The sequence below is a fragment of the Brevundimonas sp. A19_0 genome (assembly GCF_017744255.1).
GTDB lineage: Bacteria > Pseudomonadota > Alphaproteobacteria > Caulobacterales > Caulobacteraceae > Brevundimonas.
This window is the reverse complement of sequence record NZ_JAGHQP010000007.1, coordinates 53,828-111,498: the sequence shown is the minus strand read 5'-3', so window position 1 is coordinate 111,498 and position 57,671 is coordinate 53,828. Positions and strand designations below refer to the sequence as shown.

44 protein-coding genes and 2 tRNA genes (1 of these 46 cut by a window edge) are annotated in these 57,671 nt (G+C 67.3%); 18 read left to right on the top strand and 28 right to left on the bottom strand.

What is annotated here, in order from left to right; all coding sequences use genetic code 11:
- A protein-coding gene (locus tag J7346_RS08850) for a tryptophan halogenase family protein (protein WP_209119547.1) crosses the window boundary here: on the top strand, positions 1-1,508 show its 3' portion. The gene continues 31 nt to the left of window position 1, outside the view; 1,508 of the gene's 1,539 nt are visible here — the last part of the coding sequence; the start codon falls outside the window, past its left edge; it ends in the stop codon at positions 1,506-1,508.
- Here J7346_RS08850 and J7346_RS08845 read toward each other — a convergent pair.
- The 10 genes from J7346_RS08845 to J7346_RS08800 all read right to left on the bottom strand — a co-directional run bounded on the left by J7346_RS08845 (position 1,500) and on the right by J7346_RS08800 (position 11,485).
- On the bottom strand, positions 1,500-4,010 hold the full coding sequence (locus J7346_RS08845; RefSeq protein ID WP_209119546.1) for an exo 1,3/1,4-beta-D-glucan glucohydrolase: 2,511 nt from the start codon (positions 4,008-4,010) through the stop codon (positions 1,500-1,502). The two genes, J7346_RS08850 and J7346_RS08845, sit on opposite strands and share 9 nt — an antisense overlap.
- Positions 4,011-4,217: 207 nt before the next feature.
- Complete coding sequence (locus J7346_RS08840) at positions 4,218-5,264, bottom strand: LacI family DNA-binding transcriptional regulator (protein WP_209119545.1); 1,047 nt, start codon at positions 5,262-5,264, stop codon at positions 4,218-4,220.
- Positions 5,265-5,500: 236 nt separating this feature from the next.
- A tRNA-Ser gene (locus tag J7346_RS08835) sits at positions 5,501-5,590 on the bottom strand.
- Positions 5,591-5,670: 80 nt separating this feature from the next.
- A complete protein-coding gene (locus tag J7346_RS08830) occupies positions 5,671-6,630 on the bottom strand; it encodes an NAD regulator (protein ID WP_209119544.1) in 960 nt (319 codons plus the stop codon).
- A gap of 2 nt (positions 6,631-6,632) precedes the next feature.
- On the bottom strand, positions 6,633-7,262 hold the full coding sequence (locus tag J7346_RS08825) for an HD family hydrolase (RefSeq protein ID WP_209119543.1): 630 nt from the start codon (positions 7,260-7,262) through the stop codon (positions 6,633-6,635).
- Positions 7,263-7,380: 118 nt separating this feature from the next.
- On the bottom strand, positions 7,381-8,211 hold the full coding sequence (locus J7346_RS08820) for a methyltransferase type 11 (protein ID WP_209119542.1): 831 nt from the start codon (positions 8,209-8,211) through the stop codon (positions 7,381-7,383).
- Between the two features lie 77 nt (positions 8,212-8,288).
- Positions 8,289-9,149, bottom strand: a complete 861-nt coding sequence (locus J7346_RS08815; protein WP_209119541.1) for a MoxR family ATPase — start codon at positions 9,147-9,149, stop codon at positions 8,289-8,291.
- Positions 9,150-9,216: 67 nt separating this feature from the next.
- On the bottom strand, positions 9,217-9,429 hold the full coding sequence (locus tag J7346_RS08810) for a hypothetical protein (protein WP_209119540.1): 213 nt from the start codon (positions 9,427-9,429) through the stop codon (positions 9,217-9,219).
- A gap of 1 nt (position 9,430) precedes the next feature.
- On the bottom strand, positions 9,431-9,643 hold the full coding sequence (locus J7346_RS08805; RefSeq protein WP_209119539.1) for a hypothetical protein: 213 nt from the start codon (positions 9,641-9,643) through the stop codon (positions 9,431-9,433).
- Between the two features lie 48 nt (positions 9,644-9,691).
- Complete coding sequence (locus tag J7346_RS08800; protein ID WP_209119538.1) at positions 9,692-11,485, bottom strand: tetratricopeptide repeat protein; 1,794 nt, start codon at positions 11,483-11,485, stop codon at positions 9,692-9,694.
- A 142-nt stretch (positions 11,486-11,627) separates the two neighbouring features.
- Here J7346_RS08800 and flbT point away from each other — a divergent pair, with 142 nt between their 5' ends.
- From flbT to J7346_RS08785, 3 genes are all read left to right on the top strand, one after another.
- Positions 11,628-12,053 (top strand): flagellar biosynthesis repressor FlbT, encoded by a 426-nt coding sequence (gene flbT / locus J7346_RS08795; RefSeq protein ID WP_209119537.1) that lies wholly within the window; start codon positions 11,628-11,630, stop codon positions 12,051-12,053.
- Positions 12,013-12,378 carry a flagellar biosynthesis regulator FlaF gene (gene flaF / locus J7346_RS08790; RefSeq protein WP_209119536.1) on the top strand — a complete coding sequence of 122 codons (366 nt, stop codon included), beginning with the start codon at positions 12,013-12,015 and terminating at the stop codon, positions 12,376-12,378. Before flbT ends, flaF begins: the two co-directional genes overlap by 41 nt.
- A gap of 186 nt (positions 12,379-12,564) precedes the next feature.
- On the top strand, positions 12,565-13,392 hold the full coding sequence (locus J7346_RS08785; protein ID WP_209119535.1) for a flagellin: 828 nt from the start codon (positions 12,565-12,567) through the stop codon (positions 13,390-13,392).
- A 63-nt stretch (positions 13,393-13,455) separates the two neighbouring features.
- Here J7346_RS08785 and J7346_RS08780 read toward each other — a convergent pair whose 3' ends face one another.
- The 3 genes from J7346_RS08780 to J7346_RS08770 all read right to left on the bottom strand — a co-directional run bounded on the left by J7346_RS08780 (position 13,456) and on the right by J7346_RS08770 (position 17,578).
- Entirely contained in the window at positions 13,456-14,100 is a 645-nt protein-coding gene (locus J7346_RS08780) for an exopolysaccharide biosynthesis protein (protein WP_209119534.1), read from the bottom strand.
- 82 nt (positions 14,101-14,182) lie between these two features.
- Positions 14,183-15,643 (bottom strand): sigma-54 dependent transcriptional regulator, encoded by a 1,461-nt coding sequence (locus J7346_RS08775; protein WP_209119533.1) that lies wholly within the window; start codon positions 15,641-15,643, stop codon positions 14,183-14,185.
- Between the two features lie 120 nt (positions 15,644-15,763).
- On the bottom strand, positions 15,764-17,578 hold the full coding sequence (locus J7346_RS08770) for a DUF4153 domain-containing protein (RefSeq protein WP_209119532.1): 1,815 nt from the start codon (positions 17,576-17,578) through the stop codon (positions 15,764-15,766).
- Positions 17,579-17,685: 107 nt separating this feature from the next.
- Between J7346_RS08770 and J7346_RS08765 the strand changes: the two genes are divergently transcribed.
- From J7346_RS08765 to gltB, 3 genes are all read left to right on the top strand, one after another.
- Complete coding sequence (locus J7346_RS08765; RefSeq protein WP_209119531.1) at positions 17,686-19,482, top strand: M3 family oligoendopeptidase; 1,797 nt, start codon at positions 17,686-17,688, stop codon at positions 19,480-19,482.
- A gap of 130 nt (positions 19,483-19,612) precedes the next feature.
- On the top strand, positions 19,613-21,046 hold the full coding sequence (locus J7346_RS08760; RefSeq protein WP_209119530.1) for an NAD(P)-dependent oxidoreductase: 1,434 nt from the start codon (positions 19,613-19,615) through the stop codon (positions 21,044-21,046).
- The gene (gltB, locus tag J7346_RS08755) at positions 21,043-25,521 is read left to right on the top strand and encodes a glutamate synthase large subunit (protein WP_209119529.1); all 4,479 of its coding nucleotides are present in this window, start codon (positions 21,043-21,045) and stop codon (positions 25,519-25,521) included. Before J7346_RS08760 ends, gltB begins: the two co-directional genes overlap by 4 nt.
- Positions 25,522-25,536: 15 nt before the next feature.
- Here the strand turns inward: gltB and J7346_RS08750 are convergent, their stop codons facing one another.
- Positions 25,537-26,121, bottom strand: a complete 585-nt coding sequence (locus tag J7346_RS08750) for a superoxide dismutase family protein (RefSeq protein ID WP_209119528.1) — start codon at positions 26,119-26,121, stop codon at positions 25,537-25,539.
- Positions 26,122-26,291: 170 nt separating this feature from the next.
- On the opposite strand from J7346_RS08750, the gene gyrA reads away from it, so the two are divergent.
- The 6 genes from gyrA (at position 26,292) to J7346_RS08725 (ending at position 33,025) form a co-directional block, all read left to right on the top strand.
- On the top strand, positions 26,292-29,033 hold the full coding sequence (gene gyrA / locus J7346_RS08745; protein ID WP_348521481.1) for a DNA gyrase subunit A: 2,742 nt from the start codon (positions 26,292-26,294) through the stop codon (positions 29,031-29,033).
- Between the two features lie 79 nt (positions 29,034-29,112).
- Positions 29,113-29,910: a hypothetical protein gene (locus J7346_RS15020; RefSeq protein ID WP_245157746.1), complete on the top strand. Its 798-nt coding sequence runs from the start codon at positions 29,113-29,115 to the stop codon at positions 29,908-29,910.
- Positions 29,907-30,704 (top strand): aminotransferase class IV, encoded by a 798-nt coding sequence (locus J7346_RS08740; RefSeq protein WP_348521480.1) that lies wholly within the window; start codon positions 29,907-29,909, stop codon positions 30,702-30,704. The genes J7346_RS15020 and J7346_RS08740 overlap by 4 nt, the downstream gene beginning before the upstream one ends.
- Positions 30,705-30,754: 50 nt before the next feature.
- A complete protein-coding gene (coaD, locus tag J7346_RS08735; protein ID WP_209119525.1) occupies positions 30,755-31,243 on the top strand; it encodes a pantetheine-phosphate adenylyltransferase in 489 nt (162 codons plus the stop codon).
- Between the two features lie 13 nt (positions 31,244-31,256).
- Positions 31,257-32,135: a peptidylprolyl isomerase gene (locus J7346_RS08730; protein WP_209119524.1), complete on the top strand. Its 879-nt coding sequence runs from the start codon at positions 31,257-31,259 to the stop codon at positions 32,133-32,135.
- Positions 32,132-33,025, top strand: a complete 894-nt coding sequence (locus tag J7346_RS08725; RefSeq protein WP_209119523.1) for a peptidylprolyl isomerase — start codon at positions 32,132-32,134, stop codon at positions 33,023-33,025. Before J7346_RS08730 ends, J7346_RS08725 begins: the two co-directional genes overlap by 4 nt.
- Here J7346_RS08725 and J7346_RS08720 read toward each other — a convergent pair whose 3' ends face one another.
- Positions 33,026-34,093: a Ppx/GppA phosphatase family protein gene (locus tag J7346_RS08720; RefSeq protein WP_209119522.1), complete on the bottom strand. Its 1,068-nt coding sequence runs from the start codon at positions 34,091-34,093 to the stop codon at positions 33,026-33,028.
- 143 nt (positions 34,094-34,236) lie between these two features.
- Between J7346_RS08720 and hspQ the strand changes: the two genes are divergently transcribed.
- Together hspQ and phhA are read left to right on the top strand one after the other, a co-directional pair.
- Positions 34,237-34,551, top strand: coding sequence for a heat shock protein HspQ (hspQ, locus tag J7346_RS08715; protein WP_209119521.1), 315 nt, complete (start codon positions 34,237-34,239; stop codon positions 34,549-34,551).
- 86 nt (positions 34,552-34,637) lie between these two features.
- Complete coding sequence (phhA, locus tag J7346_RS08710; RefSeq protein ID WP_209119520.1) at positions 34,638-35,513, top strand: phenylalanine 4-monooxygenase; 876 nt, start codon at positions 34,638-34,640, stop codon at positions 35,511-35,513.
- A gap of 3 nt (positions 35,514-35,516) precedes the next feature.
- On the opposite strand, the gene J7346_RS08705 is transcribed toward phhA, so the two are convergent.
- The 5 genes from J7346_RS08705 to J7346_RS08685 form a co-directional block, all read right to left on the bottom strand.
- Positions 35,517-36,263, bottom strand: coding sequence for a hypothetical protein (locus tag J7346_RS08705; protein ID WP_209119519.1), 747 nt, complete (start codon positions 36,261-36,263; stop codon positions 35,517-35,519).
- Positions 36,264-36,334: 71 nt separating this feature from the next.
- The gene (astB, locus tag J7346_RS08700) at positions 36,335-37,672 is read right to left on the bottom strand and encodes an N-succinylarginine dihydrolase (RefSeq protein WP_209119518.1); all 1,338 of its coding nucleotides are present in this window, start codon (positions 37,670-37,672) and stop codon (positions 36,335-36,337) included.
- On the bottom strand, positions 37,669-39,108 hold the full coding sequence (gene astD, locus J7346_RS08695) for a succinylglutamate-semialdehyde dehydrogenase (protein ID WP_209119517.1): 1,440 nt from the start codon (positions 39,106-39,108) through the stop codon (positions 37,669-37,671). Before astD ends, astB begins: the two co-directional genes overlap by 4 nt.
- The gene (locus tag J7346_RS08690; protein ID WP_209119516.1) at positions 39,105-40,112 is read right to left on the bottom strand and encodes an arginine N-succinyltransferase; all 1,008 of its coding nucleotides are present in this window, start codon (positions 40,110-40,112) and stop codon (positions 39,105-39,107) included. Before J7346_RS08690 ends, astD begins: the two co-directional genes overlap by 4 nt.
- Before the next feature lie 5 nt (positions 40,113-40,117).
- Positions 40,118-41,368 (bottom strand): hydrolase, encoded by a 1,251-nt coding sequence (locus J7346_RS08685; RefSeq protein WP_209119515.1) that lies wholly within the window; start codon positions 41,366-41,368, stop codon positions 40,118-40,120.
- 103 nt (positions 41,369-41,471) lie between these two features.
- Here J7346_RS08685 and J7346_RS08680 point away from each other — a divergent pair, with 103 nt between their 5' ends.
- Complete coding sequence (locus tag J7346_RS08680) at positions 41,472-42,005, top strand: hypothetical protein (RefSeq protein ID WP_209119514.1); 534 nt, start codon at positions 41,472-41,474, stop codon at positions 42,003-42,005.
- On the opposite strand, the gene J7346_RS08675 is transcribed toward J7346_RS08680, so the two are convergent.
- The 3 genes from J7346_RS08675 to J7346_RS08665 form a co-directional block, all read right to left on the bottom strand.
- Positions 42,002-46,225: a translocation/assembly module TamB domain-containing protein gene (locus J7346_RS08675; protein WP_209119513.1), complete on the bottom strand. Its 4,224-nt coding sequence runs from the start codon at positions 46,223-46,225 to the stop codon at positions 42,002-42,004. The two genes, J7346_RS08680 and J7346_RS08675, sit on opposite strands and share 4 nt — an antisense overlap.
- On the bottom strand, positions 46,222-48,012 hold the full coding sequence (locus J7346_RS08670) for an autotransporter assembly complex family protein (RefSeq protein ID WP_348521479.1): 1,791 nt from the start codon (positions 48,010-48,012) through the stop codon (positions 46,222-46,224). Before J7346_RS08670 ends, J7346_RS08675 begins: the two co-directional genes overlap by 4 nt.
- 63 nt (positions 48,013-48,075) lie before the next feature.
- Positions 48,076-48,375, bottom strand: coding sequence for a hypothetical protein (locus J7346_RS08665; RefSeq protein WP_209119512.1), 300 nt, complete (start codon positions 48,373-48,375; stop codon positions 48,076-48,078).
- Between the two features lie 133 nt (positions 48,376-48,508).
- Here J7346_RS08665 and J7346_RS08660 point away from each other — a divergent pair, with 133 nt between their 5' ends.
- Positions 48,509-50,251 carry an ATP-binding protein gene (locus J7346_RS08660; protein WP_209119511.1) on the top strand — a complete coding sequence of 581 codons (1,743 nt, stop codon included), beginning with the start codon at positions 48,509-48,511 and terminating at the stop codon, positions 50,249-50,251.
- Here J7346_RS08660 and J7346_RS08655 read toward each other — a convergent pair.
- Positions 50,248-51,324 (bottom strand): CaiB/BaiF CoA-transferase family protein, encoded by a 1,077-nt coding sequence (locus J7346_RS08655; protein WP_209119510.1) that lies wholly within the window; start codon positions 51,322-51,324, stop codon positions 50,248-50,250. The two genes, J7346_RS08660 and J7346_RS08655, sit on opposite strands and share 4 nt — an antisense overlap.
- 98 nt (positions 51,325-51,422) lie before the next feature.
- On the opposite strand from J7346_RS08655, the gene J7346_RS08650 reads away from it, so the two are divergent.
- Positions 51,423-51,499: transfer RNA gene (locus tag J7346_RS08650), tRNA-Lys, on the top strand.
- A gap of 43 nt (positions 51,500-51,542) precedes the next feature.
- Here the strand turns inward: J7346_RS08650 and J7346_RS08645 are convergent.
- The 4 genes from J7346_RS08645 to J7346_RS08630 all read right to left on the bottom strand — a co-directional run bounded on the left by J7346_RS08645 (position 51,543) and on the right by J7346_RS08630 (position 57,628).
- Entirely contained in the window at positions 51,543-54,938 is a 3,396-nt protein-coding gene (locus tag J7346_RS08645) for an error-prone DNA polymerase (protein ID WP_245157745.1), read from the bottom strand.
- On the bottom strand, positions 54,935-56,509 hold the full coding sequence (locus tag J7346_RS08640; RefSeq protein ID WP_348521478.1) for a DNA polymerase Y family protein: 1,575 nt from the start codon (positions 56,507-56,509) through the stop codon (positions 54,935-54,937). Before J7346_RS08640 ends, J7346_RS08645 begins: the two co-directional genes overlap by 4 nt.
- Positions 56,403-57,131, bottom strand: a complete 729-nt coding sequence (locus J7346_RS08635; RefSeq protein WP_209119509.1) for a hypothetical protein — start codon at positions 57,129-57,131, stop codon at positions 56,403-56,405. The genes J7346_RS08640 and J7346_RS08635 overlap by 107 nt, the downstream gene beginning before the upstream one ends.
- Before the next feature lie 101 nt (positions 57,132-57,232).
- Positions 57,233-57,628 (bottom strand): hypothetical protein, encoded by a 396-nt coding sequence (locus tag J7346_RS08630; RefSeq protein WP_209119508.1) that lies wholly within the window; start codon positions 57,626-57,628, stop codon positions 57,233-57,235.
- Between the last annotated feature and the right edge of the window lie 43 nt (positions 57,629-57,671).

Sequence of the window (57,671 nt, the reverse complement as noted above, 5' to 3'; positions counted from 1 at the left end):
CCGACCGTCGCCCCCTCCGGCGCATTCTGATTGTCGGCGGCGGTACCGCCGGCTGGATGGCCGCCGTCGCCCTTGCGCGCATCGCCGCCAATGGCGTGACCCAGGTTTCCCTTATTGAATCGGATGAGATCGGGACGGTCGGGGTAGGGGAGGCGACCATTCCGCCAATCCTGGCGTTCAATGCCCTGGTCGGTATCGAAGAGTCCGAGTTCATGAGACGCACCCAGGCGTCCTTCAAGCTGGGCATCGAGTTCGTCGACTGGGGCGCTCTGGGTGATCGCTACGTTCATCCATTTGGGGCGATCGGCATGGACATAGAGGGTGTGCCCTTCGCCCAGGCCTGGCTCAGGGCGAATGCCGAGGGTTTCGGCGGGGATCTGGCGGCGTTCAATCTGTCCAGTGTCGCGGCCCTGGCCAACCGGATGTGCCTGCCGTCGCCGGACCCGCGCACAGTGCTGTCCAGCCTGAAGTATGCCTATCATTTCGATGCAGGTCTTTACGCCCGCTTCCTGCGTGAGATCGCCGGCAGCCGGGGCGTGACCCGGCACGAGGGCCGCATCGCCGATGTCATGCGAGACGCAGGCACGGGCCATGTCACCGCCGTCCGGACGGACGACGGACGCGAGCTTGAAGCCGACCTCTTCATTGACTGCTCGGGCTTCCGTGGCCTGCTGATAGAGGGGGTGATGCAGGCGGGCTATGAAGACTGGAGCCATTGGCTGCCGTGCGACCGGGCTCTTGCAGTCCCCACGCGCAACATCGGCCCGCTGACGCCCTATACGCGCTCCACGGCGCGCGATGCCGGCTGGCAGTGGCGGATTCCGCTGCAGCACCGTACCGGCAACGGCTACGTCCACGCCTCGGCCTTCACGACCGATGAGGTGGCGCTGGAGACCCTGCTGGACGGTCTCGAGGGGGAAGCCCTGGCAGAGCCCCGGGGCCTGCGGTTCACGGCGGGGCGGCGACGGCGCCAGTGGGTCGGCAATGTGGTGGCGCTGGGCCTGTCGTCAGGCTTTCTGGAGCCGCTGGAGTCGACCAGCATCCATCTGGTTCAGGCTGGAATATCGCGCCTGTTGGCGCTGTTCCCGGATCGCGATTTCGAGCCGCTGCTGGCCGCGGAATACAATCGCATGATGCAGCAGCAGTTCGAGCAGGTGCGCGACTTCATCATCCTGCACTACAAGGCCACGCGCCGTGACGACACGGCGTTCTGGCGGTACGTGGCCGATATGCCGGTTCCTGACAGCCTGCAGGGGCGCATCGAGCTGTTCCGGGCCACGGGGCGGGTCTTCCGACAGGACGACGAACTGTTCTCGGCTGACAGCTGGCTGGCCGTGCTGCTGGGCCAGGGCATCCGGCCGCGATCCCGGGATCCGATGGCCGACACCTTGCCAGCCGAAACCCTGCGCAACAGGCTGGCCGGCATCCGGCACGTCATAGGCCAGACAGCTCGCGCCATGCCGGACCATGAGGCCTTTCTCAGACAATACTGTCCGGCGTCACTCTGACAGGCAGACAGCATCGCCCTCATTGGAGGCCAGGCGAATCTCGGAGACGGACATCGTCAGTTGCCCGGACGTCGACAGCTGGAACGGTCGTTCCAGCGCGGTCAGATCGCCCCCGGCCTCTCCGAAACAGGACAGCCGAATCTTGATCGTGCGCCATTGCCCCAGCGGACCATTGGTCAGATACGGCGTCAGGTCGAGGCTGCCCATGCGGGCCGGATCGGCGGCACCCGCCGAGAGGGTCACCCGACCCGTCGGTGTCGCGTCGACCCGATATCGGAAGCTGAGTGCCATTTCGCCGTTGGCCTGGCGACTCAGGTCGACAGGATTTCCCCAGATCAGCGCGAGCTGGCGCGGTGCGCCGGCAAAGGTGAAGCGCCGTCCGCTCTCCTGGGCGAGATCATCGACGACCGACACGCTGACCGCGCCCCGCGGACTGGCGATGGCGGCCTCGGTGCCTGCCCGGGTCTGGCCACCGGCATCTTCCAGGGCAAGGGACCAGGGTTCGACCACGCGTCCGTCAACCAGATAGTCCGCGACGCTGGAGCCGCCTGTGGCGACGCCGCTTTCCTCGGACACGGGGCCGACCGCCCCCGGCGCCCCATAGCTGAGGCCGTAGCCATAGGCGAACAGGGGGTCATAGTCTTCGTCGCCGACGTTCACGGGAGTCCCCGTTGCGTCCCTGGGCCAGGAAAAGCTCAGTCGGCCGGTGAAGTCGTGCCGCGGCGTGCCATCCGGCCCGCCGATCAGGACGTCGGCGATGCCACCGCCCTCCGTGCCCGGAAGCCACGCCGCCACGAAAGCATCCGAGGCGTTCAGCTCGGGGTTGACCCACATCGGGCGGCCCGAGAGGAAGACGGCGACCGTCGGAATGCCCGCCGCCTGCAGCCGTCGCAGCATGACCAGCGGTTCTTCTGGCTGGAAGTCGACGTGGCTGAGGTCGCCCTGGAACTCTGCATAGGGCGTTTCGCCGAACACCACGATGGCGACGTCAGGCCGGGTGTCCCAGGTGCCGTCCACGCTTAGCGTTGCGGTGCCGCCGCCGGCGCGTACCGCTTCCTCGACCCCGCCCCAGATCGACTGGGCATTGGGGAAGTTGGCATTGGTGTTGCCCGTGCCCTGCCAGGTCAGGGTCCATCCGCCCGCCGCCTGGCCAATGTCGTCAGCCGCAGCGCCGACGACCAGCACATTCGCGCCGGCACGGATCGGCAGGACGCCGTCGTTCTTCAGCAGGACCAGGGATTTGCGTACGGCTTCGCGCGCGAGGGCCCGGTGGTCGGGCGAGCCCAGCAGTTCAAGCCGTCCCTCATAGGGGCGCTCTGTCCGGAAGAGCCCGGCCTTGACCTTGGCCCGCAAAATGTGACGAACGGCCTCGTCGACGCGTGCCATGGGGATCTCCCCCGACCGCACCTGGGCAAGGGTGTTCTCATACAGCGGCTTCCAGCTGTCCGGGGCCATCAGCATGTCGATGCCGGCGTTGATCGCCTGGGGGCAGCTCTCGTTGGAACAGCCCGGAATCTGGCCATGGGCGTTCCAGTCCGAGACGGTGAAGCCAGTGAATCCCAGAGGACCGTAAAGCACGTCGCGCAGGATGCTGGCGTTGCCGGAATGTTTGACGCCGTTCCAGCTCGAGAAGCTGATCATGATCGACAGGACGCCCGCGTCGATCGCCTGCGGATAGCCGCTGAGGTGGATATCGATCAGCTCACGCTCGGTTCCGACGAAGTCACCCTGGTCCTTGCCGCCGAACGTGCCGCCGTCGGCAAGGAAGTGCTTGGCCGACCCGGCAATGTGACCGTATGCGATGGGCCCATCGGGGCTCAGCGGGCCTTGCAGCCCCAGCGTCATGGGGGCCGCGTAGCTCCGGGCAATCTCGGGATTCTCGCCATACCCTTCGTATGCCCGCCCCCAGCGGTCGTCGCGCGGCACGGCCAGGGTCGGACCGAAGGTCCAGTCTGCACCGGTGGCGGCCACCTCCAGCGCTGTCGCCTCGCCGATGCGATGGATCAGATCCGGATCACGGGCGGCCCCCAGGCCGATGTTGTGCGGAAACAGCGTCGCTCCGACCACATTGTTGTGCCCGTGCACGGCATCGATCCCGAAGATCAGAGGCACCACGGTGCCGCCGCGCGCCAGGTTGGCAGCCCGGAAGTCCTGCGCCAGGTCGACCCAGGCCTGGGCCGGCGCGCGCTCGTCCCCGCCCGGTGAGGAGTTCCCGCCCGCGAGAATTGAGCCGATCGGATAGGTCAGCAGATCTTCGGGCGTGATCGACGCGATGTCCGCCTGTATCAACTGGCCGACCTTCTCCTCGACAGTCATCCGCGCCAGCAGGTCGTCCACGAACGCTTCGGTCTCCGCGTCCGACAGGGCCGCCGGGGATGCGGATCGCGGCCAGTTCGCAGGGTCAGCCGTTGCGGCACCGGGATCGACGGGGGCAGCGAGCTGGGCGAGGGCGGGCTGCCCAAGCGCCATCAGGAGGACCAGGGCGGAAACGGCAACGCGCATGAAGGGGCCTCAGCAGTGAAACAGGGGCGGCGACGGTTTCCCGCCGCCGCCAGGCTTCCAGGAGGAGCTGGCTCTGAACCTGGTCTTCGGATGCTCGGCAAGGACACTGGCGGTGCGGATTGATGTCACGCGCCGTTTCCCCTCCGTGCGATCAGATCACCGCTCCGGGGCGCACATTCGCGTAAACCTGACAGCGCTGTCAACCTGTCAGGGGCAAACGGCAGTGGATCCCCGGACCGCCAGGGAATAGGGCACGAGGACCACTGGATCGTCCCCGGCCCATTCGTCCTGGTCCACTGCCGGCAGCAGGCGGCGTGTCGCCTCTGCCGCCATCTCGGCTACCGGCTGACGAATGGTCGTCAGGGGGGGCGTACTGAACAGGGCGCTGGGCGTGTCGTCGAACCCGGCCACAGAAAGTTCGAGCGGCACGGAGATTCCGGCCGCGGCCGCGCCCTGAAGCACACCAAGCGCCATGTCATCGTTGGCCGCGAATACGGCGGTCGGCCGCTCGCCAGAGAGCAGCCTTTCAACGCCCGCGATGCCCGAGGCAAAGGTAAAGTCACCCTCGACAATGAGCGAGGGGCGGGGGGGCACACCGGCCTGCTTCAGTGCCTGCTCATAGCCTTCCCGGCGCAAGCTGCTGGCGGCATAGTTAGCTGGCCCGGAAATGTGCGCTATTCGCCGGTGCCCGAGTTCAATCAGATGCCGGGTCATGTCGAAGGCGGCTTGCCGCTCGTCCATCCGGACCGAGATGCCCCGTGCCAGATCCTTTTCCGGGCTGATGCGGGCGTAGGCCACGCCTGCGGCGTCCAGAATGTCGAGAACGAGCGCGTGATCGGAGTTGGGCGGCGTCAGCAGGACGCCGGCCGGGCGGATCGACCCCAACAGGGCCACCATGTCCCGCTCCAGGTTGGCCGAGCCATGGTCGACGAGTTCGACCATAAGGTGGTATTCGGCCTGACGGCATTCCATCAGGGCGCCCAGCTCCAATCGGCTTAGGTAGTCGTTGCCGCGTCCGCTCTTCCAATGCTCGATGGTCAAATCGGCGTCGACAAGGGCCGCGATTATCGTTGATTTCGAGCCGGCCAGCGCCCGCGCGGAAAGGCTGCGTCGATAGCCCAGTGCGACAACCGCCTCCTCGACCTTTTCGCGCAGGGCACGGCTGACATTCGCTTCCCGGTTGACCACGCGAGATACGGTCTTGATCGAGACGCCCGCGCGGGCGGCAACGTCGTAGATTGTCGCTCCGGCCATGGTTGTCTTCCAGCACCCCGTTCTATGACTAATGCAGCGCTTGAGGCACCGCAATGGAGTGCGTCGCATTGAAATCCAAGGATCGTTTCGAGGAATCCTGTCGAAGTCCGGGTTAGCAATCCGGCGATATAGCGGGGCCGCAAGCCGGGCCATGGGCGCCAGGTGCCCCTTCCATCACGATAAACCTGTCAGGAGTCTTCGCGCTGGCCGCCAGCACATTCCGGCTGGACAGGCGGTGGCGGAGAGGGGGGGATTCGAACCCCCGGTACCCGTAAAGGCACGCCGCATTTCGAGTGCGGTACATTCAACCACTCTGCCACCTCTCCGCGGGGCCGTCGTATCCGGTTGAACGGACGGCTTCTCTAGTCGCAGAGGGGCGAGGCTGCAAGGGGGCGAAAGACGGATTTCAGCGCAGGACGGGCAGCGGCAGGCCCAGGGTCTGTCCATCCAGCGGGTCGCTGGCGCTGCGAGTGAAAAGCTCCGCCGGACGGCCGCCGGTGCCGGTGCTGAAACGGCCCGTGGCGCGCACCAGACCCGTACGTTCGACGCCCCGTCGGAAATTCTGCTTGTGCAGGGTCACGCCCGTGGTCGCCTCGGCAGCCCGTTGCAGGTCCGAGAGGGTGAAGGTGCCGGGCATCAGGTCGAACAGCACGGGCCGGTAGCGAAGCTTGCTCCGCAGGCGGCCGAGGCCGGTGGCGAGGATCCGGCGGTGATCAGAGGCCATGGGCGCGCCGGAGGGCAGGGCCGGGGCCGGCCGGTCGGCATCGCGCGCAGCCTCGACCACCAGGCCCGCCTCATAGAGCAGCTCATAGCGTTCCAGCACGCGACTGTCCGACCAGCGGGCCTCCGCGCCCGGGGCGAACAGGGCCTCTACGCGGGCCTGTTTGCGAGCGTCGCCAGCAGCCCAGGTCTTGAGGGCGCCCTCCAGCCCCGTCAGGGCGGCGGGGCGGCCCTGGCGATAGTCTTCCCACGGGAAGAAGTCGAGCACCGGCCGCCAGCGGGCGTCTCCGTCGTGGCGCAGGATGGCGGCTGTGTCGGCGGCGTCGGCGGTCAGGGCCAGATAGCCGACCGAGACTTCGCGCAGGCGCTCGGGGCCCTGGGTGGCGCGGGGAGAATCCCGGCCAAGGTCACCGAAGGTGTAGAGTTGCTCGACATAGCCCGGGCGAAATCCGGTCTGGTCGGTCACGAAGGCGCGCAGGGCCAGCTCGAACGTCCGGTCGCGGGCCGGGTCGAAGGGACCGAAGGGCAGGGCGGCGCTGCCGTCTTCCGCCCGGGTGGTCAGAACCACGGCCTCGCCCAGCCTCAAACCGATGACCACAGCCGACAGGCCGATGCGGATCCCGGTGGGCGAGGCGGGGCTGTTCATGATCAGGCCCGGCGTCCGGAGGCCCGGCGCGGTGCGCGGGGCGTCCAGGGGGTTGCACGGGGCGCGGTCGCCGCATCCCGCGCGGCGACCAGGGCGTGGTAGCGATCCATGTAGCGTGCCTGGGCGATGGAGGCAGGCTCGGGCCGGATCTCGAGCTCGTACCCGGCCGGCGGACGACCGAAGAAGCCGAGCGCCTCGCTCTTGCTGAAGCCGGCCAGCTGGGTGGCCTCGAAGTAGGCGCAGGCCTTGTCGGCCTTCTTGATCAGGGTCTTGATCGCCCGGGGTGTGCGGGCCGGCAGGCCGAACCGCACATGGATGGCGGTCTCGAGCCGCGCCTCGAAGTCCTTGTAGTTGACGCCAAGCGCCGACTTGAACGGAGAGATCATGTCGCCGATCACATACTCAGAGGCATCATGCAGCAGGGCGGCCAGCAACCACTGCGGCTCGATCTCCGGCTCGATGTGGGCGACGATCTCCTGAACGACGACGCTGTGCTGGGCGACCGAAAAGGCATGGTCGCCGATCGTCTGGCCGTTCCAGCGCGCGACCCGCGCGAGGCCGTGGGCGATGTCCTCGACCTCGATATCGAAGGGGGAGGGGTCGAGCAGGTCAAGCCGGCGCCCTGACAACATGCGCTGCCAGGCGCGGGGTGCGCGCGACGATGAAGAAGCTTCAGCCAAGTCGGTTCCTTTGATCAGGCGGTCAGGTGACCGATCCTGAGCGCGGGATCAAGAGCCGGAAGGAATTCCGCTATTCGCCGACGTTGAGGGTCACGAGGGCGCGGGCGTCCTCGAACACGGGGTCCTCACCGGTTTCCTTGGCGCGCACGACGGCGATGACCAGCGGCCCTCCGACCGGACCGCGGGCTTCATAGCCCACCAGCCGCCAGCCTATGCCTGTGGTCTGCCCGTCGGTGACGATCCAGGTGGCGCGGGTGGCGTCGCCCGAAGCCCGGGTGCGGACGCGGGTGCCGTCTGCGGCGGCCTGCACGCTGACACTGCCCTCGTCGTTGGCACCCTCGATGTTCACCTGGGATGATGCATCGTCTGCGTCGATGGAAATGCCCCCGATGCGGATGCTGGCCCGCTCGCCGTCGGCATCGATGGACAGGCCCGGGGCGCGGATATTGGCCTTGTCGCCTTCGGCCTCGACACGCACGCCGGGCGCCTCGACCGTGGCCCGCTCGCCGGACGCGGCAGCGGCTTCAGCATCGGCGCGGTCCTTTGCGGCCGAGGCATCGATGGCGGCGATGGTTTGGGGCATGTCGGCCGAGAGCCGGTCCTCGAAGGCCTTGAGCACTTCATCGACCGAGGTGCCGTCCAGGGGCTGAAGGTGGAGGGTGACCTCGGCGCCACGCGGGCCGGCATAGACACAGACCTTGCCGCCGGCCTGGGCGGTGCCCTTGCGGGTCAGGCTGCCCTGGGTCTCGGGGCACTGCAGGGTGTCGACGACGCGCAGGACGCCCTGGCCCTCGCCCCCCGTGCGGGTGGTGGTGATACGGATGCCGGCGTCGTCTCCGCAGGCGGCGAGCCCGCCGGAAACGATCAGAAGCGATGCCAGTGCAAGCGGCGAATATCGCATGAGCTACAGATCCTCTCTGGCCGCATCCTGAGCGGGTCGATGGCCGGAAATCCAGTGAAATCGCGTTAAGGCGAGGCTCAGCCGCCGGGACGCGCGCCCTCGCGGCGGTTCAGAAACGCAAGACGTTCAAAGAGATGCACGTCCTGTTCGTTCTTGAGCAGGGCCCCGTGAAGGGGAGGAATGAGTTTCGATCCGCTGGATTCCCGGAGTGTCGCCGGGTCGATGTCGTCGACCATCAGCAGCTTCAACCAGTCGAGCAGTTCAGAGGTCGAGGGCTTCTTCTTCAGGCCCGGCGTGTCGCGGATTTCGTAGAAGGTGCGCAGGGCCTCGGAGACCAGCCTCGGCTTGATGCCGGGGAAGTGGACATCGACGATCGCCTTCAGCGTCTCGGCGTCGGGGAAGCGGATGTAGTGGAAGAAGCAGCGGCGCAGGAAGGCGTCCGGCAGCTCCTTCTCATTGTTGGAGGTGATGATCACGATGGGGCGGGTCTCGGCGCGGATCGTCTCGCCCGTCTCCTGCACGAAGAACTCCATGCGATCGAGTTCCTGCAGCAGGTCGTTGGGGAATTCGATGTCCGCCTTGTCGATCTCGTCGATCAGCAGGACGGGGCGGGTGGGGGCGGTAAACGCCTCCCACAGCTTGCCGGGCTTGAGGTAGTTCCGCACGTCGTGAACGCGGTCCTCGCCCAGCTGGCTGTCGCGCAGGCGGCTGACGGCGTCATACTCATAGAGGCCGTTGTGGGCCTTGGTCGTCGACTTGATGTGCCAGGTGATGAGGGGGGCATCGAGCGCTCCCGCCAGTTCGTAGGCCAGGACCGTCTTGCCCGTTCCCGGCTCGCCCTTGACCAGCAGGGGGCGTTCCAGCGCGACCGCCGCGTTGACCGCAATCTTGAGGTCATCGGTGGCGATATATTGCTGCGTGCCCTTGAACTGGCTCATCAATGGTCTCCCGGCCTGTCGAATAGGTGAAGCGGTGGTAGCCCATCGCCCGGGAGGTGAACAGGGTTCAGGTGATCTGCTTGGGCGCAGGCGGGTCGCTGGCCGGGAAGCTCTCCTCGACTGCCTCATCCTGCAGCGCGTCCTGACGGCTGCCGGATTCCTTGACCCGCTCCTTCAACTGGTCGGGCTTTCCGTGCTCACGCTCGGCCTTTCGGGCAAAGGGAGCATCCGTGTCGCTGTCGTCCTTGCCGGAGGATGCGTTCGTGGGGGCGTCGGCCATCTCAGGCTCCTGTCTTGATGCGGGTGACGGTGTCGCTGTCGGCCAGGCCGGGGTTCTTGTCGTCGGGCGCCGCGTCTCCCGGCTTCCGGGTGAAATCGCGAACCTGCGCGTCCTCATCGACCAGAATATCGGTGCCGTCCTCTTCGCCCGTGCGGGTCTCGTCGAAGGTCTCGGACTGGTCCTGTTCGTCGGGCATGTCATCGTCCTGGGTCATGGTCATCTCCTATTGCGGAGAGAACGGACGGCGCGGGGCGGCGTTCCGTCAGCCGGACGCTCTTTCGGCGAGGGCGGCCGCCACGTCGGTGATGGCGGCATCCCATCCGTCGAACGCCCGAGCGAAGGTTCGCATGCGAGGGTAAAAGGGGTAGTGATCCGTCCCCAGCAGGTGCCAGTCGTCCGGGGCGTAGATCAGCCAGGTTTCGGCCCCGACGGCGGCGGCGATATTGGTGCCGGCGATGCCCGGGCCGATGACGACATCCATGGCCAGCGACAGGGCGGCCAGGTCCTCCAGATCATTCTTGAGATCGATCGGGGGCGTCCACAGACGGATCCCGGCAGCCTCGGCGGCCGCGAGATCCTCACTGACATCGCCGCACTGCAGATTGACCATCACGCAGCCCGGGGTGGTCAGCACGGGTTTCCAGCGCTCGAAGCTCGAGAAGTAGCGGGCCCGAACGCCTGTCAGCACCAGGCTCTTCCAGTGAAGGCCGACCTTCAGGCCGGGACCCAGCGCTTCAACCTCGGCCTTCCAGTGAGCCACCCGGGCCGGATCCGCCGTCAGATAGCCGGCCCGGTCGGGGAAGGCCGCGACCGTGGGACGGAAGACCGGCATCAGGCTGGCCATCGGCACCCAGGCATCGGCCTCGGGTGCATCCTCGCCCTCCATGAAGGGGATGTAGCGATAGAGCCGGCCCTCCATCTTCACCGCCTTGTGCCCGCCCACGATCGCCTTCGGGAAGGTCCTCTGGAACAGGTCTACCAGACGGGCCTCGACGGCGATGATGACCTGCCCGTCGGGGCCGACCGCCTCGATCAGGTCGCCGAGGGTCGAGCCGAACACCATTTCATCGGCAATGCCCTGTTCGCCGATGACCAGCAGCTTCAAACCTTTGAGCGGCTGGCCGGCCGGGTCCCAGCGGGGCCGGTCGACGACGGCGTGCATGGCCTCCGGCATGTCCGGGCTGAGACGGACTTCATAATCGGCCCAGCCGCCTTCGAGATCGCCGGCGCCCAGTCTGAGCAGAGCGCGGGCCATGGTCATCATGGCCGTTTCATAGCCCGGCTCGGCGCCGGGGAGGGCGGCCTCGATATCCGCCAGCGCACCCTCAAGGTCCCCGAGGGGCTGGCGCACATTCGCGCGATTGTAGCGGGCCTTGGAGAAATCCGGCTCGAGCCGCAGGGCTTCCTCGAAGAAGGTCAAAGCGGTGGCCATGTCGCCCTGGTCGCTCTGCACCGTGCCCAGGGTGTTCCACAGCAGGGCACTTTCGGGCTCCACCTGGATCATGTCGCGCAGCACATCCACGGCCTCGGCATAGCGGTTGGCGTCGCGCAGGACGCAGGCGAGGTTGTTGGTGGCATCGACATGGCCGGGCTCCACCGCCAGGAATTTGCGCAGCAGCTTCTCGGCGATCTCGAGCTGGCCCAGTCGCTGCGCGAGCCGGCTGAGGTCATGGGCGATGTTGTTCTCTTCCGGCATCAGGGTGAGGGCCGCCTCATAGGCCGACAGGGCCTGGGCCAGATGGCCGGACTTTTCCTGACAGATGGCGAGCACGTGCCAGGCGAGGCCGCTCTTCTCGTCGATCTGCAGCACTTCAAGGCAGCGTTCGGCGCCGCGTCCGTAATCCTGGACCCGGACAGCGGCGACGGCCGACTTCAGCAGCTCGACCATCCGGCGCTGCGCCTTCGCGCTGCCGGCCCGTCCGGCCAGCTTGCGCGACAGCCGGTTGAGCGCGTCGGTGGAGGCCGCGTCACCGGCCATGCCCTGGGCCACGGCAAACGGGCCGTGGGCAATGGGCGCCTGGCCTTCGGTCGATGAGGCGGGGGCGGAGTTCGACATGGACAGGTCCGGATCAGGCGAGTGACGAAGGGCCACCCTGGACCGTCAGTCACAACACACGGTTAACCACGCTTGTTTAGAGGCCTTTGGGTACAGTCGCGCCAGATTGCCGGAGCGGGACTGGAAAAGGGAGGCCCGCAGAATGCCGCTTAAACTGTCCTTGAAACCGGGTGAGCGCTTCGTGCTGAACGGGGCTGTGGTTCAGAACGGCGACCGCCGCAGTGTTCTGGTGCTCCAGAACAAGGCCAGCGTGCTGCGCGAGAAGGACATCATGCAGCCCGAGGAAGTGAACAGCCCCGCGCGCCGCATCTATTTCCCCGTCATGATGATGTACCTCGACGAGGCCGCAGCCCCGAAATTCCATGACGAGTTCACCTTGCGGGTCAGTGAATTCATGGGCGCGACGCGCAATCCCGAGGCCATGGCGGACTGTGTGGCGGCCTCCCGCCACGTCATGTCCCGCGAGTACTACAAGGCGCTGATGACGGCGCGCAAACTGATCGAATACGAAGAGCAGAGGTTGGGTCATGTCGCTTCAGGCGTACAGCAAGGCCGCGACGCGGACTGAAACTCCGCGCGAGATGGAATACCGGCTGTTCGGCCAGGTAACGCGCGCCCTGATTCATGCTTCCCAGGTCGACAAGAGCGACGTGGCGACCCGGATCGATGCGCTGGACTGGAACCGTCGGGTGTGGTCGGCGCTGGCGACCGACTGTGCCGACCCCGGCAACGCCATGGGCGAGGCCCTGCGGGCGCAGATTATCTCCATCAGCCTGTTCGTCAGCCGTCACAGCTCGGAGATCATGCGCGGTGACGAGGATTTCGAGCCGCTGATCGATATCAACCGCATGATCATGCAGGGCCTGGCACCCGCTGCGTCGGAAGCTGCCTGACGGTTTTTGCCGACCGGGAAGTCCTTGCCGGTCCCGCGCAAATTCTCTGCAGAAAAAGTGTTTGAAATCATGCCGCTGAGCCCTCGGGGTCGGCGGCATTTTTCTTGCCTGTGCGGGGGTGAACCAGAACCGGTTCGACGGTCAGAAGACCGTTAACCCAACCGACCAGAATGGAAGGACCCGCCGATGAGCAATTCGGTCAACACCAACGTGGGCGCGATGATCGCGCTCCAGAACCTGAACGCCACCAACACCGAACTGGCGACGACCCAAAGCCGGATCAACACCGGCAAGAAGATCTCGTCGGTCAAGGACAATGGGGCCATCTGGGCAATCGCCCAGGGGCAACGGGCCGAAATCGGAGCGCTGGGGGCGGTCAAACAGTCACTGGACCGGGGCGTTGCTGCGGTCGATGTGGCCCTGGCGGCGGGCGAGACGGTCTCTGACCTCTTGCTGCAACTGAAGGAGAAGGCCCTGGCGGCGACGGATGCGTCGCTCAAGACGGCGGCGCGTGCTGCCCTGAACGAGGACTTCAAGGCCCTGCGTGACCAGATCGCGACAGTGACCGCCAACGCCGAATTCAACGGGATCAACCTGCTGAAGACCGGCGCCACCGGTTTCAACGCCCTGGCCAATGCGCAAGGCAACGCCACCATCACCGTTGGAGCGGAGGTGATGGCGCTCGGAAGCACCAATGTGACGGTCAGCGCGACCCAGTCGATCGAAACGCTCACCAAGGCGTCGGCCTCTCTCGCAGTGGTCAATGCCTCCATCGACAACGTCTCGGGCGCCCTGGCGCGTCTGGGCACCAAGTCGAAGGCCCTGGGCACCCACCTCAAGTTCGTCGGCAATCTGTCCGACACGCTCGAGTCGGGGGTGGGCAATCTGGTCGATGCGGATCTGGCGAAGGAGAGCGCCAAACTCCAGGCCCTGCAGACGAAGCAGCAGCTGGGAGTGCAGGCCCTGTCCATCGCGAACCAGACCCCGCAGCTGGTGCTGTCGCTGTTCCGCTAGGTTTCGGGTTCAGCCAACCTTGGGGCCGGAAGGTGATCCTTCCGGCCCCTCGTTATGTCGGGATCAGGACAGCCCGGGGAGGGCGTGGCTCCAGGCGTCGAAGGTCCACTTCAGCACCCGCCAGATGACTTCCCAGGCCAGCCAGACGAAGACGGTGAAGCCCACCACGCCGATCCATCCGGCCGCGATGAAATAGCCGTCCCTCTGCATCAGGCCGAAGCCGAAGGTCGCCATGACGATGGCCGGCACCATATTGCCGCCCCAGATCGGCAGAATCAGGATGGTGGCGAGCGCCGCCGAGGCGATACCGATGGCGATCTGGGCCACCTGCGAGGTCATGAACAGCAGACGCGGGCGCGACAGCCGCTCGAATTTGCGGATGGTCGGCAGCACACGCGCCACGGCCGAGCGGTAGGTGGAGCGATCCATCGACCCCTTCAGGGCCCATTTCGGCATCCATACCTGGTCCGACTGAAAGGTCAGCTGCAACGCCAGCAGCAACAGCGGCGCGCCCAGTACGGTGGTCGAGCCCGGCGGCAGGGGCAGGGCATTGATCAGCCCGAGGAAGACCATGAGGGCGCCGAAGCCGCGCTCGCCGAACGCATTGACCAGTTCGCCCATGTAGAGCTTGGGCCGATCCGGTTCGCCGAGGTCCTCAAGCACCGTCGAGAAGCGGCGCGCGTCGGCTTCATAATCATAGTCGGGCATGGCGCGTCAGCCGGCTGGAGGGGACACCCCATCTAGGCATGTCGGCGCGGTGGCGCCACTTAACAAACCGCAATGACCGGCCTTACGTTGCCTGGGCACCTTGTTCCAGGTCGACGTCCAGCCCCTGCTCGCGCACCTTGCGGTAGAGGGTGGAGCGGCCGATGCCGAGCCGGCGCGCGATCTCGGACATATGGCCGGCATAGACCTCGATCGCATGCTGGATCAGGTCGCGTTCAATCTCTTCCAGGGTCCGAAGGTGTCCCTTGCCGTCCAGGATACGCACGGGCGCATCGGGCATGGGCTGGAGATCTGCGGCAGCCGCCGCGGTGGTCGGCGCGGAGGCGGCATCGACCTCGGGCGTCGGCATGGCCACACCGGAAATCGCCGGGAAGTCATGCGGCTTCAGGAAGGGGCCGTCGGCCAGCACGATGGCGCGATAGACGGCATTCTCCAGCTGCCGGACGTTGCCGGGCCAGTCGAAGGCCTTGAGCAGTTCGGCGGTCTCGGGGGCGCAGCCGACGACGCGCTTGCCTTCCTCGACGTTGAAACGGCCAATGAAGTGATCGACCAGAGCCGGGACGTCCTCGCGCCGGTCGCGCAGGGCCGGGGCCTCGATCGGAAAGACGTTCAGGCGATAGAACAGGTCCTCGCGGAAGGCACCGGCGGCGACCTGCCGGTCCAGCTCACGGTTGGTGGCCGACACGATCCGCACATCGACCTTGACCGGCCGCTTGGAGCCGACCGGATCGATCTCGCCCTCCTGCAGCGCGCGCAGCAGCTTGACCTGCATGTCGAGGGGCAGTTCGCCGATCTCGTCGAGGAACAGGGTGCCGCCGTCGGCCTCCTTGAACTTGCCGAGGTGTTTGTCGTGGGCGCCGGTGAAGCTGCCCTTCTCGTGACCAAACAGGATGGACTCGACCAGATTGGCCGGCAGGGCGCCACAGTTCACGGCCACGAAGGGCCGTCCGGCCCGGTCGGAGGCACCATGAAGGGCGCGGGCGATGACTTCCTTGCCGACGCCGCTCTCGCCGGTGATCAGAACCGGAATGGTCGAACGGGCGGCGCGCACGCCCAGCGCCTTGACCATGCGCATCGGGGGGCTGTCGCCGACCAGATCGTCAAAGGTCGTGCGACCCGAATTGTGTTTCTTCAGACGTCCGACCTCGGCGGTCAGCTGGGTCATCTGCAGGGCGTTACGCACCCCCACCAGCAGACGCTCGGCGGACACCGGCTTGACGAAGAAGTCCTGGGCGCCGGCCTGCATGGCCTTGACCACGCTTTCGATGCCCGCATTGGCGGTCAGCACGATCACGGGGGTGGTCACGCCCGCCGCGCGCAGTTCCGCCAGGCACTCCAGCCCCGACATGCCAGGCATGACCATGTCCAGCAGGACCACATCGGCCCCGCCGCCGGTGGTGAGGCAATCAATCGCCTCGCCGCCGTTCTCGGCCTGGCTGACGGCGAAGCCCTCGCGCTCCAGTACCGCCTGGACCAGGCGGCGTTGGGTCGGATCGTCGTCGACGACCAGAACGGTCTTGGCCATGGGGCACCCCTTGTCATCACCTGTGGCCGATCTCGGGGCAGGCCCCGGACTGGCTCGTTTCGGGACGGGTGTACCCCGGATGCGGTGAAGATCGGGTTGTCCGGCGTGGTGTTCGGGGGGTTAACGGGGCCCGCCATCGATGTCTGCGTCCGCCCGGGAACCACTCTCGGGGCAAAGGGCGCGACTGTTGCTTTGTGGAGAAACCGCAGGACCGTCACCGAATGCGAGAGGCGGCCAGCGAGGTTCCTCGGTCCGGATGGGTCCAGAACGGAGTCTGTCGCCGGCGTCCCCCCGATCTCCGCCCACGCAACGCACGTGCGCGTAGCTCGCCTGCCGCTTCCACGCCCCATTCTCATCCCGTGCCCAGAGCGTAGTAAGGGCGCCTCGCGCGACGAGAATTTCGAGGTTTCCGTCGTTGTCGAGATCGATCGGTCTGGCGACACACACATACGCATCGCCGCATCCATAACGAGCGTCGCCCGGGCGTAGGGGGCCCAGAAAGTCCTTCGGCAGGTCGGTTCCGACGACTTCAAACGCGGGAGCGCGGGCGGGCAGCCCCTCCGTCTGGTTTTGCCACCGGTCTTCAAGTTCGTTGGCGTCGGTAGCACGGCGCGCCACCTCGGCGTCCTTTGACTTCGTCAGACGCTCCAGCGCGGCCTTGCCCGCCTTGCCGCTCTCGAAGCGGAGGAAGCGATAGTCGAACTGCTCGGGCGTGACGTCGCCGCGCTCAAGGCGGGCCATCTGGTCCATGACCGACAGGCGGGCGGGGTCCAGCACCGGGCTGAACAGCAGGACAATCAGCACCACGGCCAGCGCGCCGGTGCCGATATTGGTTCGCTCCAGCGGCCGCATCCAGTCGCCTCTCCGCAGGCTCGACAGGGCGGCCCAGCCGTAGCCGACGGCATAGGCGACACCGACGAGGATACAGGCCGCAGCAATGACCCGGTCCGGGGTCAGGCCGTACTGGCCGATCCGCAGGGCCAGACCTGAGGTGGCAACCCCGATCAGGGGGATGAGCAGGAACCCTCCGGCTATGGCGGCCCAGCGCAGCACAAGCGGCGGGCGGGTGTCTTCGGTGCCGTCCTGATAGGCGGTGTTGATCAGGACGATCAGGACGGCGGCAGCGGCCAGCATCAGAGCGGTGGCCGACCCCTGCTCCCACAGCCCGGACAGGCCGGTGAAGGGCAGGGCGAACAGGAAGGCGGCCGTCAGCGCTGCGATGACCGGCAACAGCCACGACAGCAGCATCAGGATAACGGCGCGCACCCCCCGGATCAGGCCGTCGCGCACATCGGTCAGATGGACGGCCAGGGCAAAGGTCACGCTGGTCAGCGGCAGGTTGATCCAGGGCTCGGCCAGCAGGTTTCCGAAGGCCCGGATGCCGATCAGGTAGAACAGGCCCGCCCCGAGGAGCAGCAGCAGCCAGAGGGCACCGGTGAAGCCGACCGACAGGGCCAGCTGCACACCGGCCTTCCAGGCGACATCGAAGTAGAGCGGGTAGGGGGCGATTCGTTGGCCGGCCAGGTCGGCCGGGACGATCAGGTGGTGGGCGATGAACAGGGCGGCCGCAAGGAAGGGGAACAGAGGGAGAGACAGGAAGGGCTCTCGCTGATCCATCAACGCCTGTCGCGCCACGTCGTACCAGCCAAGGAAAGCAAGCAGGGCGCAGGCGACCACGCCCCAGATGGCCAGCGATCGCAGCTTCAGTGGGCCCAGCCCGCCCAGCAGGATGACGGGCAGGTAGAGCGAGACGAGCGCCAGAGGGCCGAAAATCTCTGGTTGGGTCGCCGGCCACAGAAGGGGCTGGTCATCAATGCTGAGAAAGAGGCCGTAGAGCGCAAAGCCCTGGAACAGACCGATCAGCAGGCGCGGCAGGATCAGGCTGTGATGGCCGGACGCCATGGACGCCCGTGTGGTGGTGTCGGCATCGGTCATGGTGGTCCTCCCCTGAGGGTATCTGGACACAGTTCGGGGGATGGCGCCAGACGGTCCTTGGCCCCGCTGCCTTGCCAGCCCCGGGTCGCGACCCCATACCCAAGGGCATGAACGCACCCTTCAAGACGCCGCCCGCCGACCTGCCCCTCTGGGACCTGTCCGACCTCTACACCGGCAAGGCGGACCCGCGTCTGGCCGCCGACACGGATGCGGCCCGCGCGCTGGTCGACCAGATGAATGGCCTGTCCGGGCAACTGGTCGCCGCACGCGCAGAGCCGGCTCTGCTGGGCGAGCGACTGGACCGGGCGATCGGCCTGTATGAGCAGGCGGCGGACCGGCTGGGCGCGCTGGGGGCCTATGCCTTCCTCGAGGCCTCGACTCGCCGCGACGATGCCGAGTCCCAGGCCTTTGAGGCCGACGTCCGCCAGACCCTGACGGAGGTGTCGACCCCGACCGTCTGGCTGACCCTCGAGATCAACCAGCTGGAGGATGCCGAAATCGAGGCGGCCCTCGACGCCCATCCCGCCGCCGCGCGCTGGCGTCCCTGGCTGCGTCGCGTGCGCCTGATGAAGCCGCATGAACTGTCCGCCGAACTGGAAACCTTCATCGCCGAACAGATGCCCATCTCGTCACAGTGGCCGCGTCTGTTTGACGAGACCTTGGCCGATCTGCGGATCGAGGCCGGTCGGGATACCCTGACCCTCAGTGAGGCGCTGAACGGGCTGTCTGATCCCAAGGCCGCGCGGCGCAAGGCGGTGGCCGAGGGCCTGACCACAGCCCTGAAGGGTGAAACCCGCACCCTGGCGCTGGTTCTGAATACGGTCGCTGCAGAGAAGGCGCTGGAGGATCGCAAGCGCGGGTTCAAACGTCCGGCGGATAGCCGCCATCTGGCCAATGAGGTCGATGGCGAGGCGGTGGATGCCATGGTCGAGGCGGTCACCGCCGCCTATCCGCGCCTGTCGCACCGTTACTATGCGGCCAAGGCCCGGGCGATGGGTCAGAAGACGCTCAATCACTGGGATCGCAATGCGCCGCTTACGACAAAGGCCCCGCGTGGCTTTGACTGGAGCGAAGGCCGTTCGATCGTGCTGGACAGCTTTTCGGACCTGGGGCCGGAGTTCGCCGAGCGGGCGGACACCTTCTTTGACCGGCGCTGGATCGACGCGCGGCCCCGCGCCGGCAAACAGTCGGGCGCCTACGCCCACCCGGTCACCGCGGATCGCCACCCCTATGTCTTCCTGAACTGGATGGGCGAGCGGCGCGATGTGCTGACGCTGGCCCACGAGCTGGGCCATGGCGTGCACCAGACCCTGGCCGCCGAGGCCGGCAGCCTGCTGGCCGACACGCCGCTGACGCTGGCCGAGACGGCCTCCATCTTTGCCGAGGGGCTGACCTTTGACCGCCTGCTGGCCACGGCCCCCGAGAGTGAACGCCAGGGTCTGCTGGCCGGCCGCATCGAGGACGGTCTGAACACCGTTGTCCGCCAGATCGCCTTCCACCGGTTCGAGACCCGGTTCCATGATGCGCGGGCGAAGGGCGAGGTCGGTGCTGGTCGCATCGGCGAAATCTGGCTGGAGGAGATGGGGGCCTCCCTGGGGCCCGCCGTCATCTTGAACGACGGCTATGAGCACTGGTGGGCCTATGTCAGCCACTTCGTCCACTCGCCCTTCTACGTCTATGCCTATGCGTTCGGCGATCTGCTGGTCGCGGCCCTGATGGAGACCCGCCGCAAGGATCCGGACGGCTTCACGCCCCTGTACCGCGACCTGCTCGCGGCCGGGGGGGCGCATCCCTACGATGTCGCGCTCCAGCCGTTCGGGCTCGATCCGCGCGATCCGGCGTTCTGGACCATCGGTCTGGGGCGTCTGGAGCGGCTCGTCGAGGCGTTCGAGGAGACTCTCTGATCGAAACGGCGCGCGCGGCCATGTTTCCGGGGCAGGAAATTGCCCCGGACAGCCGTCGCCCTCGCTGATTTGAGCGAAATTTTACCGCAGCGCTCTTGCGATCCACGGGCCCGGCCCCGAAGGTGGGCGCATGCTGCATCGCAACCAGAAATTCCCGGATGTCGTCCGGCGTACACCGCCGAAGGTGTCGCCGGCGGAGCGTATCCAGTCCTTTCAGGAAATCTACGCCGACTTCGCAAATGCGACAGGCGTGGATCAGTCGAGCCGTTGCGCCCAGTGCGGTGTGCCCTTCTGTCAGAGCGGCTGTCCGCTGGAGAACGCCATCCCCGACTGGCTGAGGCTGGCGGCCGAGGGGCGGCTGGAAGAGGCCTGGCGGGCCTCGGAGGCGACCAGCGCCCTGCCGGAAATCTGTGGCCGCATCTGTCCGCAGGACCGGTTGTGCGAGGGGGCCTGCACGCTGGAGCGGGCGGGCTGGGAGACCGTCACCATCGGCTCGGTCGAGCGCTGGCTGGGCGATATGGCGTTCGAGCAGGGCTGGATTTCCGGGATCACACCTGTGCGCGAGCGTGCGGAGTCCATCGGCATCGTCGGGTCCGGACCGGCGGGTCTGGCTGCCGCCGACCGGCTGCGCGGGCTGGGCTATGCCGTGACCCTTTACGAGCGGCAGGACCGGGCCGGCGGACTGCTGATGTACGGCATCCCGGGCTTCAAGCTGGAGAAGCCGGTGGTGCAGCGGCGGATCGACCGGCTGGTGGTCTCCGGTGTCAGGATCGAACTGGGGGTCGAGATCGGGCGCGATGTCTCGTTTGACGACCTGCGCAGCCGGCATCAGGCGGTGCTGCTGGCGACCGGGGTGTATGCGGCGCGTCGCCTGACCCTGCCGGGCTGTGGCGCGGAAGGTGTGGTGCCGGCCCTCGACTATCTGACCGCGTCCAACCGCAAGGGCATGGGCGATAGCGTCCCGGAATTCGAGGGCGGGGCGCTGGATGCGCGCGGGCGCCGGGTGGTGGTGATCGGCGGGGGCGATACGGCCATGGATTGTGTGCGGACCGCCGTGCGTCAGGGCGCGGCGTCGGTGACCTGCCTCTATCGTCGGGACCGGGCCAATATGCCGGGCAGCGCCCGCGAGGTGGCCAATGCCGAGGAAGAGGGCGTGGTCTTCGACTGGCTGGCCTCGCCACGGGCCGTGCGGGACGCGGCCGGCCGGGTCTGCTCTGTGCGAGCCATGCGGACGGCCCTGTCCGAACCGGGACCGGACGGGCGGCGCTCCATTCGCGAACTGGCCGACAGTGCCTATGACTGCGAGACCGACATGGTCATCGAGGCGCTGGGCTTTGAGCCCGAGGACCTGCGCAGCCAGTTCGGCGCGTCCGATCTGGCGGTGCGCGATGACGGCACGGTCTGGTCGGCCGCAGGGACGCGCGCCACCACGCTGGAGGGCGTCTTTGTGGCCGGTGACATCTCGCGCGGGGCATCGCTGGTCGTCTGGGCCGTGCGCGAGGGGCAGGACGCGGCCGCCGAAATCCACGGCTGGCTTTCGGCCCGTCAGCAGGTGGCAGCATGAGCGTCGATCCCCGTAAATGGCTGGCGGATCGGCAGACGCTGATCGAGGCCGGGGCCTATGATCCCGACAGCGAACGCGATGCGTGCGGGGTCGGGCTGGTCGCGGCCATGGACGGCCAGCCGCGCCGCGATGTCGTCGATCTGGCGATCGCCGCGCTCAAGGCCGTCTGGCACCGGGGCGCGGTCGATGCCGACGGTAGGTCCGGCGACGGGGCGGGCCTGCTGATCGGCCTGCCGCGCGACTTCTTCCTGCGACAGGTGCGAGAGCAGGGCCGTGAGCCGCGGCCCGGCCCGCTGGCGGTCGGCATGGTCTTCCTGCCGCGCCACGATCTGGGCGCGCAGGAGCAGGCGCGGGTCGTGATCGAGCGCGAGGTGCAGGCCGCGGGCTTCTATCTGTACGGCTGGCGCCAGGTGCCTCACCGGCCCGCCATCCTCGGCGAGCGGGCAGCGGCGACCCGGCCCGAGATCGAACAGATCATGCTGGCGGCCCCCGAGGGTCTGGAGGGTGAGGATCTGGAGCGCGCCCTCTATCTCCTGCGGCGCCGGATCGAGGCCCGGGCCCGGGCACGCGGCATCGACGTCTATATCTGTTCCCTGTCGGCGCAGGTGGTCATCTACAAGGGGATGATGCTGGCCCAGGCGCTGGCGGAATTCTATCCGGACCTGACCGATCCGGACGTCGTCGCGTCGGTGGCCGTGTTCCATCAGCGCTATTCGACCAACACCTTCCCGGAATGGCGGCTGGCCCAGCCATTCCGGATGCTGGCCCACAACGGCGAGATCAACACCCTGCGCGGCAACGCCAACTGGATGCGCAGCCACGAGATCCGCATGACAGCGACCGCGTTCGGCGCGGACGACGATATCGTCAAGCCGGTCATCCAGCAGCGTGGCTCGGACTCCGCCGCGCTCGACAATGTGTTCGAGGTGCTGGTCCGCGCCGGGCGGTCAGCACCGATGGCCAAGGCGCTGCTGATCCCGGAAGCCTCCATTCCCGGCACGCTCAGCCCGGCCCATCAGGCCTTCTATGCCTATTGCAACGCCGTGATGGAGCCGTGGGACGGGCCAACGGCCCTGTGCGCGACCGACGGTCGATGGGTGGTGGCGGGCAAGGACCGGAACGGCCTGCGCCCCCTGCGGGTGACCGAGACCACGGACGGCCTCCTGATCTGTGGCTCCGAGGTCGGGATGACGGGCATCGCCCCGGAGCGTATCGCCCGCAATCTGCATATCGGGCCGGGTCGCATGATCGCCCTCGATCTGGACGAGGGCCGCCTCTACGACGAGACGGCCATCCTCGACCGTCTTGCCGCCGAACACCCCTATGACCGGTGGCTGGCCAACATCGTCGATCTGGAGCCCAGGGTTGGCCCGGGGCCCGAGCCGAGGCGGCTGGAGGGCGAAGCCCTGACACGGATGCAGGCCGCGGTGGGCTGGACCCGCGAGGACATCGAGACCCTGCTCGATCCTATGGTCGTCGACGGCAAGGAAGCCGTGGGATCGATGGGGGACGACGCCGTTCCCCGCGTCCTGTCCGGTCTCGACCGGCCCTTCAGCCACTATTTCCGGCAGGCCTTTGCCCAGGTCACGAACCCGCCGATAGACTCCCTGCGCGAGGGCGCGGCCATGTCGCTGCGCACCCGGTTCAAGAACCTCGGCAATATCCTCGCCCAGGAAGAGGGTCAGACCCGGGTGCATGTGCTGGACAGCCCCGTCCTGACTACCGGCATGTTCGACCGCATGCTGGATGTGGTGGGCGAGGGCGCGGTGGCCCGGCTGGACACCAGCTTCGACGGATCGGCTGTCGGTGGGCCCGCTGGCGCCGCCCTTCGCGAGGCCATCGAGCGTCTGCGTATCGAAGCTGTAGCGCAGGTCCGGGCCGGTTCCGGAATCCTGGTCCTGACCGACGAAGACATGGGGCCCGGCCGGCCGGTCATCCCCATGATCATGGCGACCGCAGCTGTGCACACGCGCCTGGTGGAAGAGGGCCTGCGTTCTTTTGTGTCTATCGTGGTGCGCACGGCCGAGGCTCTGGATGCGCATGCCTTTGCCGTCCTGGTCGGGTCGGGCGCAACCGCCGTCAACGCCTGGCTGGCTCAGGAAACCTTCCTGCAGCGGCAGGACGAGGGACGCTATGGGCAGGGTTCTCTCCGGCTGGCGTGCCTGAACTACAAGGCGGCGATCGAGGCCGGCCTGCTCAAGATTCTCGCCAAGAAGGGCATATCGGTCATCTCGGCCTATCGCGGGGCGTTCGAGTTCGAAGCCCTTGGCCTGTCCCGGGCGCTGGTCGCGGACATCTTTCCCGGCATGACGTCGCGGGTCTCGGGCATCGGACTGCCGGGACTGGAGGCGCGGGCCCTTCGCCTGATCGAGGCCGGATTCGGTCGTGACCGGTCGGGCCTGCGGCTGGGCGGGTCGCACCGCATTCGCGCGGGTGAGGAGCATCACGGCTGGGACGCCGAGGCCATTCACCGTCTGCAGGACGCCACCACCCGCAACGACTACGGGCGCTACAAGGCCTACAGCCGCCGCGTTCGCGAGCAGCCGGCCGGGGCCTTGCGCGACCTGCTGGATTTCCGCGACGCCACGGCGATCCCGCTTGAGTCCGTCGAGAGCGTGAATGAGATCCGCAAGCGCTTCGTCACGCCCGGCATGTCACTGGGGGCCCTGAGCCCTGAAGCGCATGAGACGCTCAACATCGCCATGAACCGGATCGGGGCCCGCTCGGTCTCGGGCGAGGGCGGCGAGGATCCCGAGCGCTACAGCACCCGCCCGAACGGCGACAATCCGAACAGCGCGGTCAAGCAGATCGCCTCGGGCCGGTTCGGCGTGACGGCCGAATATCTGACCCGGTGTCGCGAGATCGAGATCAAGGTCGCCCAGGGGGCCAAGCCGGGCGAGGGCGGCCAGCTCCCGGGCTTCAAGGTCACCGAATTCATCGCCCGCATGCGTCACGCGACGCCCGGCGTGGGCCTGATCAGTCCGCCGCCCCACCACGACATCTATTCGATCGAGGATCTGGCCCAGCTGATCTACGACCTGAAGCAGATCAATCCGGAGGCGCGGGTCACGGTCAAATTGGTCGCCCAGTCCGGGATAGGCGCGGTCGCGGCGGGGGTGGCGAAGGCCAAGGCCGACACCGTGTTGGTCTCAGGGCACAACGGCGGGACCGGGGCCGCCGCCATCAGCTCGATCAAACAGGTCGGCATGCCGTGGGAAATGGGCCTGAGCGAAGCCCATCAGGTGCTGAGCATGAACGGCCTGCGGGGGCGCGTGCGCCTGCGGACGGACGGGGGCATCCGCACAGGCCGGGACGTGGTGATCGCCGCCATGCTGGGAGCCGAGGAGTTCGGCATCGGCACGGCCAGTCTGGTCGCCGTCGGGTGCCTGATGGTGCGTCAGTGCCACTCCAACACCTGTCCGGTCGGGGTGTGTGTGCAGGACGAACGGCTGCGGGCCCTGTTCACCGGCACGCCCGACAAGGTCATCAACCTGTTCACCTTCATCGCCGAGGAAACGCGGGAAGTCCTGGCCTCGCTGGGGCTGGCGCGGCTGGACGATGCGGTCGGCCGTACCGACCTGCTCTACCAGGTCTCTCGCGGGGGCGACGATCTGGACGATCTGGACCTCAATCCGCTTCTGGTGCGGGTGGGCGATGCGGACCTGCGGGACGGCTCGGTGCTGCCGCGCAACCCGGTCCCCGACAGCCTGGACGCCCAGATTCTGGTGGACGCCGAGCCCTGCCTGCAGCGACGAGAGAAGATGCAGCTCAGCTATGCGGTGCGGAACACCCAGCGGGCCATCGGCACCCGCACCTCGTCCGAAATCGTGCGCCGCCACGGGCAGGACCTGCCGGACGGTCACCTGACGCTCAAGCTGAAGGGCGCCGCCGGTCAGTCGCTGGCTGCCTGGGGCATGAAGGGACTGCGAATCGAGCTGGACGGCGAGGCCAATGACTATGTCGGCAAGGGCCTGTCGGGCGCGCATCTGGTGATCCGGCCGGTCCGCTGGCAAGCGGGTCAGGCGCTGATCGGCAACACCTGCCTGTACGGGGCCACTTCAGGACGTCTGTTCGCGGCGGGGATGGCGGGAGAACGGTTCGCCGTCCGCAACTCCGGCGCCGTGGCGGTGGTCGAGGGCTGCGGGGCGCACGGCGGGGAATATATGACCGGCGGCGTTCTGGTGGTACTGGGGCCGACGGGCTGGAATTTCGGCGCCGGGATGTCGGGAGGCGAGGCCTTCGTCTGGGACGAGACCGGCCGGGCAACTGAGACCCTGAATGCCGAGTCAGTCATGGCCGGGCCCGTGGTTGGCGCGGCGGCGGAGAGGCTCAGGGGCCTGATCGCGGACCATGCCGCCGAGACCGGTTCGCCGCTGGCCTCGCGTCTCCTCGAAGACTGGGATGCGTCGCGCGGCGCCTTCCTGCATATTCTTTCGAGGGAGGCGGAACAGGTGGCCCAGGCCCGTCGGGCCTGAGCCACCGGGCGTGTCCTAACCGGCTGCCATGATCCCGCAGGCGACGCGGGCACCGGCGCCGCCGATCGGCTGGGCCAGGTGATCGTCCGCATTCTCGTGGATCACGAGCGCCGAGCCATCGTCGTCCCACAGCCACTGGCCGGGACCCTCGGGCGCGATCCGGGCGCGGGTGGTGAAGATCTCGGCGCGCACGCGGCCCTGGGCGTCGGCGTAGATGTTGGGCAGGTCACCATCGTCCGGGCCTTCGGCGTTCAGAAGGCCGTGGGGACGCTTGTGATCTTCGTGATTGATGTGGCTGCCGGCCGAGGTGAAGGGGGCGGAGCATTCCCCGACCGCATGGATGTGAATGCCGTGCCACCCCGGTGTCAGGCTGTCGGCCTCAACGCGGATCAGCAGGCCCGAGGGCCCCTGGGTGAGGACCGCGCGACCGATGCGCTCGCCCGACCCGTTGATCAGGGTGGCCTCGCCGAAGTCACCGATGCGGGCCACCGACTGATCGTCTCGGCCATAGTGGTTTTCGGTGATCGCCACACAGCCCGACATCAGCGCTCCCATGCCGGCGGTGGCAGCCAGTAGCAGGGGCAAACGGTTCAGGGTCATGGTCTCTCTCCTCAGGGCGATTCAGGGCCGGGGATATGTCCGGGGCAAACTTTGCCAGTGCCGGACGCCGATGCTAGTAATCCCCAAGCCCGGAAGTTGTTCTGATTCCGGCCAGATGAAGCCGAAATTCCTTGACCGACGACACAACCGATCACGCCGACCCGTCCGCAATTCCCGGTGGGGCAGGCGGCGAGCACATCGACAACATCACCATCGAGGACGAGCTTCGCCGTTCCTACCTCGACTATGCGATGAGCGTCATCGTCAGCCGCGCGCTGCCGGACGTTCGCGACGGCCTGAAGCCCGTCCATCGCCGCATCATCTATGCGATGCACGAGGAAGGCCGCACGTCTGACCGCAAATATGTGAAATCGGCCAACATCGTCGGTGACGTTATGGGTCGCTACCACCCGCACGGCGACGGCGCGATCTATGACGCCATGGTCCGGATGGCGCAGCCGTTCTCGATGCGGCTGATGCTGGTCGACGGTCAGGGCAACTTCGGCTCGGTGGACGGCGATCCGCCCGCGGCCATGCGCTACACCGAAAGCCGCATGACCAAGGCCGCCGAGGCCCTGATCGAGGATATCGAGAAGGGGACCGTCGACTTCCAGGACAACTATGACGGCGCCCGGCAGGAACCTGTCGTCCTGCCCAGCCGCATTCCGAACCTGCTGGTCAATGGCGCAGGTGGCATTGCCGTCGGTATGGCGACCAACATCCCGCCTCACAATCTGGGCGAGGTGATCGACGCGTGTGTTGCGCTGGTGGACGATCCCGAGGTCTCGGACGACGCCCTGCTGGACATTGTGCCCGGGCCCGACTTCCCGACCGGCGGAGAGATCATGGGGCGGACGGCGCCCCGCAACGCCCTGCGCGAAGGCCGGGGCTCGGTCATCGTACGCGGCAAGGCGGCCATTGAGACGATCCGCAAGGATCGCGAGGCCATTGTGGTCACCGAGCTGCCCTTCCAGGTCAACAAGCAGACCCTGATCCAGCGCATCGCCGAAATGGTCCGCGAAAAGCGGATCGAGGGCATCTCCGACGTCCGCGACGAATCCGATCGTCACGGTATGCGGATCGTCATCGAGCTGAAGCGGGACGCGTCGGGCGACGTCATCCTGAATCAGCTGTGGCGATTCTCGGCCCTGCAGAGCTCGTTCGGCGTCAACATGCTGGCCCTGAACCACGGTCGCCCGGAGCAGATGGGTCTGCGGCGCATGCTGGAGGCCTTCCTCGAGTTCCGCGAGGAAGTGGTGGTCCGGCGGATCAAGTTCGAACTGGCCAAGGCGCGCGATCGCGGCCATGTGCTGGTCGGTCTGGCCGTCGCTGTCGCCAACATCGACGAGGTGATCCACATCATCCGATCCTCGGCCGACCCCAGCGAGGCGCGCGAGCGTCTGGTGGGGCGTGTCTGGCCGGTGGGCGACATGATGCCGCTGGTCGAACTGATCGCCGACCCCCGCACCGTGCTGGTGGAGGGCAATGCGATCCGGCTGACGGACGAACAGGCGCGCGCCATCCTGGCCCTGACCCTGTCCCGCCTGACCGGTCTGGGCCGTGACGATATTTTCGGCGAGGCCCGTAGCCTGGCCGACACCATCCAGGGTCACCTGACCCTGCTCAGCGACCGGGCCAACATCCTGGCCGTGATCCGCGAGGATCTGCTGCTCATCAAGGACCAGTTCGCGACCCCGCGCCTGACGGTGATCGGCGAGGGCGATGCCGAGATGGAGGACGAAGACCTGATCCCGCGCGAGGAAATGGTCGTCACCGTCACCCACGGCGGCTATGTGAAGCGCGTGGCGCTGAACGCCTACCGGACGCAGCATCGCGGCGGCAAGGGCCGGTCAGGCGTGGCCATGAAGGACGATGACGCCGTGGTCGGCGTCTTCTCCGCCTCGACCCATACGCCGGTGCTGTTCTTTGCCTCGAACGGCAAGGCCTACAAGCTCAAGACCTGGCGTCTGCCGCTGGGCGGACCAACCTCGCGCGGCAAGGCCTTCGTCAACCTGCTGCCGATCGAGCCGGGCGACAGCATCATGAATGTGCTGCCCCTGCCCGAGGACGAGCGCGAGTGGGAAAACTACGACATCATGTTCGCCACGCGCTCGGGCGATGTGCGTCGGAACAAGCTGTCGGATTTCGCCACCGTCAACCGCGCCGGCAAGATCGCCATGGAGCTGGAAGAGGGCGACCACATGGTCGGCGTCGCCCTGTGCAAGGCCGACGACGACATCATGCTGACGACCGCCATGGGCCGCGCGATCCGCTTCAAGGCGGACGATGTGCGCGTCTTCAAGGGCCGCAAGTCGACCGGGGTGCGGGGTGTGCGCCTGCAGCCGACGGATATCGTGATCTCGATGGCCGTTCTGGGCCGGGTGGATGCAACACCGGAAGAACGCGCCGCCTACGTCAAACATGCCAATGCCATGCGACGGGCCGCGGGTGAGGGCGAGGACGACACGCCGGTCGATGCCGACGAGGAAGCCGTCGCCGACGCTCCGATCTCGCCCGAGCGGATCGCCGAGCTGGGCGCCGCCGAGCAGTTCATCCTGACCATCACCGAGACCGGCTTCGGCAAGCGCTCGTCCGCCTATGAGTACCGGCGGACCGGTCGGGGCGGGCAGGGGCTGACGGCCCATGGTCTGGGGGGCCGCGCGGGCGACCGTCTGGCTGCCTCCTTCCCGGTCGAGGACACGGACGAGCTGCTGATGGTGACCTCGGGCGGGCAGATGATCCGCACTCCGGTCAGCCAGATCCGGGTCGTCGGTCGCTCCAGCCAGGGCGTCACCGTGTTCCGTACGGCCGATGGCGAGAAGGTCGTCTCGGTCGAACGTCTGGCCGAGACCTCCGAGGGCGAAGATCCGGCCGACGGCATCCGGGTAGCGGACGAGGGTGGCGCAGACTAACCCTCGCTATCACTCTCGACGCGGCCGATCTTTGCGGCAAAGGTGGCGCTGCAAGGGATGATTGCCGGGGGGAGGGGCCATGCGGTTCGCACTAGCGTTCTTGTTGTTGATGCTGGCGGGCTGCTCCCTGCCTTCGGGGGATCAGGCTCGAGTAGAGCAGTCCCTCAGGGCCTATGAGCAGGTGCGCGACGGCGATGTTGAGGGGCTGAAGGCGCAAAGCGCGCCCAGCCTTCAGCCTCAACTCACCCCGTCCGCGTTCGAGGGCTTGCAGTCCTACACCGTCAACGGTTCGCCCGAAGAGACGAAGGTCCTGAGCTGGAAAGCCACCCAGGTCGGGAATGGAGAAGCCTACTACGAGCTCGTTCAGCAGCTTGAGTACGATCAGGCCACCGTTCTTCTTTCGACCGTTATGGTGCGTTCGGATGGGCGCTGGCAGATCGCGGGACTGCATTTGAATGTGGTGGATCCGGCTGTAGCCAGGGCCGCGGGGGCCTTCACGTTTGAGAACAAGTCACCGCTCCATTTCGGTGTGCTGGCTGCTGCGATCCTTGCGCCCATTCTGTGCCTGGTCACCTTCGCCGTGGCTCTCTGGCGTCGACGCTGGGGCTGGATGATCGGCAGCCTGTTCGGGTTTGGCCAGCTGGCCCTGAACTGGAATACCGGTGAATGGACGATGCAGGTCGCGCACTTCGCTCTTTTCAGTGCAGGATTCCTCAAAGGCGCAGGGCCTTTTGATCCATGGGTGCTGATGGTGTCGCTACCCATCCCGGCTATCCTGTTCTGGGTGCTGAGACGGGATCGGCCAAAGCGCGCGAAGCCGAAGAAAAGCCAATCCGTCGCACCTGCCGTGCCCGCCAGCGACGACGAGCCTCTGTGACAAATCTCTGGATCGATGGCGCGCCGGCGACGAGCGAGGGGCTGGCGCGTCAGGCTCTGGTCAACTACGGCGCCTATACGTCGTTTGCGGTCGACAACGGGGCGGTCCGGGGGCTGGACCGCCATTTGGCGCGGCTGGTCCAGTCCGCCGACGCGCTGTTCGGGGAAGCCGTGCCGGAAGGCGAAATCCGGCGCCAGCTGCAACTGGCTCTCGGCGACCGGACCCGCGGCTATGCGCGCATCAGCCTGTTCTCGCCCGAGATCAGCCCGCGCACGCCCGACGTCGAGGGACGGCCCAGTGTGATGGTCGGTGTCTTTCCGCCTGTCGCGCCTCTGTCGGAACAGCCGCTGCGACTTCAGGTGCAGACCTATGCCCGGGAATCCGCCGATCTGAAGCATGTGGCGACCTTCGGCCTGATCCGGGCGCGGAGGCTGGCACGCAGGGGCGGCTTCGATGATGCCCTTTTCGCGGACGCGGACGGCCGCGTGTCGGAAGGGACCTTGTGGAACATCGGCTTCCTGCAAGGCGATACGGTCGTATGGCCGGACGCGCCCATGCTGGCCGGCGTTTCGCAGGCGTTGATCCGGGATCATCTGTCGGAGGTTGGGTTGGGGCAGACGACCCGGGTCATCCAGGTTGAGGACCTGCCCCGCTTTGACGGCGCCTTTATCACCAACAGCGCCACCCCGGCCTGTGCCGTGGGCGCCATCGACGGGCACACTTATGGCGATGCCGGTGACCGGGTTGCGCGGGTGGCGACGGCCTGGGCGCTGGCTGCGCCGCAGCCGGTCTAGGAGCTGCGCGCGACCGATGCTAAGCCACTGAGACTGAGGGAGGCCGAGACATGCGCATCGGGCTGTATCCGGGAACCTTCGATCCCGTCACCAATGGCCATATGGACATCATCGGCCGCGCCGTGAAGCTGGTCGACCGGCTGGTCATCGGCGTGGCGCAGAATGACGAGAAGGGCCCGCTGTTCACGACGGCCGAGCGGGTGGACATGCTGAAGGCAGAGGTGGCGACCTTTCAGGCCGACATCGTCGTCCAGCCGTTCGATACCCTGCTGATGCATTTCGCCGAGTCGCTGGACGCCAGCGTCATCGTCCGGGGTTTGCGCGCCGTGGCCGACTTTGAGTACGAATTCCAGATGACGGCGATGAACCAGCGTCTGAACAGCGAGATCGAGACGGTATTCCTGATGGCGGACCCCCGGCATCAGGCGATCGCCTCGCGGCTCGTGAAAGAAATCGCACGGCTGGACGGGAAGATCGAAAGCTTCGTCAGCCCTGCCATAGCGGCGCGCGTCCGGGCCCGCGTCAAGGCCGCACGATAATCAAGGTATGTCCATGAATTTGAAGTTCCCCTCCGCCCTTGTCCTTTCGGCTTTGTTGCTGGGAGCGGGCCTGTCGACAGCGCCTGCGCCCGCCCGGGCCCAGGCGGCGTCCAGCTGGCGCTCGGTGCCGGCTGACCGGCTGCTGGTGATCGACACCAGCAAGGGGCGGGTGCTGGTCGAACTGCTGCCCGATGTGGCTCCGGCCCATGTGCAGCGGGTCACCACCCTCGCCAGCGAGGGCTTTTACGACGGGCATGTGTTTCACCGCGTGATCGAGGACTTTATGGCCCAGACCGGCGACCCGACCGGTACGGGCGGCGGAGGCAGTGCGCTTCCGGATGTCGAGGCCGAGCTCAATTTCCGCCGGGGTCGCGACAGCAGCTTCGTCCTGGTCGAGGACAGCGGCCCGGGCATGCGCGGTCTTATCCACGGCCTGCCGGTGGTCACACAGCCGGACAGTCAGATGATGGTCACGGCCGACTTCAAGGTGGGCGCCCAGACCCTGTTCTGCCCCGGCGTCGTGGGCATGGCCCGTGCCGGCAATCTGAACAGCGCCAACAGCCAGTTTTTCCTGATGTCCGGACGCGAGGACAATCTGAATGGCATGTACACGGCGTTTGGGCGCGTGGTGGGCGGCATGGATGTCGTGCGCGCGATCAAGACGGGACCGGAGGCCGAGGACGGCCGGGTCGGCGCGGATCCCGACACCATGGTAAGGGTCAGGCTGGCCTCGGCCATGCCCGAGGGGGAGCGACCGGTGGTTGAGGTCCTGCGCGACGCCAGTCCCGAGGCGGCGCAGGTCATCGCCGAGGCGCGAGCCGCCAGGGGAACGGACTTCAATATTTGCGATGTCCAGCTGCCGGCGCGGGTGGCCGGGGGGACGGCGCAATGAGGGCCGGCAAGATGAGTGTGCTTGTGGCCGCCATGGTCCTCGCCGGTGCCCTGCCGGCCCGGGCGCAGGAGCCCCCGCCCGTAACAGTCGCCACGACGCCCATGCCTTCGACCGACTGGCGGCTGGTCGAGCCCGAGAATCTGCTGATCATCGACACCAGCAAGGGACGTATCCTTGTGGAGCTGGCGCCCGAGGTGGCTCCGCTGCACGTCGAGCGCATCCGTCTGCTGTCGGGTCTGGGCTTCTATGACGGCCTGCCCTGGCACCGGGTGATCGACTGGTTCATGGCCCAGACGGGTGATCCGCTGGGCACCGGCGACGGCCAGAGCCCCTACCCAGACCTGCCGGGTGAATTCACCTTCCGCCGCGGCCCCGACATGGATTTCACGCCGGTCGCGGCGCCGATGGGAGCCCTGCTGGGCTTTGTCGGGTCGTTGCCGGTCCAGACCCAGCCGGCCGAGCTGATGCCGCTGACCAGCGACGGCAAGGTTCATGGCTGGGGTGTCTACTGCCCCGGCGTGGCGGGCATGGCGCGCGACGAGGATCCGGACACGGCCAACAGCCAGTTCTTCCTGATGCGGCAGGCCTATCCTTCGCTGGACAAGCGCTACACGGTCTGGGGGCGCGTGATTTCGGGTCTGGACGTCGTGCGTAGCCTCAAGACCGGTGACGACCCCAGCGGGATCGTGCCGGGCGAGCCGGATCGCATGCTGCGGGTGCGCGTAGCCTCGGACCTGCCGGTCGAGACCCGGCCGACGGTGCGCGTCCTGAATGCGGGCTCGCCCGTGTTTGCCACGACGCTTGAGACCGTGCGGCTGCAGAGGGGGGCGGACTTCTCGATCTGCGACCTCGATCTGCCGGTCCAGGTCGTCGACCCGACCATCGGCTGATCAGTCGCGCGGACGGCGACGACCTCGCCTGCGGCGACGGCGGCCCGAGCGCATACGCTCCAGCAGCAGGCCCTCTCGCAGACCCCGGTCGGCGACCCGCACACGGGCGCAGGGCCAGGACCGCTGGACGGCCTCGAGGATGGCGGCCCCGGCCATGACCAGATCCGCACGATCCGGACCGATGCAGGCGTTCTGCGCCCGTCCGTCAGGGCCCAGGTCAAGAAGCAGGCGGGCCGCGTCCTCGCAGTCGTTGCGTGACATCCAGAGGCCATCGACCCGGTCACGCTGATAGCGCGGCAGCTTCAGGTGGATTCCGGCCAGGCTGGTGATGGCGCCGGAGGTGCCGACCAGATGGGCATGGCCCTCGTCGAACAGCGCCTTGACCTCGCCATTGACCGGGGCGCACTGGATGGCGGTCGCCATGGCGCCGATCATGGCCTCGTACCAGGAGGCAGGATCGTCCAGGGATTCCGGGTGTCCTTCCGCCAGGGTCACCACGCCGACGGGCGCCGACATCCAGCCGACGGTCTCGAAGCCGCGATCCTTGCGCACCAGCCAGGACAGTTCCGTCGACCCCCCACCCACGTCGACCACCAGCACGGCGCGGGCCCGCTGATCCAGCAGGTTGCGGCAGCCCTCCACCGACAGGCGGGCCTCCTCGTCCGGGGTGATGATGCGCAGCTTCAGACCCGTGCCGCGCCTGACCCGGTCGATGAATTCCTCTCCGTTTTCGGCCGCCCGGCAGGCCTGGGTGGCGACGGCGGCGATCCGATCAGAGGGCAGGTTCTTCTTGGCGACCCGCTCGGCACAGATGGCGAGGGCGTCATAGGCCCGGTCCATCGCATCGTTCGTCAATCGACCGGTGCGGCTGATTCCCTCCCCGAGACGGACGATACGGCTGAACGAATCGACGACCCGAAAGCCGTCGCGCGCAGGTCGCGCGATCAGCAGGCGACAATTATTGGTCCCCAGATCCAGGGCGCCGTACAGCAACGACCCGGATGGCGCCTCGCCAAGGCTGGGGGACCGGGCGTCGCGCTCCACAGGCGCGCCGTCGATCTCCGGCATGGCCGAACTTTCTGTTTGGGAGCCCGTCTGGTTCCCGTCGAACACAGACTAGTCCGATGAGATCGTCCGCGCCAAGCGAGTCTGTCGCGAAAATGAACAGAGCCGTCGGGGAGGGCTCAGAGGAAGCCCTCTAGGGTCGTCCCATGATCAAGACGAAGGCTGCCAAATTCGGGCTGGGCCAGAGCGTGCGCCAGCTGGACGATGCATTCAATGGAGTAATCCTGGATGTCGATGCCCGCTATGACGGGCCCGCCGGGGACATGGGCGCGATCCCGACCGACCAGCCCTTTTACAAGGTTCTGGTGCTGGAGAAGGATTCGGGCGTGCTGGTCTATGCCGCCGAACAGAGCCTTGAGGCCGACCGCATGCCGGACAATGCAGCGCTTCCGCAGCTGAAGCGTTGGTTCCGCCATGACGATCAGGGGCGCCTGCAGCCGCGATTTGTCCACCTGCACTGAGGCGGTGTGAGCGGCGGGTGTATGGCCCTTGATCCTGCGAACGCCTAGGGTGTGCGTAGCGAAACAACCCGCAAGAAGAGGGCCTCATGTCCGATTTCGAGCACGTCTTCGAAGCCCCGCCCGAAGGGGCGGCCGAGGACTGGACCATTCCTCAGGACTGGTCCGCCTACACCCGGGTCGAACACGATACCTGGAATACGCTGTACGCCCGCCAGATGAAGATCCTGCCCGGCCGGGCCAGTGAGGTCTTCCTCAAGGGGCTGGAGGCGCTGGACCTGAACACCGGGGGCATCCCCGACTTCGAGGTCATGAACCCCAAGCTGCAGGCGCTGACCGGCTGGACCGTCGTGTGTGTGCCGGGCCTCGTGCCCGATGAGGTGTTCTTTGACCATCTGGCCAACCGGCGCTTCCCGTCCGGCCAGTTCATCCGCAAACCCGATCAGCTGGACTATCTGCAGGAGCCGGACATCTTCCACGATGTGTTCGGCCACGTGCCCATGCTGACCGACCCGGATTTCGCCGCCTACATGGAAGCCTATGGCAAGGGGGGGCAGCGGGCCGCCCGGCGCGGCATGCTGGCCAATCTGGCCCGGCTGTACTGGTACACGGTCGAGTTCGGCCTGATGAAGGAGGCCGACGGCCTGCGCATCTATGGCGCCGGCATTGTGTCATCGGCCACAGAAAGCGTGTTTGCCGTCGAGGATCCGTCGCCCAACCGGATCGGCTTCGACCTCGAACGGGTGATGCGGACCCTGTACCGGATCGACGATTTCCAGCAGGTCTATTTCGTGATCGACAGCCTTGAGGGGCTGAAGGACGAGACCCTGCGCGACTTCGGGCCGATCTATGATCGCCTCGAGGGCAAGGACGACATCGCCATCGACGCCATCCTGCCGTCCGACACCGTCTTCACCCGTGGCACCCAGGCCTATGCGACCAAGGGCGGGCGCTTCGCGGCCTGAGCCCTACCGGTCTGCGTCCCGCAGGAAGCGCGCCAGCCCCGTCGCCACGCGCGCCCCGGCCTGCTCGACCGTCGGCGGACTGCCGTCCGGGTTCAACGCGTAGGCGTCCACGATCACGCTTTCAAAAGCGGCGCGGTCCAGCCTCACTGCAAGGGGCCTGCGCACGGGAGTCACTCCGAGCCCCGGATATTTGCTCGCGAGCATCTTTTCGACGCGCTCCGCGTCGGAATAGTCCACGCTGTAGACCAGATATCGGTCGGAACGGGCCGGATTGAATGTGAGCATTGCATTCAGGACGCGTTCGCCCATGCCGGGCAGTGCGCGGACGCTGATGTCGTCGATCCGCAGCGTCCCGACATCGACGACCTCGCCAGCCGCAACGTCGAAGGGGGCAAACCAGTGGTCGAGCAGCGGCATCGTGCCCGTGGAATCGGCGGTGTAGAGACTTCCGCCAGCGACGCGGTAACGTCCCGGCGGGACGGCAACCATGTCCGGCCCGGCATTCACGACGTTCATTCCGCCATGCATTTCCACTTGGTACTGAAGGCCTGTGTCCACGTTGACGAAGCGGATGTAGGCGCCATACATCCCCGCGTATTCACGATAGGACATGATGATGGCCGACTGCTCCCCCGCACGGACGGCCTGCATCTGCTCCGGCGTAAGGGAAGGCCCGGTCGCGCAGGCGCCGAGTGCCATCAAGGTGGTCAGGGCAAATACCAGCCCGGCAAGTCTGTGGTGGATTGTCATGAATACCCCCCGATATCGCGGGGAGAATGGGCGCAGTTTCGCGACTCTGTCGAGCGCAATTATTCGGGGCGCTAGGACCGCTGGAAGGGATAGAAGCCGCTTCCCAGAGACAGGATGCCAGTCAGCTCGTCCAGCGCCCCGCGCGACTCCTCCAGCAGCTGTGGATCGGCCAAGTCGCGTGGCGTCAGCTCGTCCCTGTAGTGGCGACCGGCCCACTCGTTGAGCTTCGCGTGCAGCGCGGGCGTGAACCGCATGGCGTCGCTGGTGGCGGCCAGTTCCGCCTCGTTCAGCACCACCCGCAGGCGCAGGCAGGCCGGGCCGCCGCCGTTCCGCATCGACTGGCGCACATCGACGTAGCGGACCTGACCAATGGGGCCGTTCGAGCCGGCAATCCGCTCGGCGACCGCCCGGCTACGCGGATTTTCCTCGGTCTCGGTCGGGCAGATCAGGGTCAGGCGATCCTCACCGGGGATCCGGATCAGCATGGAGTTGAACAGATAGCTGCTGATCGCATCCGCCAGAGGCAGGTCGGTCGCGGAGACTTCGACGAACTTCGGCTCGAAACCGTCGGCCGCGCGTCGGACCGCCTCCAGAGTGGCGGCCGTGTCCTCAAACGCCAGCTCGTGGAAGAACAGGGTGTCCAGGGCGCCCACGCAGACCACGTCATTGTGGAAGGTGCCACCGGCAATCGCGGCCTTGCCCTGGCGGGCCAGCACCACGCCCGAGGCGCCGTGCCGACGGGCGAGGGCCTCTGACGCCTCGCGGGTCTGGCGTGCCGGGTAGGGGCCGTCCCAGCCCTCCCAGGCTTCGCGTCCCCAGACCAGCAGGTTGACGCCGGCCGATCCATGGTCGGCGCACAGGCGGACGTGATTGGCCGCGCCTTCATCCGCGAGATGACCCACCGACGGCAGGGCGTCGTGAACCGCAAAGCGGGCCGGGTCGGGGAAGAGGGCGTCGAGGGCCCGCTTCGTCTGGGCGTGCTCCAGCGAGCGGTGCAGATTGGTGACGAGATTGGCAGGCGTGAAATGCAGCCGGCCATCCGCGCTGTCGGCCGAGGGGGTCACTGTCGCGGCATTAGCTGCCCACATCGGCGAGGCCGAACAGGCCGCGGCGGCGAGGGAGGGCGCCTGTTTCCAGGCGGTCTCCAGCACCTGACCATCCGATCCGGCAAAGCCGAGGCTTCTCAGGAAGCCGATGTCCGGGCGTTCGTGCGGAGGCAGGACAAACTGGGGCAGGCCGAGGTCCGCCAGCAGCTTCATCTTCTCCAGCCCCTGAAGCACGGCTGCCCGGGGATTGGAGGCCTCACCCTTGTTCAGACTGGACGCCAGATTGCCCGGCGACAGGCCCGCATAGGAGTGGGTCGGCCCGATCAGACCGTCGGCATTGGCTTCGACGGCAGGTGAGGTCACGCCTTCAGGCCCTTGATCTCGCTCTCGATATTCTTGACGCTGTCGGCCTCGAAACTGGCCACCGGATAGGCGCAATAGTCGGCCGCATAATAGGCGCTGGGGCGGTGGTTGCCGCTGGAGCCCAGACCGCCGAACGGCATGTCACCGGCGGCGCCCGTGGTCGGCCGATTGAAGTTCACCACGCCCGCCCGGATGCGGTGGATGAAGCGGTCCCAGTTGGCGGGATCGTCCGAGACCAGCCCGGCCGACAGCCCATAGCGGGTCTCGTTGGCCATGCGTATCGCGTCATCGAAGGTCGCCACGCGGGTCACCTGGAGGAAGGGCGCGAAGATCTCCTCGTCCGGCACATGGACGCCGGTCGTGTCGATCAGGGCCGGCTTCACGAAGGCGCCGGACAGGCCGTCGATCGGTCCGCTGTCCCGGATGACCCGGGCACCCATGTCGATCCGGGCGCGCAGGGCCTCCCGGGCCTGGGTGGCGGCATGGGCCGAGATGAGGGGGCCGCCGAACGGCTCGGGGCTGCCGTTCCAGGGCGCATAGATCAGCCGGTCCATGAAGCCGACCACGGCCTCGATCACGGCATCGCCGCGCGGGCCTTCCTCGATGATCAGGCGCCGGGCGCACGAGCACCGCTGACCGGTGGTGACAAAGGCACTCATCGCGACAATGCCGGCGACAGCCTCGGCATCGGCCGCGTCCCAGACGACCAGCGGATTGTTACCGCCCAGCTCCAGAGCCAGAATCACATGCGGATTGTCGGCAAACAGCTTTTTGAAATGGGCGCCGGCCGCCCCCGAGCCCGTAAACATAAGGGCGTCTATGTCGCGCTCCAGCAGCGCCGCGCCGGTCTTCGCACCGCCCTGAACCAGATTGACGACGCCGTCGGGCAGGTCCGCGGCCTTGAAGCACTCGACCATTTCCTGACCGATCAGGGGCGTGTGCTCCGAGGGCTTGAAGACCACGGTATCACCAGCGAGCAGTGCGGGGACGATGTGACCGTTCGGAAGGTGGCCGGGGAAGTTGAACGGCCCTAGCACCGCCGCCACCCCGTGCGGACGGTGGCGCAGGGTGGCGCGGCCGAAGCCCGTCTCCTTGCTGCGCTCGCCGGTGCGCTCCTCATAGGCGCGGATCGAGATGTCGACCTTGCCCTGCATGGCGCCCAGTTCGGCACGGGTCTCCCAAAGCGCCTTGCCGGTCTCCATGGAAATGATCTGCGCCAGTTCGTCGGCGCGCGACGCCAGTACGGCCTGATAGCGCTTGGCGGCATCGATGCGCTCCTGCCGGGGCCGAGCCGCCCAGTCGGGAAAAGCCTCGCGGGCGCGCGTCACGGCCTCGGCGACGTCCCGTTGGCTGGAGGACGGGCCGCCCCAGACCTCTTCACCCGTGGTCGGATCGATCGAGGCGAAGCGGGGGCCGGAAAGCGGGGCTGCGGTCATGATTTCACTCGTATGGTTTCGCCGTCGCGCACCTTCAGGGCGGCGGCCGTCTCGCGATCGATATGGGCATGGTCGCCGTCGATCGCCGCCTTCTGACGCACTGCCCGGAAGCCCGAGACGCTGGTGGTCGAGATCAGGGCGGGAAGCTCGGCGTCGGGCTGGTCCACTATCCGGACGGTCAGGACCCGCGCATCGCGCACAGTGCGGATGTCGTCGCGCCGGCAGGTGACGGTCGGGCCGGCGTCGAAAATGTCGATCAGGCCATTGGGTCGGAAGCCCTCGGATTCCAGCAGGGCCATGGCGGGGATGCCCTGGGGGTGGACCTTGCCGATCACCGCCCGGGCGGGCTCCGGCAACAGCTCGACATAGACCGGATGCCGGGGCGCCAGATCGAGGATGAACTGCTTGTCGGTCGAGCCGGTCATCCGGTCGGCTTCCTCGAAATCCATCGGGAAGAATTTGTGCGCCACATGGTCCCAGAAGGGGCAGGCCCCGTCGGGGGTGAATACGCCGCGCAGTTCGGCCAGCACGGTATCGGCGAACAGGTCCGGCTCGGCCCCGATCAGCATGTAGCGCGACTGGCTGAGCAGGCGCCCGGCGCCGCCCTTCCGACGGTCAGCCTTCAGGAACAGGGAGCCCACTTCGGACCATCCGGTGCACTCGTTGACCAGCACCAGCGTCTTCTGGTCCAGTCGAATTCCGAGCGACGGCGAGGACTGGGTGTTGTTCACCACCCGGAAGCTGAAGAAGGGCCGGTTCAGGCCGACGGCGGCCTTGACCGAGCCGACGCCGTCGACGTCGCCGGTATCGCTCTCCTCGAGCATCAGGGTGTACCAGCGCTCCTGCGCCTCGATCCGGCCGCCGAAGCTGTCGCGGCTGAGGTCCAGCCGTTCGCTCAGCTGGTCGGGGTCTTCCGGCAGGCTGGTGAAGCCGGGGCCGGACAGGATGGCCAGCTCCAGCAGGGAATCCAGATCGCCGGGACCGGCGGGGCGAACAACCAGCATGAAACCTACCTGGACTGAAGACGAAGCTGTTTGAGGTGCGGGGCGTCGATTTCGCCCGAGGCGACCTTGCACAGGATCAGGGCGGACAGCTGGGCGCGCTCGACGAAGCTGTCGGGCCAAGCGAACTCCTGATCCGAATGGATCGCGCCGCCGATGACGCCCAGGGTGTCGATATTGGGCAGGCCCGCCGCGTGCAGATTATTACCTTCGCAAACCCCGCCCGAGGACTGCCAGCGCAGCGTCTGGTTTAACAAGGCCCCGGTCTGACGCACCGCCTCGAACAGGGCGGTCTGGGCGGCGTCCATGGGTTTGGGCGGGCGGGTGAACCCGCCGTGCAGTTCAACGGTCGCGCCCTGGATCGGTGGCCGGGAAGAGAGGTCGCGGATGCGGCCCTCAATCCATTCGGCATCCTCCGGGGTCGGAACCCGCACATTGAAGCGGACGACGGCTGTGTCGGCCACGACGTTCAGCGCGCCTCCCCCCGAGATTTTCGCCACATTGATGGTCACGCCCTCGCGCTGGCCGTTCAGGTCGTCGAGCGCGGTGGCCAGCCGGGCGGCGCCCGCCGTCGCATTGACGCCCTCATGGTAGGCGCGGCCGGCGTGGGCCGACTTGCCCCGCACCACGATGTGGAAGTTCCCGCTGCCCTTCCGGGCGCCAGCCAGACTGCCGTCGGGCAGGGACGGTTCATACGTCAGGCCCAGATGCCCGCGGGCGCCCAGCTCGGCCAGCAGGGGGGCGGAGCCGGGAGACCCGATCTCCTCGTCCGGAGACAACAGGACGGTCCAGCCGACCTTGTCGCGGTCGGGATGGCGCTCGAACGCCTCGAGGGCGCCCAGAAGCACCGAAATCCCGCCCTTCATATCGGCAATGCCGGGCCCGTTCAGGGCGCCGTCGGCCCGGGTGCCGACCGTCTGGAAAGGACTGTCGGCGTCGAACACCGTGTCATAGTGGCCGGTCAGGACCACCTGGACCGGGGCGTCCGGTCGCTGGACCAGCTTGAGAGCCGGAGCAAAGGTCAGCGGCACTTCGCGACCGTCATCCTCGATGCGGCTGGAGACCGAGGTCTCGACCCGTTCGGTCCGGCAGGGCAGGGCGCCCAGCGATTCCTCGATGGCCACGAGCACCCGCTCGAGCCCCCGGGTGTTGCGGCTGCCGGAGTTGATGTTGGCCCAGTCGATGGCTCGCCCGATCAAGGCCTCACGGCGCGCTGCGACGTGGTCGAGCACGATCTGGTCTTCAGGACGTATCTGCATGCGGGCGGACCCTAACGACCCTTCCGGGAAAGGTGAAGGGCGGGGATTTACGAGTTCGCGCGGCACACTCTAGGGTGGCGCCCTTAAATCGGGGGACAATCTGATGACTGACTGGATCAAGGCAATCAATCCGACGGCGCCGATCACCACGCGGCCCGAAGCCACGGCAGCAGCACGCGCCAGCGCGCTCGCCATCTTGCTGGGGGTTGCTTTCGGGATCTTTGGGGTGGTGAGAACCATGGGTGTCGGCACAGAGGCCATGGAAGCCATGATGGTGGAGAACGCCCAGGGCGACGCCGCGGTAGCAGGCATGGCCGGCGCGATGGCCGGCGCCGTCGTCTACTTTAGCATCGGCATGGTGGTGGTGCAGGCGATCTTCGGCCTGGTCCAATGGGCGAAACCCAACCGGTTCATCCCGATCCTGTTTATCATTCTGGTCGTCCTTGGCCTGTTGTCGAGCGTCTGGGGACTGGCGATGGCAAGCCAGATGGACGTTCCCGCGAATGTGCAAGCGCCGCTTTGGCTCACCGTGCTGACCCTTGTCGTGCTGCTCGTTGAACTGGTGCTGCACATCGCCGGCTTGCGCGGGGCCTCCAGGCTCGATCAGCTGAAAAAGGCCGAATTCCCCAACAGCTAGTCGCGTGTATTGGGCCTGCGGTCCCGGCGCTCGCCGGGTCTGCGGCTCTCGCGGCGCCAGCGGACGGACAGGCTGGCTTCGCCCTGTCCGCCGAACCGCGAGGTCACGGCCAGATTGCGCCGGACCTGCCATTCCACGCTGACGGCTGCGCCGCCCTCGCCGCCGCCGATCACCTCGAGATAGACGTCATCCGAGATGTAGCGGCCCCCGGCGACCGTGAGAGCCGAGGCCTCTCCGCCGAAGGACAGGCGGTCGAGTCCGGCCAGCTCGCGCAAGCCGCCGATCACATCGAAGCCACCGCCACCCGCCAGCGAGGCGACCCCTGAGGCCAATTGGGCCGCCTCGACCGGGGACAGTTGCGATGCCGAACGTCCGAACAGGACCTGGGACAGGATTTCGTCCTGCGGCAGGGCCGGGGTCGAGGTCAGGGCAATGACGGGCTTGGCCGCCGTTCCGGTCACGCGGATGCTGGCGGTCAGGACGGGGTCCTCGCGGACCGCCTCCAGGTTGAGGCGGATCAGATCGGGGTCGGTCGACAGTTCGACATAGCCGTCCTCGTCGAAGACGAAGCGCTTGCCCGCGAACTCGTAATCACCGCGCGCTACCCGGGCCATGCCCGACAGGGTGGGGCGGGTCAGGGTGCCGCCCACGCGGGCGTCGATATTCATCAGGACGTTCAGGCCCCGGCCGGAGACCTCGACATTGCCGCCCCGCGAGCGAATGCGGATGTTAAGGCCAATTTGCGGGCCGGCCGCCTGCTGTTCGACCGAGTCGTCGGGGTCACCGCCGGGCCGGTTGATTTCGACGACGTCCATGTTCACGACGCCGTTGTTGCCGGGCAGCTCCGGTTCGATCCGGGCCTCGTCGACCGTCAGATCGCCTTCCAGCGTGATGTTGCCGTCTGTGGCACGCGTGACGGTCAGTTCTCCCGACCCTCGGGCCGAGGCGATCTCGTTGTCGATCACGCGGAACCTGCGGAAATCGAGCTTGAGCGACGAGCCACTGCCTTCGCGCAGGCCGATACGGCCGCTGCCGTTGACCTCACCGCCCGAGCCGTCTTTGGCCGTGAAGGTCTGGATCAGGGCAGTGGTGTCGTCGAAGCGGGTGTCCAGTCGAAGGTCGCTGAGGCGCAGACCCGAGGCCGCATCCCGGAAGTCGCCCTCCGAGACGTTCAGCGTTCCGGTCAGCCGGGGCGCGTTCAGGGTGCCGCCGAGGGTGGCCTGCGCCTGGACCTGCCCCGCCAGACTGCGCTCGCCTCCGGCGAAGACATCCCAGAGCGGCTTGATCTGGCCGCGAATGTCGACCTCGCCCGACATGGGCTCTGTACGGGCGATGGCCAGCCGGAGCGGAGCGGCAGAGGCCACGACGGGCAGGGTCACATCGACCCGGGCGTCCACCGAGCCCTCGCCGCTGGCCACGAGGTCGATGTTCAGGCGGTTGTCGACCAGGGTGGCATCAAGCGTGCCGCCGATGGTCATGTTCGAAGGCGCGTCGATGCTGCGCACATTGGCAAGCGACACATTGGCGGATCCAGAGAGGTCATCTCCTGCACCTCGCAGTGAAACGCGGCCCGTCACCTGACCGCGCAGGTCCTCAAGGATGGAGCCCAGCTCGACGCGGGTCAGGTCGGCCTGGACGACCACCGAGTCCTCGCCCTGGCGCATTTCGCCCATCAGGATGCCGCCGCCTACGGCCAGGTCGACACGGGCCACCCGGCCGTCGTCGGCGAAGGCCAGCACCATCGGATTGCGGGTCGAGAAGTCGACATCGCGCACCTGTCCGCCGCCCGACAGGGTCAGGGTCTGGGCGGTATCGGTGCGGGCATAGACGGCGTCGCCCTCGAATTGGGCCGGGGTCGGGCCGCCCATGTCGAGCACCACATGGAAGGGCAGGCGCTCCAGCGAACCGCGACCGCCCAGCTGCAGGGTGCGGATGACATAGGGCGAGCCGGCGAAGCGCACGCCACGCCCGGTGATCGCGATGAGGGCGGCGTCTTGTCCGGGGGCGTCTGTGAGGCGCAGGCGGCCGTCAATCTCGCCCGCACTGAGGAAGGCGCCGGGCCGCGCCTGGAAGACGAGATCGGCTTGAGACGGGAAGCTGTTCGACAGGCCGATGTAGCCCCGCGCGATCACACCGCCCGCGTCGATGTCCACATCGCTGAGCTGGATGACCTCGTCCCCGAGATAGAAGTTGGCGATCGCCTTCGCCGGGCCAAAGGCGGAGTCGCCCGTGATGGCCACGCGACCATCCGAGGCGTCGGCGCCCTTGCGGAAGCTGAGCACCAGCCGGGTGTCCCGCAGATCCATCGGGCCGACCGCGACCCATTCGAACCCGGCGGTCAGGTCGAGACGCGGCTGGGCCATGGTTCCGGTCAGGGCACCGTCGCCCTGCATGGCGCCGTCGATCTCGACGGGGCCAACGCCGAACGGCCCGGTAGCCGACCAGTCGACCGCCAGTTTCAGCGCGCCGTCCAGACCGATCAGGCCCTTGGCCGTGGCTTCGCCCTTTTCGCCGTCCAGCTGTGCCTGGGTGACCTCAAGCTGGCCGTTCCGCAGGGTGCCGCCGAGGTCGAGACGGGGCGCAGGACCGAGCAGGCGGTCCAGTTCAGCCATCCCCGTCGACAGATTTCTGGCACGGCCGCCGAAGCTGAACGTCCAGGCGCCCGTGGACGGCGTGCTGGTCGCGCGGATCGGACCGCTGAAGGACCCCGAAGCCCGATCGGACAGGGCTGATACGTCGGTGATATCGGCACTGCCTGAGAAGCGTAGCGCGCCGTTCAGGGCGCGTCCGCCCGACCCATTCAACTGGATCGCGGCGCCATCCAGATCAACCTTGCGCAGCAGCACCGATCCGTCAGTGCCGTACACCAGATCGGCCTGAAGACGAGGCGTGGCGCCCAGCAGTCCACCGATCACCCCGGCGCGCGACCCCCCTGACGCAGCAAGACTGGTCGTAAGCGTATAGCCCCGGTCGCTGCCGGTCAGCGACAGCGGGCCCTGGAGCTGCAGCGCGCGATAGCTCGCCAGTTCTGTGTTGCGCAGGTCCACCTGACCCTTGAGCGACCAGTCTGACGCCTTGCCCGTGAACGTCCCGGAATAGGTCGAGGCTCCGGCGATCGGCACGCCCGCCAATCGGGACAGGGAGGGCGTTGCGATGTCGACCGACAGGCCGTCGGGGCTGCTCAGGTCGTCGACATGGACCTGGCCGTCCACCCTGGTGGTGATGTTGTCGGCATAGAGGCGCCAGGCGACGGCCTGCACGCCCTCTTTGTCCTCAAGCGGGATGCCCGCGAGGCCGAAGCGCGCGGTCCGGCCGATACGGTCGATGAAGGGGGCGAACAGGTCCGACCCGCTGAAGTTGACGTAGCCCGCAGCGCGGGCGCCCGCGTTACTGAAGCGCCCCTTCACCCGCAGAGGGACGAAGTCGCCCGTCTGTGCGGTCGCATCGATCACGCGGCCATTGGCAACGGCGGTGATCTCGAACGGCCGGTCAGGAGAATAGCCGAGAGCCCCGGCCAGCGGCCCGCCCCGCGCCTCGCGGGCCTCCAGATTGAGCTGCATCTTGTCGAGCGAGTCGCCCAGCGTCGCATCCAGCTTCAGGAAGTCGCCGGGACGGTCGAGGCTGTAGGCGTCGACCGCCGCCGTGGTCCGGCCCTTGCGCAGGACTTCGGCTTCGCCCTCCAGACGCCAGTGACCATAGGTCTTGCTGAAGTCCTCATGGAGTTCGACCTCGGCCGCGAAATGGTCGATGTCGATGTCCAGCGGCATGGCTGAGGGCGGGTCATTCGACACCTCGACGATCGGTCGCCGCAACAGGTGGATACGCTCGGCGGTGATCTCGTCGGCATGGAAGCGTCGGCCCAGCAGGGGCAGGTAGCTCCAGTCCACGCGAAGGTCGGTGACCTCCAGCCAGACGCCTTCTTCGTCGGTGACCGTGACCCGCGCGATGGTGAAGTCATTGAACAGGTCGCCGGTCAGGCCCTCGACATTGATGCGGCCGTACCGCCCGACCTTCTTGCCGTTGGCGAAGGTGCTGACCAGTTCTCGGCCGGCATCACTGAGCAGATAAGCCCGCCCGCCCAGCAGGGCGATGCCCAGCAGGACCACCAGAATACCCACACCAATCCCGACACCGATCGCGATGCGACGGGCCAGCGAGCGCTTTTTCCGGGTTTCGGCCGGGGTTTCAGACTCTGGGGAGGGAGGGGCGGGGTCGGTCAAAACGCCTGCCCGATACTGATGTAGATCTGGAAGTCGGCATCCGCCGGGCGACGCTCGAGCGGGAAGGCGATATCGGCGCGGATCGGACCGAAGGGCAGATTGTAACGCACGCCGGCGCCAACTCCATACCTCAGGTTGTTGAAGTTCGGTGTTTCCTGGAACCCGATGGCGCCCGCGTCGACAAATACCACCGCCCCGAAATTGCGACCCAGGTCGCGGCGGACTTCCAGGGAGGTTTCGAACAGCGACAGGCCGCCGCGCGGGGTATCGTCGGGCAGGCGCGGGGCTACCCCCTGATAGGCAAAGCCGCGAACCGAGCCGCCCCCGCCCGAATAGAACAGGCGGTCCGACGGAATGCTCAACTCGTCACCCCCCAGAATGCTGCCGAGACGCAGGCGGCCTGCCACGATGGTTCGGCCCTCGGAGTCGATCGGCACATAGGTGGTGGCCTGGGCCTCGGCGCGCAGGAAGGCCAGGCTGTCCTCGCCCGCCACGACCGTCGGCTGGGCCGATACGGTCAGGCGCCAGCCCCGGGTCGGATTCAGCGGGTCATTCGAGCGGTCCATATAGCTGCTGCCTCGCAGGGTCAGCAGCGCGAGGTCGCGGTCGGATTTGACCGGAAGCTGGGTGATCGGATCGAACCGGCTCTCGGAATACTGCCCCGCATCCAGCCCGATCCCGTAGCTGAAGTAGGAGGTCCGCCCGAGGCGCTGGTTCAGATCGGCCGCGAGGCTGATGCCGGTCCGGCGATAGGCGTCCGTATCTTCATTGACGATGGCTGCCGACAGCTTGGCGGTGCGTCCGGGACGGCGCCAGTGCGGCAGGCTGAGGTCCACGCCCAGCCGGCTGTCGATGCCGGCCAGCCGGGCCTGGTAGCGCAAGGTGTCGGCCCGCCCGAAGCGGTTGTGGTGGGTCCAGATGAAATCGACGCCGGCCCCCTCAGCGGTCGACAGGGTGGCGCCGGCCTCGAGAACCCGGGCAGGGCGGTCCGTCAGGCTGACGATGACGGGGCGGTTGCCGTCGGGGGTCGTCTGGCCGGGCGGAGAGAGCGCCACGCCCACACCGTCGTAGACGCCGGTCTCAAGCAGGCGCCGTTCCAGTTCGGCGACATTCTCGGGGTCGTAGACCTCTCCCTCGTCCCAGGGCGCCAATCCGGCGACCCAGCGCGGGTTGGTGACGCCCCGGGTCTGGAGCACGACCCCGTCGAGGGTCACCAGCGACCCGGAATCGATGCGGTATTCTGGCTCGACCGTGCGGGTCGCATGATCCACGACGACGCGGCGCGTTTCGGCCTTGGCGTCGGCATAGCCGCGGCGGGTGAGCCCAGCGACGATCCGGCCCTCTGCGGCGATCACATCGATGGCGCGCCCGGGTGCGCCCGGCTCCAGATCGATCTCCGAGCGGACCTCGGCCTCGATCTGGGGCAGGGGGGTCTCGTCGGTCCATGTCACCGTGGGTTCGGTGAGCACAAACCGGCGCCCGGTGTCGATCATGATGACAGCGACCGGTGTCTCCTCGCCCTCGACGACGTCTTCGATCTGGGCCTGGTAATAGCCCTCAGACCGCAGCAAGGCCTCTGCGGCCTCTGCGGCGGCACGGGCATGACGGCGGGCCTCGAACCGGCTGGCGGGGGGACCGTCGACCTCACCGATGACCTCGATGATCCGGTCCCGCAGATCGTCGTCCATATTGCCGCGAACACGCGCCTTCGGGTCCGCCAGCGCCGGGCTGGCGGACAGGCTGAAGACCGCAAGGGCGGTCAGCAGGAAGGTTCGGTTCTTCAGCAAGGGTGACCCGGACGGCAGGAGCGGCGGACGATCATCGCCGGCAGGGCCGGGACGAAAGCCTTATCAATAGAACATCGTGTCAGAGTCGGGGCGAACGGATTCTTCGGACGTCCGATCTTCTGCCGGAAGGGTGGGCGGAGGCTGGACCGGCATTTCCGCTTCAGCGGGCGGTTCGACCGGGTCGGGCTGCATCGGAACCTCGGGCTCCGCGACCTCGGGACCGATGGGCTCCAGCCCTTCGTCCGCCGGCGGATTATCGCAGGCTGACAGGGCGAGCATCGCCGCCATACCGGCAAGGCCGGTCAATTTGAGTGCCTTGGTCATGGAGATTCCCCTCAAACGTTGAACAGCTGTGGTCAGCATGAAATGCCCGGCTTCGCAAGGCGTTCCCCCGCGCCATGCAACCCATTGACCGGGCCGAAACAACCGGAGCGAGTAAGTGGCAACCATTCCTTTTACATCTTGTGCGACGGTGTCAGCGTTCGGGAGGCTGCGAATGCAGAATTCAGGTTATGCCATCGTCGCGGAGGTCCGCCACAGGGAGCTGAGAACGCGACTGGGGCTGGGGGCCTTTATTGGTGCCACAGCGTTCGTTGTGGCGCCGTCTGTCTGGCCCATCCTCTGGTACAGCGCCGTCCTGCTGGGACAGGTTCTGGACGAGATCGTCTTTTCGCCGCTGCGTCGCGACCCCCGCGTTACCCCCTCTGCGGCACGCAAGGTGATGTGCTGCGTCTCGGCGGCGCTCAATGTGGCCATCTATTCTTCTATCTCGGCCTATTGCTGGCTCTATGGCGGAGAGGTCGGCCGCGTGTTCGCGACTGTCCAGGTGGCCGGGGGGCTGCTGCACGTCAGCCTGCACATGCATCATCAGCGCGCCTTGCTGCTGTCTGCGGCCATCCCTCATGGCCTGTACTTCCTTGGCCTGCCGATCCTGTGGGCGGCGTGGAACGGCGTCTGGCATGAAATGCTGGTGGCGGTCGGATGCGCGCTCTACATCGGGCACCTCGTCGTCGCCGTCCGTCAGAACTCCGCCACGACCATGGCTCTGAGGGAAGCCAATCGAAAGGCCGACGAGGAGCGGGCCCGGGCCCAGGTCGCCAATGCGGCCAAGTCGGACTTCCTGGCCACCATCAGCCACGAGATTCGCACTCCGATGAACGCCGTCATTTCGGCCGCCAATCTGCTCAAGGCCAGCGAGCTTCAACCCGCCCAGCGCGATCATGTCGCCATGCTGGTGGATGCGGGGGATGTGCTGATGGGCCTGCTCAACGATGTGCTCGACTTCTCCAAGATCGAGGCCGGCAAGATGGAGCTGGAGCACGCCGAAATGGATGTGCGCGAGCGAATGGTGGCCCTGTCGCGCCTGTGGGAAGCGCGGGCCAGCGCCTCGGGTCTGAAGCTGGTCATGGCCGTCGATGAGGCGGTGCCCGATCGCGTCTGGACCGATCCCCTGCGGGTCCAGCAAATCCTGTTCAACCTCATTTCAAACGCCGTGAAATTCACCGAGGCCGGACAGGTCACGGTTCATGCCGGGTGGTGCGAGCGCCTTGAGGGTCTGCGCATCGAGGTCACGGACACCGGGTGCGGCATACCCGAGGACCGTCTGCCCCACATTTTCGAGAGCTTCGAACAGGTCGAGGCCGGCACCACCCGTCGCTACGGGGGCACGGGGCTGGGCCTGGCGATCAGCCGCCGGCTGGCGCGCCTGATGGGCGGGGACCTGACGGTCGAGAGCACACCCGGCGAAGGCTCCTGCTTCGTGCTGGAGGTTCCGGTCGCGCTTGAAGGTCAGGCAGCCGCCGACGCCGATGTCGTCGAACCAGAAGCCACGACCCTGGCGGGCATGTCGATTCTCGTGGTCGACGATCACGAGGTGAACCGCCGCATCCTGTCCCTCCTGCTGGAGCCGCATGGCTGTGAGCTGACCTTGGCCGAGAACGGGGCAGAGGCAGTGGAACTGGGTGCGACGCGCCGGTTCGACGCCATTCTGATGGACATGCAAATGCCGGTGATGGACGGGCTGGAAGCCTCGCGTCGCCTGCGCGAGGAAGGGGCCAACCGCGATACGCCGGTCATCGCCCTGACGGCCAACGCCATGGACACGCACCGCGCGGCATGGGACGTGATCGGAGTCGCCGACTTCCTGACCAAGCCGATCGATCCGGTGCGGCTGTTCAACAGCCTCGCCCACGCCTGCGCGTCGCGGTCGACCGCCCCTACGTTGGCCGAGGTTGCCTAGGACCAGCGGGACAGGGCGTCGGCGATATTGGTCTGACCGGCTGATGCCTCCGCCTCTGGGCGCGTGCCGTTGAACACCGGCGCCGGGGCAGGGGCCCCTTCGGCTGTGAAGGTGCCGCGGGCCTGGTTGTGGGCATTGCTCACGGCTTCTCCCAGACTGAGCACGGGGGTGACGCAGGCTTCGGTTCCGGCGAACCGGGCAGTCCAGTCGTCCCGGTCCCGCGTCGCGAAAATCGCAGCAAACCGCTCAGTGATCTCGCCCCACCGGCTGCGGTCGTATTGCGGCGCGTCCTCGGGTGTCAGTTCCAGACCGGCCAGCAGGGCGGCGTAGAACCGCGGCTCCAGAGCCCCCACCGCGACCTCGCCCCCGTCGCGACAGCGATAGCAGCGGTAGAAGGGGGTCGATCCGTCCAGCAGGTTGGCGTCGCGGGCCTCGGTCCACAGCCCCTGCGCTTTCAGCGCATGGAATAGGGCCGTCATCAGGGCCACGCCATCGGTCATGGCGACGTCGATCACCGCTCCCCGCCCGGTCGTTCGGGTCTGCAGAAGCCCGGCCAGCAGGCCGATCACTCCCATCATGGCGCCGCCGGCATAGTCGCCGACCAGATTAAGCGGCGGTCGCGCCGGTCGATCCGCTTCGCCAAAGGTGCTCAGCGCGCCGCTCAGCGCCAGATAGTTGATGTCGTGCCCGACGGCATCGGCGAGCGGCCCCGTCTGGCCCCAGCCGGTGACCCGCGCGAACACCAGACCCGGATTGCGCGCCAGGCAGGGCTCGGGTCCCAGACCCAGCCGCTCCATGACGCCGGGGCGGAATCCCTCGATCAGCCCATGACTGTGCGCGACCAGATCCAGTACCCGGGCATGGTCCTCCGGGTCTTTCAGATTGACCGGCACGGCCGTCCGCCCCCGGTGCAGGATGGCACCGCCCACCTCGGTGAACACCGCGGCTCCCGCGCTCTCTGACCGGGTCAGGCGCACAACGTCCGCGCCCAGATCGGCCAGCATCATGCCCAGAAAGGTGACGGGGCCCAGTCCGTCAAACTCAACAATGCGCAGGCCGGTCAGCGGAGACATGAAATTGACCTAGCGCCTGTCATTGAAAACAGCCACGGATTTCGGCTTGCCCCCACATGCGACCGCACCTATGTTCCGCGCCGTCCGAAATGACGGATGCGCCCCTAGCTCAGTTGGTTAGAGCATCTGACTTTTAATCAGAGGGTCCTCGGTTCGAGCCCGAGGGGGCGTACCATCCCCCCTACATTCAGCGGTTGGTGTCGTTGGCCCGCTCGGCGTCAATGAAAATCCCGCGAGCCCGGCAGCAGACGGACGTTTCTGGGGTGAGACCGTGGGGGCGGCAGCTGCGGGCGGCTGACGACGTCGGCCCGGGCCAGTTCGACGGTGGGAGTGTGGTCCTCGGCCAGGGTCAGCAGTGCGTCTGACCGGTCGAACACGCGACGGGCCACGATGTGCACCACCCCCTCGGGGCTTTTCTCGACATCCCCCTCGACGATCATCAGGCGGGCGGACATGACCTCGCGCCGGAACTGCTCGAACAGGCGGGCCCACAGGACGACATTGGTCACCCCCGTTTCGTCCTCCAGGGTCACGAAGATGGCATTGCCGTTGCCCGGGCGCTGGCGGATCAGCACGACGCCGGCCACCCGCACGCGCGACCCGCTGCGTCGCCCCTCGGCGGCCTTGCAACTGATCACCCTGTCCGGGGCAAGGGCCGGTCGGAGCAACTGCATGGGATGCGCCTTCAGCGACAGGCGCGTGGTCTGGTAATCGGCGGCCACATGCTCGCCCAGCGGCATCAGCGGCAGGCGGGCGTCGGGCTCCTCTGCCAGTTCGCTGGCGCCCCGGCGCCGGGCCTCGGCCGCCGCGAACAGGGGCAGGGGAGAGGCGTCGGGCAGACGCCGTATGGCCCACAGGGCCTCGCGCCGGTCCAGCCCCAGGGAGCGGAAGGCATCGGCATTGGCCAGCTTCTGCAGGGCCGCGCCCGGCAAGCGGGCCCGCACCGCCAGATCCTCGATGTCCTTGAAGGCGGCTTCCTGACGTGCGGCGGCCAGGTCGTGGCCCCAGACCTCCTTGAAGCCGGAGATCTGGCGCAGGCCCAGCCGCAGGGCGGGGCCTGATCCGGTGGGCTCCAGGGTGTTGTCCCAGTGGCTGTGCCCGATATCGATCGGCCGCACCTCCACCCCGCCGATCTCATTGGCCTCGCGGACAATCTGGGCCGGGGCATAGAAGCCCATGGGCTGACTGTTGAGCAGGGCGCAGGCGAAGGCTGCCGGATAGCGGCACTTCACGAAGGCGGACACATAGACCAGCCGTGCAAAGGACACGGCATGGCTTTCCGGAAAGCCGTAGGAGCCGAACCCCTTGATCTGGTTGAAGCAGCGTGTCGCAAACTCGGGCTCATAGCCCCGGGCAATCATGTTCGAGACCATCAGCTCCTCATACTGTTCCAGGTCTCCGTCGCCCCGGAAGGTGCCCATGGCCTTGCGCAGGCCGTTCGCCTGTTCGGGCGTGAAGCGCGCGGCCACCATGGCGATCTTCATCGCCTGTTCTTGAAACAGCGGCACGCCGAGGGTCTTGCCGACGATCTGTTCCAGCTCGTCCTGCGGATGACCCGGACCCGGGCGGGGATATTCGACCGCCTCTAGCCCGGACCGCCGGCGCAGATAGGGGTGCACCATGTCCCCCTGGATCGGACCGGGGCGAACAATGGCGACCTGGATGGCCAGATCATAGAAGGTCCGCGGCTTCAGCCGGGGCAGCATGTTGATCTGGGCGCGGCTCTCGACCTGGAAGACCCCGATCGAATGGCCCCGCTGAAGCATGGCATAGACGTCGGCCTGTTCGTTTTCGATCGTGGGCAAAGCGTAGGAAACGCCGTGGTGGGCATGGATCAGGTCGAAGGCCTTGCGGATGCAGGTCAGCATGCCGAGCGCGAGGATGTCGACCTTCATCAGGCCCAGTTCGTCGACGTCGTCCTTGTCCCATTCGATAAAGGTCCGGTCCGGCATGGCGGCGTTGTGCACCGGCACGATTTCATCCAGTCGCCCGCGCGTCAGGATGAACCCGCCGACGTGCTGGCTGAGATGCCGCGGAAAGTTCAGCAGGCGCGACGCCAGACCCACCGCCTGGGCGATCACCGGGTTGGAGGCCTCCAGCCCTGCCTGTTCGATGTGGGCCGGGGTTATGTCCCGGCCCCAGCTGCCCCAGTGGGTTCCGGCCAGACGCGCGGTCACATCCTCGGTCAGGCCCAGCACCTTGCCGACCTCGCGGATCGCACTGCGGGGACGGAAATGGATGACCGTCGCCACAATCCCCGCGCGGTGCCGTCCATAGTCTTCATAAAGGTACTGGATGATCTCCTCGCGCCGCTCATGCTCGAAATCGACGTCGATGTCGGGCGGCTCGCCCCGGCTGGAGGACAGGAACCGCTCGAACAGCAGGTCGTGCTGGGCCGGGTCGACGCTGGTGATGCCCAGCACATAGCAGACGGCGGAGTTGGCGGCCGAGCCGCGGCCCTGACACAGGATACCCTTGTCCTCCGCGCGCTGGACGATGCGATGAATGGTCAGGAAGTAGGGGGCGTATCCGGCCGTCTCGATGAAGGCCAGTTCCTTGGAGAGGGTCTCGCGGACCTTGTCCGGTACGCCGTCCGGATAGCGCATGTCGGCGCTGCGCCAGGTCAGCTGTTCCAGCCACGCCTGCGGGGTCTTGCCCGGTGGCGTCGTCTCGTGCGGGTATTCGTAGCGCAGGTCGCGTTTCAGGTCGAAATCCACCCGCGACAGGACCTCAAGGGACTCGGCCACGGCGTCCGGCGCGTCCTGGAACAGCCGCCGCATCTCGACCGTCGGCTTGGGATAGCGTTCGGCATTGGCCAGCAGGCGCCGCCCGGCCTTTTCCAGGGTGGTGCCTTCGCGGATACAGCTCAACACATCCTGAAGGTCCCGCTGCAGCGGGTGGTGATAGAGCACGTCGTTGACGGCCAGCAGGGGAACCTCCGCCTGCTGTGCGAGGGTTTTGAGCCGTGCCAGCCGGCGCCGGTCATCGCCCCGTCGCAGCATGGAGGCGGCCAGCCACACAGCTCCGGGCGCGGCCTCCGTCAGCCGGCCCAGCGTCTCTGCCAGACCAATCAGACGCTCCGGGGGCATGACGATCAGAAGCAGGTCCGCAGGATCGGCCAGAAGATCGGGGAGCCCGATCTCGCAATCGCCCTTCCTCGCCCGTCGATTGCCGAGGGTCAGCAGGCGGGTCAGTCGGCCCCAGCCGGTCCGGTTCTCCGGATAAACCACGATGTCCGGTGTGCCGTCGTTGAAGACCAGTCGTGCCCCCACTACCAGTTTGAAGGCCCGGGCCCTGTTCCGGACCTCTTCCGAGAGGGATGGGTCGATGGTGTCGTCCTGCTCTGTCAGCACCTCTCCGGGGCCGGACCCTTCGCGTCGCATATCCGGAGGCAGCAGGCCGTGCTCCCGCAGCGAGCGGAGGGCGCTCCAGGCCCGGACCACCCCCGCCACAGTATTGCGGTCCGCCAGCCCCATGCCGGCGTGCCCCTGCAGAACCCCCGCCGCCACCAGATGTTTGGGCGAGGAGGCACCGTGCAGAAACGAGAAATTGCTGGTGCCAGCCAGCTCGGCATAGCCTCCAGCTTCCGGCATCGCATGAGGATCGACGGTCATGCGAAAAGCCCGTGGATGAACCAGCGCGGCGGGCTGTCCTCGCCGTAAGCCCCCTGCCGGAACAGCCAGAAACGATGCCCTTGGGTATCCTCCACCCGGTAATAGTCCCGCGTCTTCTGCCCGGGGGCGCGCCACCATTCTCCGGCGATCCGCTCGGGGCCCTCGGCGCGCGCCACATTGTGAACCTGTCGCCGCCAGCGAAAGCGGAACGGGTGTCCATCCGGGGCCTCGGCCATGGTCTCGACCGGCTGTGGGGGATTGAACAGGTGCAGGGGGCGAAGGGGCGGGTCTTCCGGATCGCGGTCGCTCGGGCTCTCGACCGGCGTCGGGGTGCCACGCGCGCTGATCCAGCCGGCCGAGCGCTCGGGAATATGCGAGCCGTGGGGCTGGAAGCGCAGTACGGCCTCGGGCCCCAGGCGGGCCACCAGCTGATCGACCAGTTCGTCCAGCCGGACCGAGGCGTCGGGCGCGTCCTCCAGGCTCGACTGGAGGGGCATCAGGGCCTCGACCTGCCGGACGACCATACGGATCTGGTCGAAGCCGAAACCGGGGTCCAGCGGATGGTCCAGATGAGCCAGGCGTTCCCGGTACAGGCGCGCGACCGAGGACACATTGCGCGTGGCCCGGGCGACGCTCAGGCCGATGCGCCGGATCTTTCCGTCCGTGCGATAGAAGATGGCCTCGAAGACCCGCCCGCCCAGCCGGGCTTCTTCCAGCCGCGCCGTGGTTTCCTGCAACAGGTCCGCCAGAACGGCCTGGACGTCTGCATCCAAACTGATCGGGTCGAAGAACAGGCGGTCCGCATAAACCGGCGGCGGGGGTCGGTGCGGCGTGATGCGGATGTCCTCATCGCCCAGAATGCGCGCCAGCCGCGCGGGAAAATCGGCCCCGAACCGCGCCGCCAGACTGGCCCGGGGGCGATCATCCAGATCGGCCAGACGTTTCAGGCCCGCCCGCCGCAGGGCCAGATCATCCCGCTCGTCCAGCTCCAGGGCCCGCACCGACAGGCGCCGCAGGACGGGGCGTTCCGCTCCGCACGGCAGGATCCCGCCGCGGCCAAACCGGGCCAGGGCCCGTGCGGCCTGCGGGGTGGAGGTCAGGGCACAGCGATGGTGAAGGCCCGCCCGGGCCAGCCGATCCTGCACGGCCTTCATCAAGCCGGCCTCGCCCCCGAACAGATGGGCGCATCCCGTCACATCCAGGATCAGCCCGTGAGGGGGATCGAGGGCGATCATCGGGGAGAACCGGTCAAAGTCGATCAGCAGTTCGCCCAGCAGGCGGTCGTCTGCGTCCGGCCTGGCCGGAACCGCCCGGACCGCAGGGACGCGGGCGCGCGCATCGGCCAGGGTCAGGCCGGGCTCCAGCCCCTGACGGGCCGCATCAGGCGATACGGCGCTCAGGCGCAAGGCGCCCTTGACCTTTTCCACCAGCACAAGCGGGGGTTCAGGACTTTCCGGGGCGGTGTCAGCCTGTTCGGCGCAGGCCGGTCGGGCCTGCAACCGGTCGCTGGGCAGCCAGGGCAGCCAGACGGCCAGATACCGGCGCCGGTTCAACAAATGACCGGGCTTCACGGTCCCACTCCATGGTCCAGGTTCGAAGGGGTGCCCCCCGGCGATGGCGCAGAAGGGTGGCGGAAAAGGCGGGTCGGCCGGGCGCTCCGGCCATGAGGGGGGTTGAGGCGGCGGATTGTATCGACCATCGGCTCTCGGCCGGGCTGGCCCGGGGCGCGGCCGCTGCCCGCGACAGAAAAAGTCGCTTGTTTCCGGTGCGGGCCAGCAGGCCCAGCCGCCGTCCGGCCGTGAGGTTCAGCGCCCGATCCTCGCCCCAGGCGCTCAGCAGGACAGCCTCGACCCCCGGGGTGCGGAGGGCATCCTCGCCGACCCCCAGTAGGGTCGCGATATTCCGGGCCCGGACCAGCAACAGGTCCTGGGGCTGGATGCCCATCTCCTGCAATCCGGCGCCGTGCGGACGCCCGGTCTCCATCCCCGTGAGGTCATGGACCACCCACACCAGACCCGCGCCGGGCCGCCCGGACAGCATGACGCCCAGGGCGAAACCATGGGTGCTGACGGCATCGGCACCGCTGAGGGCGTAAAACTCATGCACCCCCGGCGTGCTGAGCGCGCCCAGAGGGGTTCCGGCCCGGGAACAGGCGGGATCTCCGGATAACTGGGCGGACAGGGGAAGGGGCATGAGGCTTTATGTTCGTGTTTTGTTCTCCTAAATTCCCCGGCGCTTCCAAGGAGTCAAGCGGACTCACGATCAGGCTGTGCACAGCCGCAGGGAAGAGGGTGTCAGCCTTGGGCGGCGGCGTGCAGACGCGCATAAACCTCGGCAGCCGTGATGCCCACGATCTGGGGATCGGAGGACTGGCCGTCCTCGATCAGGTCCAGCAACAGCCGCAGAACACCGGCCCGGTCCAAATCCTGACCCCCGGCGAACTGTTCGATGCGGGTCTTCAGGTCCGGTGTCGGCTCGATCGAGGCCGCATTGGCGCCCGAAGCCTCCGGAAAGGCCATGACCTCGGCCGCCGGCCGGGGCTCGGGCAGGTCGAACCGCAGCGGTTCGGCGTGGAGGATTTTCTGGGGGGTCTCGCGCAGTTTGGCGCAGCGACGGCACCGTTCGGCCCCGTGGCGCTCCGACCAGTAAAAGTCGTGGCGGCACAAAATAGCGTTAAGTGGCGCCAACATCTCCATCCCCCTGATTCGTCAAGTCGATAAGCGCTCGAATTAG

Coding starts and splice junctions, on each gene's coding strand:
- J7346_RS08845 (WP_209119546.1), bottom strand. CDS start 4,010: ATGCGCGTTGCCGTTTCCGCCCTGGTCCTCCTGATGGCGCTTGGGCAG.
- J7346_RS08840 (WP_209119545.1), bottom strand. CDS start 5,264: ATGGCCGGAGCGACAATCTACGACGTTGCCGCCCGCGCGGGCGTCTCG.
- J7346_RS08830 (WP_209119544.1), bottom strand. CDS start 6,630: ATGAACAGCCCCGCCTCGCCCACCGGGATCCGCATCGGCCTGTCGGCT.
- J7346_RS08825 (WP_209119543.1), bottom strand. CDS start 7,262: ATGTTGTCAGGGCGCCGGCTTGACCTGCTCGACCCCTCCCCCTTCGAT.
- J7346_RS08820 (WP_209119542.1), bottom strand. CDS start 8,211: ATGCGATATTCGCCGCTTGCACTGGCATCGCTTCTGATCGTTTCCGGC.
- J7346_RS08815 (WP_209119541.1), bottom strand. CDS start 9,149: ATGAGCCAGTTCAAGGGCACGCAGCAATATATCGCCACCGATGACCTC.
- J7346_RS08810 (WP_209119540.1), bottom strand. CDS start 9,429: ATGGCCGACGCCCCCACGAACGCATCCTCCGGCAAGGACGACAGCGAC.
- J7346_RS08805 (WP_209119539.1), bottom strand. CDS start 9,643: ATGACCCAGGACGATGACATGCCCGACGAACAGGACCAGTCCGAGACC.
- J7346_RS08800 (WP_209119538.1), bottom strand. CDS start 11,485: ATGTCGAACTCCGCCCCCGCCTCATCGACCGAAGGCCAGGCGCCCATT.
- flbT (WP_209119537.1), top strand. CDS start 11,628: ATGCCGCTTAAACTGTCCTTGAAACCGGGTGAGCGCTTCGTGCTGAAC.
- flaF (WP_209119536.1), top strand. CDS start 12,013: ATGTCGCTTCAGGCGTACAGCAAGGCCGCGACGCGGACTGAAACTCCG.
- J7346_RS08785 (WP_209119535.1), top strand. CDS start 12,565: ATGAGCAATTCGGTCAACACCAACGTGGGCGCGATGATCGCGCTCCAG.
- J7346_RS08780 (WP_209119534.1), bottom strand. CDS start 14,100: ATGCCCGACTATGATTATGAAGCCGACGCGCGCCGCTTCTCGACGGTG.
- J7346_RS08775 (WP_209119533.1), bottom strand. CDS start 15,643: ATGGCCAAGACCGTTCTGGTCGTCGACGACGATCCGACCCAACGCCGC.
- J7346_RS08770 (WP_209119532.1), bottom strand. CDS start 17,578: ATGACCGATGCCGACACCACCACACGGGCGTCCATGGCGTCCGGCCAT.
- J7346_RS08765 (WP_209119531.1), top strand. CDS start 17,686: ATGAACGCACCCTTCAAGACGCCGCCCGCCGACCTGCCCCTCTGGGAC.
- J7346_RS08760 (WP_209119530.1), top strand. CDS start 19,613: ATGCTGCATCGCAACCAGAAATTCCCGGATGTCGTCCGGCGTACACCG.
- gltB (WP_209119529.1), top strand. CDS start 21,043: ATGAGCGTCGATCCCCGTAAATGGCTGGCGGATCGGCAGACGCTGATC.
- J7346_RS08750 (WP_209119528.1), bottom strand. CDS start 26,121: ATGACCCTGAACCGTTTGCCCCTGCTACTGGCTGCCACCGCCGGCATG.
- J7346_RS15020 (WP_245157746.1), top strand. CDS start 29,113: ATGCGGTTCGCACTAGCGTTCTTGTTGTTGATGCTGGCGGGCTGCTCC.
- coaD (WP_209119525.1), top strand. CDS start 30,755: ATGCGCATCGGGCTGTATCCGGGAACCTTCGATCCCGTCACCAATGGC.
- J7346_RS08730 (WP_209119524.1), top strand. CDS start 31,257: ATGAATTTGAAGTTCCCCTCCGCCCTTGTCCTTTCGGCTTTGTTGCTG.
- J7346_RS08725 (WP_209119523.1), top strand. CDS start 32,132: ATGAGGGCCGGCAAGATGAGTGTGCTTGTGGCCGCCATGGTCCTCGCC.
- J7346_RS08720 (WP_209119522.1), bottom strand. CDS start 34,093: ATGCCGGAGATCGACGGCGCGCCTGTGGAGCGCGACGCCCGGTCCCCC.
- hspQ (WP_209119521.1), top strand. CDS start 34,237: ATGATCAAGACGAAGGCTGCCAAATTCGGGCTGGGCCAGAGCGTGCGC.
- phhA (WP_209119520.1), top strand. CDS start 34,638: ATGTCCGATTTCGAGCACGTCTTCGAAGCCCCGCCCGAAGGGGCGGCC.
- J7346_RS08705 (WP_209119519.1), bottom strand. CDS start 36,263: ATGACAATCCACCACAGACTTGCCGGGCTGGTATTTGCCCTGACCACC.
- astD (WP_209119517.1), bottom strand. CDS start 39,108: ATGACCGCAGCCCCGCTTTCCGGCCCCCGCTTCGCCTCGATCGATCCG.
- J7346_RS08690 (WP_209119516.1), bottom strand. CDS start 40,112: ATGCTGGTTGTTCGCCCCGCCGGTCCCGGCGATCTGGATTCCCTGCTG.
- J7346_RS08685 (WP_209119515.1), bottom strand. CDS start 41,368: ATGCAGATACGTCCTGAAGACCAGATCGTGCTCGACCACGTCGCAGCG.
- J7346_RS08680 (WP_209119514.1), top strand. CDS start 41,472: ATGACTGACTGGATCAAGGCAATCAATCCGACGGCGCCGATCACCACG.
- J7346_RS08665 (WP_209119512.1), bottom strand. CDS start 48,375: ATGCTGACCACAGCTGTTCAACGTTTGAGGGGAATCTCCATGACCAAG.
- J7346_RS08660 (WP_209119511.1), top strand. CDS start 48,509: ATGCAGAATTCAGGTTATGCCATCGTCGCGGAGGTCCGCCACAGGGAG.
- J7346_RS08655 (WP_209119510.1), bottom strand. CDS start 51,324: ATGTCTCCGCTGACCGGCCTGCGCATTGTTGAGTTTGACGGACTGGGC.
- J7346_RS08645 (WP_245157745.1), bottom strand. CDS start 54,938: ATGACCGTCGATCCTCATGCGATGCCGGAAGCTGGAGGCTATGCCGAG.
- J7346_RS08635 (WP_209119509.1), bottom strand. CDS start 57,131: ATGCCCCTTCCCCTGTCCGCCCAGTTATCCGGAGATCCCGCCTGTTCC.
- J7346_RS08630 (WP_209119508.1), bottom strand. CDS start 57,628: ATGTTGGCGCCACTTAACGCTATTTTGTGCCGCCACGACTTTTACTGG.